At 69.5% G+C, this 51,869-nt stretch carries 57 protein-coding genes, 2 tRNA genes and 2 pseudogenes; 33 read left to right on the plus strand and 28 right to left on the minus strand.

Going from position 1 to position 51,869, the window contains the following annotated elements:
* Nucleotides 1-117 precede the first annotated feature (117 nt).
* Together ACP15J_RS05475 and ACP15J_RS05480 are read right to left on the minus strand one after the other, a co-directional pair.
* Complete coding sequence (locus ACP15J_RS05475; protein WP_424937372.1) at nucleotides 118-801, minus strand: response regulator; 684 nt, start codon at nucleotides 799-801, stop codon at nucleotides 118-120.
* Nucleotides 798-2,069 carry a sensor histidine kinase gene (locus ACP15J_RS05480; protein ID WP_424937371.1) on the minus strand — a complete coding sequence of 424 codons (1,272 nt, stop codon included), beginning with the start codon at nucleotides 2,067-2,069 and terminating at the stop codon, nucleotides 798-800. Before ACP15J_RS05480 ends, ACP15J_RS05475 begins: the two co-directional genes overlap by 4 nt.
* Before the next feature lie 196 nt (nucleotides 2,070-2,265).
* Here ACP15J_RS05480 and phoU point away from each other — a divergent pair, with 196 nt between their 5' ends.
* Entirely contained in the window at nucleotides 2,266-2,961 is a 696-nt protein-coding gene (gene phoU / locus ACP15J_RS05485) for a phosphate signaling complex protein PhoU (RefSeq protein ID WP_424937370.1), read from the plus strand.
* Nucleotides 2,962-3,039: 78 nt separating this feature from the next.
* On the opposite strand, the gene ACP15J_RS05490 is transcribed toward phoU, so the two are convergent.
* Nucleotides 3,040-3,789, minus strand: coding sequence for a phosphoglyceromutase (locus ACP15J_RS05490; protein WP_424937369.1), 750 nt, complete (start codon nucleotides 3,787-3,789; stop codon nucleotides 3,040-3,042).
* A gap of 147 nt (nucleotides 3,790-3,936) precedes the next feature.
* Here ACP15J_RS05490 and ACP15J_RS05495 point away from each other — a divergent pair, with 147 nt between their 5' ends.
* Both ACP15J_RS05495 and ACP15J_RS05500 read left to right on the plus strand, forming a co-directional pair.
* A complete protein-coding gene (locus tag ACP15J_RS05495; RefSeq protein ID WP_424937368.1) occupies nucleotides 3,937-4,911 on the plus strand; it encodes an intradiol ring-cleavage dioxygenase in 975 nt (324 codons plus the stop codon).
* A 40-nt stretch (nucleotides 4,912-4,951) separates the two neighbouring features.
* Nucleotides 4,952-5,773 carry a class I SAM-dependent methyltransferase gene (locus ACP15J_RS05500; protein WP_424937367.1) on the plus strand — a complete coding sequence of 274 codons (822 nt, stop codon included), beginning with the start codon at nucleotides 4,952-4,954 and terminating at the stop codon, nucleotides 5,771-5,773.
* Between the two features lie 48 nt (nucleotides 5,774-5,821).
* Here ACP15J_RS05500 and pabB read toward each other — a convergent pair whose 3' ends face one another.
* From pabB to ACP15J_RS05520, 4 genes are all read right to left on the minus strand, one after another.
* On the minus strand, nucleotides 5,822-7,993 hold the full coding sequence (gene pabB, locus ACP15J_RS05505) for an aminodeoxychorismate synthase component I (RefSeq protein ID WP_424937366.1): 2,172 nt from the start codon (nucleotides 7,991-7,993) through the stop codon (nucleotides 5,822-5,824).
* A 3-nt stretch (nucleotides 7,994-7,996) separates the two neighbouring features.
* Nucleotides 7,997-9,142, minus strand: a complete 1,146-nt coding sequence (locus ACP15J_RS05510; protein ID WP_424937365.1) for a YgfZ/GcvT domain-containing protein — start codon at nucleotides 9,140-9,142, stop codon at nucleotides 7,997-7,999.
* 5 nt (nucleotides 9,143-9,147) lie between these two features.
* A complete protein-coding gene (locus ACP15J_RS05515) occupies nucleotides 9,148-9,747 on the minus strand; it encodes an FABP family protein (RefSeq protein WP_424937364.1) in 600 nt (199 codons plus the stop codon).
* 195 nt (nucleotides 9,748-9,942) lie between these two features.
* Entirely contained in the window at nucleotides 9,943-10,233 is a 291-nt protein-coding gene (locus ACP15J_RS05520) for a hypothetical protein (protein ID WP_424937363.1), read from the minus strand.
* A 55-nt stretch (nucleotides 10,234-10,288) separates the two neighbouring features.
* Between ACP15J_RS05520 and ACP15J_RS05525 the strand changes: the two genes are divergently transcribed.
* From ACP15J_RS05525 to pstB, 7 genes are all read left to right on the plus strand, one after another.
* The gene (locus ACP15J_RS05525; protein ID WP_424937362.1) at nucleotides 10,289-10,978 is read left to right on the plus strand and encodes a winged helix-turn-helix transcriptional regulator; all 690 of its coding nucleotides are present in this window, start codon (nucleotides 10,289-10,291) and stop codon (nucleotides 10,976-10,978) included.
* A 218-nt stretch (nucleotides 10,979-11,196) separates the two neighbouring features.
* Entirely contained in the window at nucleotides 11,197-13,365 is a 2,169-nt protein-coding gene (locus ACP15J_RS05530; protein ID WP_424937361.1) for an RNA degradosome polyphosphate kinase, read from the plus strand.
* On the plus strand, nucleotides 13,362-14,315 hold the full coding sequence (locus ACP15J_RS05535; RefSeq protein ID WP_424937360.1) for an NUDIX hydrolase: 954 nt from the start codon (nucleotides 13,362-13,364) through the stop codon (nucleotides 14,313-14,315). Before ACP15J_RS05530 ends, ACP15J_RS05535 begins: the two co-directional genes overlap by 4 nt.
* Before the next feature lie 137 nt (nucleotides 14,316-14,452).
* Nucleotides 14,453-15,565 carry a phosphate ABC transporter substrate-binding protein PstS gene (gene pstS / locus ACP15J_RS05540; protein ID WP_424937359.1) on the plus strand — a complete coding sequence of 371 codons (1,113 nt, stop codon included), beginning with the start codon at nucleotides 14,453-14,455 and terminating at the stop codon, nucleotides 15,563-15,565.
* A 198-nt stretch (nucleotides 15,566-15,763) separates the two neighbouring features.
* Nucleotides 15,764-16,717: a phosphate ABC transporter permease subunit PstC gene (pstC, locus tag ACP15J_RS05545; RefSeq protein ID WP_424937358.1), complete on the plus strand. Its 954-nt coding sequence runs from the start codon at nucleotides 15,764-15,766 to the stop codon at nucleotides 16,715-16,717.
* Between the two features lies 1 nt (nucleotide 16,718).
* Nucleotides 16,719-17,819, plus strand: coding sequence for a phosphate ABC transporter permease PstA (pstA, locus tag ACP15J_RS05550; protein ID WP_424937357.1), 1,101 nt, complete (start codon nucleotides 16,719-16,721; stop codon nucleotides 17,817-17,819).
* A 28-nt stretch (nucleotides 17,820-17,847) separates the two neighbouring features.
* Entirely contained in the window at nucleotides 17,848-18,627 is a 780-nt protein-coding gene (gene pstB / locus ACP15J_RS05555) for a phosphate ABC transporter ATP-binding protein PstB (RefSeq protein ID WP_424937356.1), read from the plus strand.
* A 273-nt stretch (nucleotides 18,628-18,900) separates the two neighbouring features.
* Here pstB and ACP15J_RS05560 read toward each other — a convergent pair whose 3' ends face one another.
* On the minus strand, nucleotides 18,901-19,782 hold the full coding sequence (locus ACP15J_RS05560) for an aminodeoxychorismate lyase (protein ID WP_424937355.1): 882 nt from the start codon (nucleotides 19,780-19,782) through the stop codon (nucleotides 18,901-18,903).
* A gap of 60 nt (nucleotides 19,783-19,842) precedes the next feature.
* On the opposite strand from ACP15J_RS05560, the gene ACP15J_RS05565 reads away from it, so the two are divergent.
* Nucleotides 19,843-20,319: a GNAT family N-acetyltransferase gene (locus ACP15J_RS05565; RefSeq protein ID WP_424937354.1), complete on the plus strand. Its 477-nt coding sequence runs from the start codon at nucleotides 19,843-19,845 to the stop codon at nucleotides 20,317-20,319.
* A gap of 468 nt (nucleotides 20,320-20,787) precedes the next feature.
* On the opposite strand, the gene ACP15J_RS05570 is transcribed toward ACP15J_RS05565, so the two are convergent.
* A complete protein-coding gene (locus ACP15J_RS05570) occupies nucleotides 20,788-21,411 on the minus strand; it encodes a hypothetical protein (RefSeq protein WP_424937353.1) in 624 nt (207 codons plus the stop codon).
* 75 nt (nucleotides 21,412-21,486) lie between these two features.
* Here ACP15J_RS05570 and ACP15J_RS05575 point away from each other — a divergent pair.
* Nucleotides 21,487-21,559 (plus strand) — tRNA-Lys (locus tag ACP15J_RS05575).
* A gap of 23 nt (nucleotides 21,560-21,582) precedes the next feature.
* Here ACP15J_RS05575 and ACP15J_RS05580 read toward each other — a convergent pair.
* Together ACP15J_RS05580 and ACP15J_RS05585 are read right to left on the minus strand one after the other, a co-directional pair.
* Nucleotides 21,583-22,782 carry a tyrosine-type recombinase/integrase gene (locus ACP15J_RS05580; RefSeq protein ID WP_424980891.1) on the minus strand — a complete coding sequence of 400 codons (1,200 nt, stop codon included), beginning with the start codon at nucleotides 22,780-22,782 and terminating at the stop codon, nucleotides 21,583-21,585.
* On the minus strand, nucleotides 22,775-23,521 hold the full coding sequence (locus tag ACP15J_RS05585) for a hypothetical protein (protein WP_424937351.1): 747 nt from the start codon (nucleotides 23,519-23,521) through the stop codon (nucleotides 22,775-22,777). Before ACP15J_RS05585 ends, ACP15J_RS05580 begins: the two co-directional genes overlap by 8 nt.
* Before the next feature lie 121 nt (nucleotides 23,522-23,642).
* Here ACP15J_RS05585 and ACP15J_RS05590 point away from each other — a divergent pair, with 121 nt between their 5' ends.
* The 11 genes from ACP15J_RS05590 to ACP15J_RS05640 all read left to right on the plus strand — a co-directional run bounded on the left by ACP15J_RS05590 (nucleotide 23,643) and on the right by ACP15J_RS05640 (nucleotide 28,567).
* The gene (locus ACP15J_RS05590; protein WP_424937350.1) at nucleotides 23,643-23,903 is read left to right on the plus strand and encodes a helix-turn-helix transcriptional regulator; all 261 of its coding nucleotides are present in this window, start codon (nucleotides 23,643-23,645) and stop codon (nucleotides 23,901-23,903) included.
* Nucleotides 23,900-24,541 (plus strand): hypothetical protein, encoded by a 642-nt coding sequence (locus ACP15J_RS05595; RefSeq protein ID WP_424937349.1) that lies wholly within the window; start codon nucleotides 23,900-23,902, stop codon nucleotides 24,539-24,541. The genes ACP15J_RS05590 and ACP15J_RS05595 overlap by 4 nt, the downstream gene beginning before the upstream one ends.
* Nucleotides 24,538-24,945 (plus strand): hypothetical protein, encoded by a 408-nt coding sequence (locus ACP15J_RS05600; protein WP_424937348.1) that lies wholly within the window; start codon nucleotides 24,538-24,540, stop codon nucleotides 24,943-24,945. The genes ACP15J_RS05595 and ACP15J_RS05600 overlap by 4 nt, the downstream gene beginning before the upstream one ends.
* Nucleotides 24,942-25,205: a hypothetical protein gene (locus ACP15J_RS05605; protein ID WP_424937347.1), complete on the plus strand. Its 264-nt coding sequence runs from the start codon at nucleotides 24,942-24,944 to the stop codon at nucleotides 25,203-25,205. Before ACP15J_RS05600 ends, ACP15J_RS05605 begins: the two co-directional genes overlap by 4 nt.
* 12 nt (nucleotides 25,206-25,217) lie before the next feature.
* Nucleotides 25,218-25,511 (plus strand): helix-turn-helix domain-containing protein, encoded by a 294-nt coding sequence (locus ACP15J_RS05610; RefSeq protein ID WP_424937512.1) that lies wholly within the window; start codon nucleotides 25,218-25,220, stop codon nucleotides 25,509-25,511.
* A gap of 429 nt (nucleotides 25,512-25,940) precedes the next feature.
* Nucleotides 25,941-26,132, plus strand: a complete 192-nt coding sequence (locus tag ACP15J_RS05615) for a hypothetical protein (RefSeq protein ID WP_424937346.1) — start codon at nucleotides 25,941-25,943, stop codon at nucleotides 26,130-26,132.
* Between the two features lie 63 nt (nucleotides 26,133-26,195).
* Nucleotides 26,196-26,348, plus strand: a complete 153-nt coding sequence (locus tag ACP15J_RS05620; RefSeq protein ID WP_424937345.1) for a hypothetical protein — start codon at nucleotides 26,196-26,198, stop codon at nucleotides 26,346-26,348.
* The gene (locus tag ACP15J_RS05625; protein WP_424937344.1) at nucleotides 26,348-26,719 is read left to right on the plus strand and encodes a hypothetical protein; all 372 of its coding nucleotides are present in this window, start codon (nucleotides 26,348-26,350) and stop codon (nucleotides 26,717-26,719) included. Before ACP15J_RS05620 ends, ACP15J_RS05625 begins: the two co-directional genes overlap by 1 nt.
* A 2-nt stretch (nucleotides 26,720-26,721) precedes the next feature.
* The gene (locus tag ACP15J_RS05630; RefSeq protein ID WP_424937343.1) at nucleotides 26,722-26,943 is read left to right on the plus strand and encodes a hypothetical protein; all 222 of its coding nucleotides are present in this window, start codon (nucleotides 26,722-26,724) and stop codon (nucleotides 26,941-26,943) included.
* A complete protein-coding gene (locus ACP15J_RS05635; RefSeq protein WP_424937342.1) occupies nucleotides 26,940-27,563 on the plus strand; it encodes a hypothetical protein in 624 nt (207 codons plus the stop codon). The genes ACP15J_RS05630 and ACP15J_RS05635 overlap by 4 nt, the downstream gene beginning before the upstream one ends.
* Before the next feature lie 134 nt (nucleotides 27,564-27,697).
* Nucleotides 27,698-28,567 (plus strand): phage major capsid protein, encoded by an 870-nt coding sequence (locus tag ACP15J_RS05640; protein WP_424937341.1) that lies wholly within the window; start codon nucleotides 27,698-27,700, stop codon nucleotides 28,565-28,567.
* A 95-nt stretch (nucleotides 28,568-28,662) separates the two neighbouring features.
* On the opposite strand, the gene ACP15J_RS05645 is transcribed toward ACP15J_RS05640, so the two are convergent.
* Nucleotides 28,663-28,875 (minus strand): hypothetical protein, encoded by a 213-nt coding sequence (locus tag ACP15J_RS05645; protein ID WP_424937340.1) that lies wholly within the window; start codon nucleotides 28,873-28,875, stop codon nucleotides 28,663-28,665.
* A 229-nt stretch (nucleotides 28,876-29,104) separates the two neighbouring features.
* On the opposite strand from ACP15J_RS05645, the gene ACP15J_RS05650 reads away from it, so the two are divergent.
* Nucleotides 29,105-29,527, plus strand: coding sequence for a hypothetical protein (locus ACP15J_RS05650; protein WP_424937339.1), 423 nt, complete (start codon nucleotides 29,105-29,107; stop codon nucleotides 29,525-29,527).
* Between the two features lie 143 nt (nucleotides 29,528-29,670).
* Here ACP15J_RS05650 and ACP15J_RS05655 read toward each other — a convergent pair whose 3' ends face one another.
* The 6 genes and pseudogenes from ACP15J_RS05655 to ACP15J_RS05680 all read right to left on the minus strand — a co-directional run bounded on the left by ACP15J_RS05655 (nucleotide 29,671) and on the right by ACP15J_RS05680 (nucleotide 36,779).
* Entirely contained in the window at nucleotides 29,671-30,117 is a 447-nt protein-coding gene (locus ACP15J_RS05655) for a hypothetical protein (protein WP_424980852.1), read from the minus strand.
* Between the two features lie 789 nt (nucleotides 30,118-30,906).
* Nucleotides 30,907-32,501 (minus strand): annotated as a pseudogene (locus tag ACP15J_RS05660) (ABC-F family ATP-binding cassette domain-containing protein).
* A gap of 25 nt (nucleotides 32,502-32,526) precedes the next feature.
* Nucleotides 32,527-33,642: a radical SAM protein gene (locus ACP15J_RS05665; protein ID WP_424937336.1), complete on the minus strand. Its 1,116-nt coding sequence runs from the start codon at nucleotides 33,640-33,642 to the stop codon at nucleotides 32,527-32,529.
* Nucleotides 33,639-33,824 carry a 50S ribosomal protein L32 gene (gene rpmF, locus ACP15J_RS05670; RefSeq protein ID WP_424937335.1) on the minus strand — a complete coding sequence of 62 codons (186 nt, stop codon included), beginning with the start codon at nucleotides 33,822-33,824 and terminating at the stop codon, nucleotides 33,639-33,641. Before rpmF ends, ACP15J_RS05665 begins: the two co-directional genes overlap by 4 nt.
* A gap of 400 nt (nucleotides 33,825-34,224) precedes the next feature.
* On the minus strand, nucleotides 34,225-34,743 hold the full coding sequence (locus ACP15J_RS05675; protein WP_424937334.1) for a CGNR zinc finger domain-containing protein: 519 nt from the start codon (nucleotides 34,741-34,743) through the stop codon (nucleotides 34,225-34,227).
* Nucleotides 34,744-35,060: 317 nt separating this feature from the next.
* Nucleotides 35,061-36,779: a 2-isopropylmalate synthase gene (locus tag ACP15J_RS05680; protein ID WP_424980892.1), complete on the minus strand. Its 1,719-nt coding sequence runs from the start codon at nucleotides 36,777-36,779 to the stop codon at nucleotides 35,061-35,063.
* Between the two features lie 336 nt (nucleotides 36,780-37,115).
* On the opposite strand from ACP15J_RS05680, the gene ACP15J_RS05685 reads away from it, so the two are divergent.
* Together ACP15J_RS05685 and ACP15J_RS05690 are read left to right on the plus strand one after the other, a co-directional pair.
* Entirely contained in the window at nucleotides 37,116-37,850 is a 735-nt protein-coding gene (locus ACP15J_RS05685; protein WP_424980853.1) for a FadR/GntR family transcriptional regulator, read from the plus strand.
* On the plus strand, nucleotides 37,847-38,647 hold the full coding sequence (locus tag ACP15J_RS05690) for an ABC transporter ATP-binding protein (protein ID WP_424937331.1): 801 nt from the start codon (nucleotides 37,847-37,849) through the stop codon (nucleotides 38,645-38,647). The genes ACP15J_RS05685 and ACP15J_RS05690 overlap by 4 nt, the downstream gene beginning before the upstream one ends.
* A 39-nt stretch (nucleotides 38,648-38,686) precedes the next feature.
* Here ACP15J_RS05690 and ACP15J_RS05695 read toward each other — a convergent pair whose 3' ends face one another.
* Entirely contained in the window at nucleotides 38,687-39,232 is a 546-nt protein-coding gene (locus ACP15J_RS05695) for a DUF1697 domain-containing protein (RefSeq protein ID WP_424937330.1), read from the minus strand.
* Nucleotides 39,229-39,828, minus strand: a complete 600-nt coding sequence (locus ACP15J_RS05700; RefSeq protein ID WP_424937329.1) for an isochorismatase family protein — start codon at nucleotides 39,826-39,828, stop codon at nucleotides 39,229-39,231. Before ACP15J_RS05700 ends, ACP15J_RS05695 begins: the two co-directional genes overlap by 4 nt.
* Before the next feature lie 109 nt (nucleotides 39,829-39,937).
* Between ACP15J_RS05700 and ACP15J_RS05705 the strand changes: the two genes are divergently transcribed.
* The 4 genes from ACP15J_RS05705 (at nucleotide 39,938) to ACP15J_RS05720 (ending at nucleotide 42,880) form a co-directional block, all read left to right on the plus strand.
* Nucleotides 39,938-40,013, plus strand: a tRNA-Thr gene (locus ACP15J_RS05705).
* A gap of 337 nt (nucleotides 40,014-40,350) precedes the next feature.
* Nucleotides 40,351-40,908 carry a hypothetical protein gene (locus ACP15J_RS05710; RefSeq protein WP_424937328.1) on the plus strand — a complete coding sequence of 186 codons (558 nt, stop codon included), beginning with the start codon at nucleotides 40,351-40,353 and terminating at the stop codon, nucleotides 40,906-40,908.
* A gap of 286 nt (nucleotides 40,909-41,194) precedes the next feature.
* The gene (locus ACP15J_RS05715) at nucleotides 41,195-41,422 is read left to right on the plus strand and encodes a glycosyltransferase (RefSeq protein WP_424980893.1); all 228 of its coding nucleotides are present in this window, start codon (nucleotides 41,195-41,197) and stop codon (nucleotides 41,420-41,422) included.
* Nucleotides 41,423-41,986: 564 nt separating this feature from the next.
* Nucleotides 41,987-42,880 (plus strand): glycosyltransferase, encoded by an 894-nt coding sequence (locus ACP15J_RS05720; protein WP_424937327.1) that lies wholly within the window; start codon nucleotides 41,987-41,989, stop codon nucleotides 42,878-42,880.
* A 25-nt stretch (nucleotides 42,881-42,905) separates the two neighbouring features.
* On the opposite strand, the gene ACP15J_RS05725 is transcribed toward ACP15J_RS05720, so the two are convergent.
* The 7 genes and pseudogenes from ACP15J_RS05725 to ACP15J_RS05755 form a co-directional block, all read right to left on the minus strand.
* The gene (locus ACP15J_RS05725) at nucleotides 42,906-44,465 is read right to left on the minus strand and encodes an alpha/beta hydrolase (RefSeq protein ID WP_424937326.1); all 1,560 of its coding nucleotides are present in this window, start codon (nucleotides 44,463-44,465) and stop codon (nucleotides 42,906-42,908) included.
* A complete protein-coding gene (locus ACP15J_RS05730; protein WP_424937325.1) occupies nucleotides 44,462-45,616 on the minus strand; it encodes a DNA polymerase III subunit delta' in 1,155 nt (384 codons plus the stop codon). The genes ACP15J_RS05725 and ACP15J_RS05730 overlap by 4 nt, the downstream gene beginning before the upstream one ends.
* A 42-nt stretch (nucleotides 45,617-45,658) precedes the next feature.
* Nucleotides 45,659-46,282 carry a dTMP kinase gene (gene tmk / locus ACP15J_RS05735; RefSeq protein ID WP_424937324.1) on the minus strand — a complete coding sequence of 208 codons (624 nt, stop codon included), beginning with the start codon at nucleotides 46,280-46,282 and terminating at the stop codon, nucleotides 45,659-45,661.
* The gene (gene topA / locus ACP15J_RS05740) at nucleotides 46,279-49,062 is read right to left on the minus strand and encodes a type I DNA topoisomerase (protein ID WP_424937323.1); all 2,784 of its coding nucleotides are present in this window, start codon (nucleotides 49,060-49,062) and stop codon (nucleotides 46,279-46,281) included. Before topA ends, tmk begins: the two co-directional genes overlap by 4 nt.
* 62 nt (nucleotides 49,063-49,124) lie before the next feature.
* Nucleotides 49,125-49,466 (minus strand): hypothetical protein, encoded by a 342-nt coding sequence (locus tag ACP15J_RS05745; protein ID WP_424937322.1) that lies wholly within the window; start codon nucleotides 49,464-49,466, stop codon nucleotides 49,125-49,127.
* A 139-nt stretch (nucleotides 49,467-49,605) separates the two neighbouring features.
* Nucleotides 49,606-50,088: a TadE family type IV pilus minor pilin gene (locus ACP15J_RS05750; RefSeq protein ID WP_424937510.1), complete on the minus strand. Its 483-nt coding sequence runs from the start codon at nucleotides 50,086-50,088 to the stop codon at nucleotides 49,606-49,608.
* A 2-nt stretch (nucleotides 50,089-50,090) separates the two neighbouring features.
* Nucleotides 50,091-50,162 (minus strand): annotated as a pseudogene (locus ACP15J_RS05755) (DUF4244 domain-containing protein); the annotation flags it as partial.
* A 49-nt stretch (nucleotides 50,163-50,211) separates the two neighbouring features.
* Here ACP15J_RS05755 and ACP15J_RS05760 point away from each other — a divergent pair.
* The gene (locus ACP15J_RS05760; RefSeq protein WP_424937321.1) at nucleotides 50,212-50,382 is read left to right on the plus strand and encodes a hypothetical protein; all 171 of its coding nucleotides are present in this window, start codon (nucleotides 50,212-50,214) and stop codon (nucleotides 50,380-50,382) included.
* Nucleotides 50,383-50,411: 29 nt separating this feature from the next.
* A complete protein-coding gene (locus ACP15J_RS05765; protein WP_424937320.1) occupies nucleotides 50,412-50,732 on the plus strand; it encodes a hypothetical protein in 321 nt (106 codons plus the stop codon).
* Here ACP15J_RS05765 and ACP15J_RS05770 read toward each other — a convergent pair.
* A complete protein-coding gene (locus ACP15J_RS05770; protein WP_424937319.1) occupies nucleotides 50,729-51,370 on the minus strand; it encodes an SOS response-associated peptidase family protein in 642 nt (213 codons plus the stop codon). The two genes, ACP15J_RS05765 and ACP15J_RS05770, sit on opposite strands and share 4 nt — an antisense overlap.
* 48 nt (nucleotides 51,371-51,418) lie before the next feature.
* Between ACP15J_RS05770 and ACP15J_RS05775 the strand changes: the two genes are divergently transcribed.
* Complete coding sequence (locus ACP15J_RS05775) at nucleotides 51,419-51,694, plus strand: hypothetical protein (protein ID WP_424937318.1); 276 nt, start codon at nucleotides 51,419-51,421, stop codon at nucleotides 51,692-51,694.
* Nucleotides 51,695-51,869: the final 175 nt, after the last annotated feature.

A 51,869-nucleotide genomic window follows, 5' to 3' on the forward strand; every position in this document is an offset into this window, starting at 1 on the left:
CTATTCGGGCCCGCACACGCCCCTGGCCCCCGTCCCCCGCGCGAGATCTGTCGCTTTCATCCGGAAACAGCGACAGATCTCGCGACGAGAATGAGCGGGGCGCGCCGGAGCGACGGGTCAGGCCTCGAAACGGTAGCCGAGGCCGCGGACGGTCACGAGCATCACCGGCTCGCCGGGGCTGACCTCGATTCGTGAGCGGATCCGCTTGATGTGCACGTCGAGCGTCTTCGTGTCGCCGAAGTAGTCGCTCCCCCATACGCGATCGATCAGCTGGCCACGGGTGAGCACGCGCCCGGCGTTGCGCATGAGCACCTCGAGCAGCTCGAACTCCTTGAGCGGCATGTTGATCACCGTCCCGTCGACCGAGACGGTGTGGCGGTCGATGTCGAGCGTCACGCGTCCGCCCTCCAGCACACGCTCGTCGAGCTCGCTCTCCGCCTGCTGCACACGACGCAGGACCGCGCGCATGCGTGCCAGGAGCTCCCGCGACGAATAGGGCTTGGTGACGTAGTCGTCGGCGCCGAGCTCCAGCCCCACCACGATGTCCACCTCGGAGTCCTTCGCCGTGAGCATGATGATCGGGACGGTCGAGGTCGCGCGGATCTGACGGCAGACCTCGGTGCCCGGCATCCCGGGGAGCATGAGGTCGAGGAGGACGACATCGGCACCGCCCTCCCGGAAGGCGGCGAGGGCCGACGGGCCGTCCTCGGCGATCTCCACCTCATACCCCTCGCGCCGGAGCAGGTACGCGAGCGGGTCGGCGAGGTCGGGCTCGTCCTCGACGAGAAGGATGCGGGTCATACGGGCTCTTCCGTGTCGGCGCGACCCGGCGCGGGATCCGGGGTCGCGATGGTGGCGCGCGCCTCGGCATGCCGGGAGGACCGGCGGGCGGCGCGCTTCTTCTTGTCCTTCTTCTTCTTTTTCTTCGCGTCGATCGGCTCGGCGTCCGGCATCGGGATCTGTGGAAGCCGCATCGTGAAGGTCGAGCCCCGGCCGGGACGCGACCACAGTCGCACCTCGCCGCCGTGACGCTGCGTGGCGTGCTTGACGATCGACAGGCCGAGCCCGGTCCCCCCTGTCCGCCGGGAACGCGCCTCGTCCGCCCGGTAGAACCGCTCGAAGATGCGCTCTCGGTCGGCCTCCTCGATCCCGATCCCCTGGTCGGTGACCGAGATCTCGACGACGCCCCCTTCGGCCTTGACCCCCACCCCCACGCGGGAGCCGCGAGGCGAGTACACGACCGCGTTCGCGATGAGGTTCCCGACCGCCTCGATGAGGATCTGCGCGTCGCCACGCACCCACGCGCCGCGGTCGCCGCCGCGGGACAGCTCGACACCGGCCGAGTCCGCCTGCACGGCGTGCGCCTCGACCGATGCGGCCACCACCTCGTCGATCGCGACCGCCCCCATCTCACCCAGGCCGTCGGAGGACTGCAGCCGCGACAGGCTCATGATGCGGCCGGTGAGCTGTCCCAGTCGCGCCGCCTCCGCCGAGATCCGAGCGGCGAACGCGCGGACCTGCTCGGGATCGTCGGCGGCAGACTCGATGGCCTCGGCGAGAAGGCTGACCGCGCCGACCGGTGTCTTCAGTTCGTGGCTGGTGTTGGCCACGAAGTCGTTGCGCATCTGATCGAGGCGTTCCTGCTCGGTGACGTCGCGGATGATGAGCAGCCGCAGCCGGGGGCCGATCATGCTCGCCCGCGCGGAAACCAGGCGAGGGTCCACGCTCAGTCCGCCGCGGGTGAGGCGGAGCGTCGCTGTCTCGGATCCTCCGTCGCGCACGGAGCGCACGAGCTGCCTCAGCTCCGGGTTGTCCAGGGTCGATCCGACCGCGATGCCGAAGCGCGCGGCGGGGATCGAGGCCGCAGTGACCAGCCCCGAGGAGTCGACGGCGCACGCCGCATCGTCCATTCCGGCAAGGACGGTGGTCAGACCCTCCGGCAGCTCGGTCGAGGTCAGCACCTGCGCGGCCCTCCTCGCACGGAGCGCGGCCACGATGATCGCGGCGACGCCCGCACCGATGGCCGCTCCCAGCGCCAGGGCGAGCAGCGCGAGAAGCGTCGGGTCCATGCCCTCAAGAGTAGAGCCCGTTCACCGCGCCATCCGGTGCGGGAGGCCTGGTTCCGTGAGGAATCGGACTACTATTCACGTGCACGGCACCGTCCGTTAACCTTCGCCGAAGAGAATCGCCGCATGTGTGCCGGAGCGGTTCCCGGCCCGCTCCCTCGTCCGCCTCGACCCCTCCGAACGAGAAAGGTTCGCTGTCATGCGCGAAGTCTTCCACCAGTCCCTCGAGGACGTGCAGTCGCGGCTCGTCGAGATCGCCGAGCTCGTCACGGTCGCGATCGACAAGGCGACCCGCGCGTTCGCGACCAGCGACGTGAGCCTGGCCGAGGAGGTCATCGCCGACGATGCGCACATCGACGAGCGCGCGATCGCCCTCGACGAGCTCGCGATCGAGATCCTGGCCCGCCAGCAGCCCGTCGCCCGAGACCTCCGGATCGTGGTCACCGCCCTGCGCGTGAGCGCGTCGCTCGAGCGCATGGGCGACATGGCCGAGCACATCGCCCAGCTCGCCCGCTACCGGTTCCCCGAGCGCGCGATCCCGAAGGGCCTCAAGAGCACCTTCACGAAGATGGGCGAGCTGGACGTCGAGATCGCCCGGACGCTCACCGAGCTGCTCCGCTCCGAGGACCTGCGCCTCGCAGACACGATCCGCAACACCGACGACGACATCGACGAGCTGCACGCGAGCGTGTTCGAGAAGGTGCTCAGCGACAACTGGAAGGGCGAAGCGACGGCGACGGTCGACGCGACGCTGGCCAGCCGCTACCACGAGCGCTTCGCCGACCATGCGGTCGCCGTCGCCAAGAAGGTCGTCTACCTCGCGACCGGCGACTGGCACGCGGACACCGAGACGATCGACCTCGCGATCGACGCCCAGCAGCTCGACGAGAGCTGAACCGACGATCCGGACGAGACGGAGGGGGCGGATGCGATGCGCATCCGCCCCCTCCGTCGTCTCCGGCCTCGTCCCTTGTTACTTCTTCCCCTGGGCGGCGACGGCGGCGGCACCTGCGGCGGCGGCCTCCGGGTCCAGATAGCGCCCGGCGCCGAGGGGGCGGTTCTGCTCGTCGAGCTCGTATACGAGGGGGATGCCGGTCGGGATGTTGAGCTCCGCGATGGCGTCGTCGCCGATCCCTTCGAGATGCTTGACGAGGCCGCGGAGCGAGTTGCCGTGCGCAGTGACCAGCACGGTCTTTCCGGCCTCCAGATCGGGCACGATCGCGCTCTCCCAGTAGGGCAACAGGCGGTCGATCACGAGCTTGAGCGACTCGGTGCGAGGCACCTCGCCGTCGATGCCGGCGTATCGCGGGTCGCCCACCTGGCTGAACTCGCTGTCGTCCGCGAGCGGCGGCGGCGGGACGTCGAAGGAGCGGCGCCACAGCTGGAACTGCTCTGGCCCGAACTCCTCCAGCGTCTGCGCCTTGTCCTTGCCCTGCAGCGCGCCGTAGTGGCGCTCGTTGAGGCGCCAGGAGCGAGTCACCGGGATCCAGAGGCGGTCGGCCGCGTCCAGCGCGATGTCCGCGGTCTGGATCGCACGGCTGAGCAGCGAGGTGTGCAGGACATCGGGGAGGATGCCGGACTCGGCCAAGAGCTCGCCGCCGCGACGGGCCTCGCCCTTGCCCTGGTCGGTGAGCCGGACGTCGACCCATCCGGTGAAGAGGTTGAGCTGGTTCCACTCGCTCTGCCCGTGGCGGAGGAGGATCAGGGTACGCGGTTCTGGCATGTCCTCAGCCTAGGACCTCCCCGTGCCGCCCCGAACTCCGGCCATCGACCCGCACCCTTGCTCGCATAGCCCTTGCATAGCAGACGCATAGCTCCGCGCGGGGATCCTCCGTCATCGTGGTCGCACCGACCGAGACGAGGAGACATCATGACCCGTGTTCCTGACCCCGTGCCCACCCCCGACGGCCCCAGCTACGAGGGGCGCCTCCTGGACCGTCCGGAAGAGGAGGTGGTGGACCAGGGCGCGCGTTTCGACATCCGGACGATCCTGACCAGGCGCGGCGTGCTCGGCCTCGTCGGGCTCGGTGCGGGGAGCGTCGCGCTCGCCGCGTGCGCCCCGGACGGTTCTTCCGCGGCCTCGACGCCGACGGCCACAGCGTCGTCGTCCTCGCCCTCCCCCGCCGCGACCGGGACGCCCATACCGCCCGCCGGGGAGATCCCGGACGAGACCGCCGGCCCCTACCCTGGCGACGGATCCAACGGCCCCGACGTGCTGGAGCAGACCGGCATCGTGCGCGGCGACATCCGCTCCAGCATCGACGGCGGCGCGACCGCCGAAGGCGTGCCGCTGACCTTCGAGCTGACGATCCTCGACATGGCGAACGGCGATGCGCCCTTTGCGGGCGTGGCCGTCTACGCCTGGCACTGCAACGCCCAGGGAGAGTACTCGATGTACTCCAGCGGGCTCGAGAACGTCACCTATCTCCGCGGCGTGCAGGTCGCCGACGCCACGGGGAGCGTGCGCTTCACCTCGGTGTTCCCCGGCTGCTACTCGGGACGCTGGCCGCACATCCACTTCGAGGTCTATCCCGACGCGGCGGCCATCACCGACCCCGCGAACGCGATCTCCACCTCGCAGCTCGCGCTCGCAGAGGAGGCGTGTTCGGCGGTCTACGCGTCGCCGGCCTACGCCGGGTCCGCGCAGAACCTGGCCCGCACCTCGCTCGCGACCGACAACGTGTTCGGCGATGACGGCGGCGCCCTCCAGGTGGCCACGATCACCGGCGACGCCGCGAACGGCTACCACGCCACGCTGACGGTCCGAGTGGACACCCGCACGGCGCCCACCGGCGGCGGATCCCCCGGCCAGAGCGGGCCGGGCGGCGGCGGAGCGCGTCCCTGAGCCGGGGGTCGTATGCGGCAGGGTGCGGCAGGATGGAGGGATGGCGTCCGCACCTCTCGGCCACCCCACGCGGGGCACGACCGGGACCAACCGCCTGCGCCGCAACGACCGCTGGATCGCCGCGAGCGCCGCGTTCCGCCGCGCCGACGACCCGCTCGTCGTGGATCTCGGGTTCGGCGGCAGCGGCGTGACGACGTTCGAGCTCGCCGCGCGCCTGCTCCGCGTCCGTCCCGACGCGGAGGTTCTCGGCCTGGAGCTGGATCCGGAGCGTGTGGCGACCGCCCTCCGGCAGCGGGACGAGGTGCGCGCCGGCGAGCGCCCCTTCCCCCGCGACCTTCCGGTGTCCTTCGCTCGCGGCGGCTTCGAGGTGCCGCTCCCGGAGGGCCGGCGTCCTGCGGTCATCCGTGCGATGAACGTGCTCCGGCAGTACGAGGAGGCGGACGTCCCCGACGCCTGGCGCACGATGGCGGCACGTCTCGCCCCCGGCGGACTCGTCGTCGAGGGGACCTGCGACGAGGTCGGGCGGATCGCGGCCTGGATCGACGTCGACCGCTCTGGCGTGCCGCTGAGGTTCACCCTGTCGCTGCGCCTGGCGGGTCTGGATCGCCCGTCGATCGTCGCCGAGCGGCTGCCGAAGGCCCTCATCCACCACAACGTGCCGGGGGAGCCGGTCCACGCCTTGCTCTCGGACCTCGACCACGAATGGGAGCGCGCAGCGGCGCTCACCGCCTTCGGCCCCACCCAGCGATTCCTCGCCGCCGTCGCCGCGCTGCGGGAGCGGGGATGGCCGGTGCGAGGAGGACGGACACGGTGGCGGCTGGGCGAGGTCACCGTGCCCTGGTCGGCCGTGGCGCCGTCCTGACCCAGCACCCGGAGGAGCCGGGAACCGCCGCTCCCGCCCGCAAGCTCCTCAGACGGGAGGGTCCTGCGACGCCCCTCCCGGGAAGGGCGCGTCGAGCAGCCGGAGCAGCGGAGCGGCCTTCACGCGCGTCTCTTGATATTCCTCCGCAGGGTCGGAGAGGGCGATGACAGCGCCCCCCACGCCGTACTCGGCACGGTCCGGCATGACGACTGCCGTACGGATGACGACGCTGAGGTCGACGGACCCGTCCAGCGCGAAGCAGCCGATGGCGCCGCTGTAGACCCCGCGCGCGCCACCCTCCAGCTCGTCGAGGATCGCCATGGTCCGCAGCTTCGGCGCGCCGGTCATCGACCCGGGCGGGAAGGCCGCGCGCACGGCGTCCACCGCGGTCGCATCCGGGCGCAGCCGCGATCGGACCGTGCTGACCAACTGGTGCACGGTCGCGTAGCTCTCGACGTCGAAGAGGCGGTCGACGTGCACCGACCCGATCTCGGCGGTCCGTCCGAGGTCGTGCCGGACGAGGTCGACGATCATCAGGTTCTCCGCGCGGTCCTTCTCCGCCGTGGCGAGCTCGGATCGGATCGCCGCGTCCTCATCCTGGTCGGATCCCCGCGGCCGTGTGCCCTTGATCGGACTCGACTCGGCCTCGCCGCCGGACGTGATCCGCAGGAAACGCTCCGGCGACGTGCTCAGCACGCTGACGTCGCCCATCCGCAGGAAGGCCCCGAACGGAGCAGGGTTGCGGGCGCGGAGGAGGAGGTAGACCGCGAAGGGATCGGCCCCGAGTCCCCCCTCGGCGGTGATCATGTTCGTCAGACAGGCCTCGTACGTCTCCCCCGCGGAGATCAGCTCCTGGCAGGCGACGATGCGCGCGAGATACTCCTCCCGCGAATGCCGGACCGTGAGCACCCGCTCCCCCCGCTCGGGCGCCGCAGAGGCTCCCGAGCCCTGCTCCTCTGCGACCGGGCCGCCCTGCGCCCGCGCCGGGAGCGCCACGATCCGCACCCCGGTCCGGTCGAGCCACGCGGAGGCCTCGTCCTCCCCCGCCGCGCCCGCGTCGTCGGCGACCAGGATCTGCAGGTGGATGCGCCGCTCCTCATGGTCGATCACGAGCGAGCGGTCGAGGAAGAGCATCGCCGCGTCCGGGGCGTCGGAGCGCCGCGTGTGTGGCGAGCCGCACTCGGCGCGAAGCTCGTAGCCGAGCCATCCGACCCAGCCGAGCCCGAGGGGGACGGAGCGCCCGGAAGGAGGAAGGCGGCGGGTGGCGAGCTCATCGTCAAGCCAGTCGAAGAAGCCGGAGCGCTGCGTCGTGGTGGCCCCTCCGGCACGGAGGGAGACCGTCCCGGCGAGGACGTCGGCGGTCGCGGTCCTGGCGTCGTCCGCCGTGGCCCCGCCCATGATCGAGTATCGCGCCCTGGGATCGCCCGGCCGATTGCCGTCCAACCAGACGGCCTGCTCGGCGTCCCCCCACAGCGCGGCGAAGACGGCCGCGTCGTCCCCCTCGAAGGGGAGCTCACGATGGAGCACCCGTCCAGACGCCCTGGAGGTCGCCGCTTCGCCCACGGCCGGGCGGGACGGCACGGGCACGACGCCCGCCGTCTCGTCATAGGCTCCAGCCGGACGCGCGGCGCGGGTGAGCGCGGCGAAGTTCTCGATCATGCGCTGACCGTGCGCCGAGGCGATCGACTCCGGATGGAACTGCACGCCCCACTGCGGCCGCTCTCGATGGCGTACAGCCATGACCACCCCGTCCGCCGCGACGGCGGTCACCTCCAGCACCGGCGGGAGGTCGTCGACCATGAGCGAGTGGTAACGCACCACCTCGACCGGGGACGGGATCCCTCGGAAGAGACCGGATCCGTCGTGGACGATCGCGGAGACCCGTCCGTGACGCGGCTCAGGCGCCCGGACCACCTCGCCCCCCCAGACCGCCGCCAGACCCTGGTGACCGAGACAGACGCCGAGCAGCGGCACCGATGCGGTGCGGATCACCGCGTCGCAGATCCCGAAGTCGCCCTCCCGACGCGGGTCGCCGGGGCCGGGCGAGATCACGATGCTGTCGAACTCGTCGAGACGCGAGAGCACGTCCGCGGCGTCGTTGCGTACCACGACCGGAGGGAGCCCGTTCGCCTGTGCGAGCTGATGGAACAGGTTGTAAGTGAAGGAGTCGTCGTTGTCGATCAGCAGGGTGCGGATCGGGCGCCGCGGATCAGGCGCCATGCGTCACCGGTCGCGCGGGTCCATGTCCCGCGGATCCGGGGCCGTGGGCCGCCGGGACAGACGGGTGAGGCGGGGGACGTCGGCGGTCGCTCCGGCGTCGGCGGGGACGATGACCTCCTGCGCGGCGGCGACCTCGGCGTCGCCCGTGCGCACGATCACGTCGCCCGCCGGCGCGCGCCGGGAGAGGAGGGCGAGGGCGATCGGGCCGAGCTCGTGATGGCGGGCGGATGAGGTGATGCGACCCACCTCGGCGCCATCGGTGACGACGGCGTCTCCTGGTGCGGGGAGGACGTTGTCGCTGCCGTCCAGATGCAACGCGGCGAGCCGCCGGGGCGGGTGTCCCAGGAAGTGGACCTTCGCGACGGTCTCCTGTCCGCGATAGCACCCCTTGTCCAGATGCACCGCGCTGCGGATCCAGTCGGTCTCGTGCGGGATCGACCGGTCGTCGACCTCGGTCGCCCAGCGCGGACGCCACGCCGCGATCCGCAGCGCCTCCGCGGCGAGGGCCCCGGCCCAGGTCGTCTCGTCTCCCTCCGGCGCCGTAACCCCGAGGAGCGAGGCCGCCCCCGCCGCGTCGATGATCGCGGTGCGCCAGTGGTAGCGGGCGCCGGGGTGCCCGTCGCCGAGATGGTACTGGTGCCCACCCGGCTGCACCTGCGGCCATGGATCCGTCCAGACCACCGCACTGCCGTTCGGGGCGATCGCGACGACCTCCGCACTCCGCTCCGCCGCGCCGCCGGCGAAGAAGCCGAGCACCGCGAGATCGTCGCGCGGGGAGACCACGACGTCGGCGCGGAAGACCATCCGCTGCAGCCAGCCCGCCAGCCCCGGCGCATCGCCGCGGTCGGCGATCAGCCAGGTCGAAGCGCCGTCGTCGACCACCGCCGCCGCGTGCTCCACGTGACCCTGGGGGTCGAGCACGAGCAGCTCGGTGCTCGTGCTCACCCCGAGCCGGGCGACGGCCTGCGACGTGATCGAGTCCAGCCAGCCGAGCCGGTCGGCGCCGGACACCTCGATTACCGCACGGTCGCCCAGCGGCGCCAAGGCATCTCCTGCCTCGAGCCCTCGCTGCTCACGGATCGGATCGCCGAAGTGCGCGACGACCCCCTCATCGGTCACGGCGCCGGGAAGGGCGGAGAAGGCGTCCACCGCGGTCAGACCCTGGCCAGGCGCGCTGACGCGTGCGATCGAAGCTCCGATCCGAGCGCGGCGATGTCCCAGGCCCACAGCAGGTGTCCGTCGACCAGTCCGTACATCCGGCTCGCCGCCGCGTAGGGCTTCGCGCCGGCGGTGCGTACGACCGCGTCGGTCGCGATGTCGATGCGCGGGCCGTCGACGCGGCCGAGGTAGAGCTCCATGGTGCCGTCGGAGTGCGCGAGTGAGATCTCGATCGGGAAGCCGGTGCCCGGGACACGGAGCTCCTCGACGTCCTCGGCCGTGCGCGGGACGGCCGACTCCGCGGGTGGGAGGAGACCAGGGCCGGCGTCGGCGGCACCGGCCGGTCGAGCAAGACGCCAGAACCCGGTCTCGGCGACGAGCGGGACGGGAGCGGCGTCCGCAGGCAGCAGCGCGGCGGTGGCGGCGTAGTTGAGGAACGGGCCTCCGTCATGGCTGAAGCTCACCCGATGAGAGAACTCGCCCCGGTAGTGGTGCCCGTCCGCCTCATAGTCGATGACGCCCGTCCCCTCCCAGACCCCGAGCAGCCACGAGAGCGGACCGATGTCCGCGGGCAGGTCGGTGGGGAGATCGAGCATGCGGCGCCTGACGGTCCGGCGGCGCTCAGCGCTGGCCGCGGAAGAGGTTCACGAGCACGACGCCCGCGCAGAAGGCGATCGCCAGGCCCGCCAGGCCCAGAAGGCCGACGAAGAAGAGTTCGAGCGCGACGAGGTCCATGGGAACACCTTATCGCGTCGTCACGATACGGTGCGCGCTGGGCGCGAACCGGCGCCTCAGAGGACGAACAGCGCACCGATGCTGAAGCCGATCGACACCACGCCCATGACCACGAGCGCGCCGAGAGCGCCGGCGGCGACGCGCAGGATGAATCCGCGCACCTCGGCACGGGCCAGCTGCACCGCGAAGGACACGAGCACGCAGACCCCGAACCCGATGAGGAACCACGTCATCGTCTGGCCGGCGGGGGCGAAGATCCCGAGCCCGACGGCGATCACGAAGGCGGTGGCCCACGTCGCGATGAGGCCCACGAAGGGGCTGCGCGGTGCGAGGGCCGGTTCGGACATGCATCCATTGTGACCCATCGCGCTCGGTATCATGGTGCGCACGAAAGGATCCCGCGTGGCCCTGCTGCTGGTGCTGTCCTCCGCTCCGCCCTCGGAGCCCGTCCTGCCCGCCTTGGAGCTGCTGAGCCACCGGGTCCGGACGATCGCCGCAGAGCCCGCGGAGCTCGTCGCCGCCCCGGATGCCGACGCCGTGATCGTTGACGGCCGCAGCGACCTCATCGGCGCGAGGTCGCTCTGCTCCCTCATCCGCGCCACCGGACTGCGATGCCCTCTCGTGCTCGTCGTCACGGAGGGCGGCCTCAGCGCGGTCAACGGCGACTGGCGGATCGACGACGTCATGCTCCCGACTGCGGGGCCGGCCGAGATCGACGCGCGGATCAGGATCGCCGTCGCGCGCGGATCGGCCGCGGACGAGCCGGCCCGCATCGCCTCCTCCGGCCTCTCCATCGACGATCAGTCCTACTCCGCCCGGCTCCACGGCCGCCCGCTGGACCTCACCTACAAGGAGTTCCAGCTGCTCCACTTCCTCGCGACCCATCCGTCGCGCGTGTTCACCCGCGAGCAGCTGCTGAGCGAGGTGTGGGGCTACGACTACTTCGGAGGCACGCGCACGGTCGACGTGCACGTGCGCCGGCTGCGGGCGAAGCTCGGCGAGCAGGAGCAGATCATCGGCACCGTCCGCAACGTCGGCTACCGGTTCAACGTCGACGAGGCAGAGCGTCCGGCACGCTCCGACTCGCCCTGACCCGTCCGGACCCGCCCCAGCGACGAGACGGCCGGCTGGCGAACGACGAAGGGCGCAAGGGACGTCCCGTTCGAACGCCTCGGGGCGAAGGGGACCCCGCGAGCGATCGAACGGGACGTCCCGGAGCCCGACCCCTCCTCGACCGCGTCCGGATCCCCTGCGCAACCGTGCGACGCTCGTTCACTCCCGCGTCACCGGGCGATGCTTAGATGTACCCCATGATGGATCCGTCACTGGCCGACTCCGGTCTCGGCGATGCCGAGGACGACGACTTCGACGCCGTCCCGGGCGCCGACGACTCGCTCCTGCCCGAGAACCGTTACCTCGACCGCGAGCTGAGCTGGCTGGCCTTCAACCAGCGTGTGCTGGAGCTCGCCGAGGACGAGACGCTGCCGGTGCTCGAGCGCTCCAACTTCCTGGCGATCTTCGCCAGCAACCTGGACGAGTTCTTCATGGTGCGCGTGGCGGGACTCAAGCGCAGGATCGTCACCGGCCTCGCGGTGCCCACCAACGTGGGACGCTCCCCCGCCGACGTGCTCGCCGACATCTCGGCCGACGCGCATGCGCTGCAGCTGCGCCACGCCGCGGCCTGGACGGAGGCCGTGCGCCCGGCGCTCGCCGAGGCCGGGATCGAAGTCGTCGACTGGTCGGAGCTGGGCGAGGAGGAGCGGGAAGGCCTCACCGACTACTTCCAGACCAACGTCTTCCCCGTGCTGATGCCGCTCGCCGTCGACCCGGCGCACCCGTTCCCCTACATCTCCGGCCTGTCGCTCAACCTGGCGATCCGCATCCGCAACGCCAGGACGGGGCGTCAGGAGTTCGCGCGGCTCAAGGTGCCGCCGATGCTGCCGCGATTCGTCGAGGTCACGCGCGCCGAGGGAGCCCTGCGCTACATCAGGCTCGAGGAGCTGATCGCCAACCACCTGGGCGACCTGTTCCCCGGCATGGAGGTGCTCGATCACCACGCCTTCCGTCTCACGCGCAACGAAGACGTCGAGATCGAGGAGGACGAGTCGGAGAACCTCATCCAGGCGCTGGAGGCGGAGCTGCTCCGGCGACGGTTCGGCCCACCGATCCGCCTGGAGATCACCGACGACATGGACGACGTCACCCTCGACCTGCTCCTGAAGGAGCTCGACATCACGGACCAGGAGGTCTACCGGCTCCCCGGCCCTCTCGACCTCCGCGGCCTCTTCGACCTGTCCCGGATCGACCGGCCCGACCTGCACTACAAGCCGCACCTGCCCACCACGGCCGTGGCCTTCCAGCCGGGCGACAACAACGAACGCGCCGACATCTTCAAAGCCATCCGCAAGTCCGACGTGCTCGTGCACCACCCCTACGAGTCGTTCGCGACGAGCGTGCAGGCGTTCCTGGAGCAGGCCGCACGCGACCCGCACGTGCTCGCGATCAAGCAGACCCTGTACCGCACCTCCGGCGACAGCCCGATCGTGCAGGCGCTGATCGACGCCGCCGAGGCGGGCAAGCAGGTGCTCGCCCTGGTGGAGGTCAAGGCGCGCTTCGACGAGGCGAACAACATCGTCTGGGCCCGCAAGCTCGAGAAGGCCGGCGTCCACGTCGTCTACGGTCTCGTCGGGCTCAAGACCCACTGCAAACTCGCTCTCGTGATCCGCCAGGAGGAGGGGACCCTCCGCCACTACTCCCACGTCGGCACCGGCAACTACAACCCGAAGACCAGTCGCATCTACGAGGACTTCGGCCTCTTCACCGCCGACGCGCAGGTCGGCAAAGACCTCACGCGCCTGTTCAACGAGCTCTCGGGCTACGCGATCGAGAAGAAGTTCAAGCGTCTGCTGGTCGCACCGCTGCACCTGCGGAAAGGTCTGCTCCGCCAGATCGAGAAAGAGCGGCAGAACGCGCTGGAGGGCAAGCCCGCGCACATCCGCATCAAGGTCAACTCGATGGTCGACGAGCAGATCATCGACGCCCTGTACCGCGCGAGCGAGGCCGGGGTGACGGTGGACGTGTGGGTGCGCGGCATCTGCAGCCTGCGCACCGACCTCCCCGGGGTCAGCGACAACATCACGGTGCGGAGCATCCTCGGGCGCTACCTGGAGCACTCCCGCATCTTCGCGTTCCATGGCGACGGCGACCCGCAGGTGTTCATCGGCAGCGCCGATATGATGCATCGCAACCTCGACCGACGGGTCGAGGCGCTCGTTCGAGTGACCGATCCCACTCATCTCCAGGAGCTGCTGGCCTTCTTCGACCTCGCGATGGCGCCGACGACCTCGTCCTGGCACCTCGGCGAGGGCGGGGTCTGGACGCGCCACTCCGTGGACGAGAGCGGGACGGCGCTCGTGGACCTGCAGGATAAGACCATGACCCAGATTCAGAGGCGGCGTCGCCCGCGGACGGTGCGATGAGCTCAGCACGCGGCGAGAACCACGCCGTCTACGCCGCCGGCGGGCTCGTCTGGCGCGTCGTGGACGGGAAGATCCGCGTCCTCCTCATCCACCGCACGAAGTACCGCGACGTCACGCTGCCCAAGGGCAAGGTCGATCCGGGCGAGACCCTGGCCGAGACCGCCGTACGCGAGATCCGCGAGGAGACCGGGATCCGCGTGCGCCTCGGCGTCCCCGTCGGCGTCTCCCGGTATCGCATGGCCAACCGCAAGCAGAAGATCGTGCACTACTGGGCGGCCGAGGCCACGCCGTCGGCCATCCGGGCCTCCGCGTTCGTGCCCAACCGGGAGATCGCCGCGATCGAGTGGGCGAGCGTGAAGAAGGCGCGCTCACGGCTCAGCTATCCGATCGACGTGGAGATCGTCGACGCCTTCGAGCGCCTGCTCGCGGATGGCGTGACCCGCACCTTCCCCCTGATCGTCCTGCGGCATGCGAAGGCCGCCGCTCGCAGCGGATGGGACGGCTCCGATGCCGGACGCCCGCTGACCCAGCGGGGGCTGGCGCAGGCGGAGTCGATCGTCGGCCCGCTCCGCGCCTTCGGCGTGCGCCGGATCGTGACGAGCGATGCCGTGCGCTGCCTCCAGACCGTCGTGCCGCTCGCCCGCACGATCGGCCGCACGCCGGTCGAGACGCCGCTCCTCAGCCAGGACGCCTGGGAGGAGGGCCGCGCCGACCCGCGGTCGATCGTGGGCAAGCGGATCCGCGTTGGCAAGCCCGCGGTGCTGTGCAGCCATGGTCCCGTGCTCCCCGAGATCCTTCGCGAGATCGCCCTGGCCACGGGAACGCTGCACGGCTCCTACCTCGGCAGCGCCTCCGCGCTCGACGTCGCCGCCTTCAGCGTGGTCCATCTCTCGGCCACGAACCCGGGCTCCGGGATCATCTCGATCGAGACCCACGACCCGCGGATCTAAAGGGATCCGCCCCAGCGCGCCCCGATCCGTTCACCTCCTGTTTACCCGCACGGGAGAGTCTCGTTAACCGTTGCTTCTAGCGTCACTGTGTGCCCTGCACCGGGCCTCAATCATCCACGATCGAACGGATCCCCACAGTGAAGATCTCCCGAATCGCTCGCTTCGGCGCCATCGGCGCCATCGCCGCCCTCACCCTCGCCGGCTGTGCCGCGAACGAGGGCAGCACCGGCGGAGAGACCTCCGCCCCCGCCACCTCCGGCGCCTCGGGCCTCTCCGGCAGCATCGTCGGCGCCGGCGCATCGTCGCAGCAGGTCGCGATCCAGTCCTGGACGGCGGAGTTCCAGAAGAACAACCCCGACGCACAGGTCCAGTACGACCCGCAGGGCTCGGGTGCCGGCCGCGAGTCGTTCCAGCAGGGCGGCGTGAACTTCGCCGGCTCGGACCGCGCCTTCAAGACCGACGAGATCTCCTCCGGCACCTTCGCCGCGTGCGCCGCGGGCTCCGACCTCGTGGAGATCCCGGCATACATCTCTCCGATCGCCATCGTCTTCAAGCTCGACGGCGTCGACTCGCTGAACCTCGACCCGAAGACGCTCGCGGGCATCTTCGCCGGCAAGATCACCACCTGGAACGACCCGGCCATCGCCGCCGCGAACCCCGACGCGAAGCTCCCCGACACCACCATCTCGCCCGTGCACCGCTCGGACAAGTCGGGCACCACCGGCAACTTCACCGACTACCTCGGCAAGACCGCCGGCGACGTGTGGACCTTCGGCTCGGTCGAGGAGTGGCCGGCCGGTCTCGGCGGCGAGGCCGCGGAGAAGACCTCAGGCGTGGCGAACGCCGTCAAGGGCGGCCAGGGCCTCATCGGCTACATCGACTCCTCGCAGGCCAAGGGCTTCTCCTCGGTCAAGGTCAAGGTCGGCGACGCGTGGGTGGGCCACTCGGCCGAGGGCGCCGCCGCCACCCTGGACGTGTCGAAGATCGAGGACGGCCGCTCCACGAGCGACCTCGCCTACAAGATCGACCGCACCACCACGTCGAAGGACGCCTACCCGGTGCTCCTGGTCAGCTACCTCATCGGCTGCACGCAGTACGAGGACCAGAAGGTCGCCGACCTCACGAAGGCCTTCTTCAGCACCGCGATCAGCGTCGAGGGCCAGAAGGCCGCGGCGGCCAACGCGGGCAGCGCCCCGATCTCGGACGACCTGCGCGCGCAGGCCCAGGCCGCGATCGACCTGATCAAGTGATCACCGGACGGGGGGGGGGGGGGGCCGGGCGCGGCGCCCCGGCCGAGGGGGCGACGGGGGGTGTGACGCACACCGCCCACCTCACCACGTCACCCCCGGCCGCCCGGGGGCTCCCCGCGGCCCCCCCGCGCCCGTCTGCCCGTCTCGTGTCTCTTCCCCACCCGCGCAACCGTGCACCCCGAACAGGAAGCAGCTCCCATGACAGCCACGACGGCGCAGCCCCCGAAGCGGACCGCCGCCACGCGCCGCGCCGGCGACATCTGGTTCTCCGGAACCGCCGTCGCCGCCGGTTCGATGATCATGATCACGCTCGCGGCCGTCGCGATCTTCCTGATCGTGCAGTCGCTCCCGGCCTTCACCGCTTCTCCCGAGACCGCCTCGCTGCTCAAGGGCGGCAATTTCTGGTCCTACGTCTGGCCGCTCCTGTTCGGCACCGCCTGGGCAGCGCTGCTCGCCCTGGTGATCGCGGTGCCGCTGTCGATCGGCGTCGCGCTCTTCATCACGCACTACGCGCCACGCCGCCTCGCGCAGACGCTCGGCTACATCGTCGACCTGCTCGCCGCGGTCCCCTCCGTCGTCTTCGGCCTCTGGGGCATCCTGGTGCTCGCGCCGGCGGTCCAGCCGATCTACGGCTGGCTCACCGAGAACGCGGGCTGGTTCCCGCTGTTCGCCGGCGAGGCCTCCAAGACCGGGCGCACGATCTTCACCGCCGCCATGGTGCTCGCCGTCATGGTCCTGCCGATCATCACCGCGATCTGCCGTGAGATCTTCCTCCAGACGCCGCGCCTGCACGAGGAGGCCGCCCTCGCGCTCGGCGCGACCCGCTGGGAGATGGTGCGGATGGCCGTCCTCCCGTTCGGCCGTTCGGGGATCGTCTCCGCCTCGATGCTGGGCCTGGGGCGCGCGCTGGGCGAGACGATGGCCGTCGCCATGGTCCTCTCGGTGAGCGGCGCGGTGACGTTCCAGCTCTTCACCTCGACCAACCCGTCGACGATCGCCGCGAACATCGCGCTGACCTTCCCCGAGGCATACAAGGTCAACATCAATATCCTCATCGCCACGGGTCTGATCCTGTTCATCGTCACCTTCGCGGTCAACGCGCTGGCGCGCTGGGTCGTGAACCGTCGCAAGGAATTCTCGGGAGCCAACTGACATGACCGCGATCGCCCCCGACCCCACGCGCGGCTCCCTCGCCCGCACGTCCGCCTCCCTCAGCTCGGGGCGTCTGCCCCGCTGGACCCCCTGGGCGCTGCTCGGCGCCTCCCTCGCGATCGTCGCCGCTCCGTTCGGCATCGCCGCCCTCAGCTCCGGCAGCGCGTTCAACGTCGCCGGCGCCCTGATCCTCGGTGCTCTGCTCTACCTCGTCCTCATCTACGTCATCTCGCGGATCGTCGAGGACGCGCGCAAGGCGAAGGACCGCCTCATCACCGGCGTCGTCACCTGCGCCTTCGCGATCGCGATCGTGCCGCTCGTGTCCGTCGCCTGGACCGTGATCGCCAACGGCGTCGCCCGCCTCGACGGCACCTTCTTCGCCTCGTCGATGCGCGGGACGGTCGGCGAGGGCGGCGGGGCGCTGCACGCCATCATGGGCACGCTGGAGATCACCCTCGCCGCCACGGTGATCTCGGTGCCGATCGGCCTCATGACCGCCGTCTACCTCGTGGAGTACGGTCGCAACGGCAAGATGGCCCGAGCCATCACGTTCCTCGTGGATGTGATGACCGGCATCCCGTCGATCGTCGCCGGGCTCTTCGCCTACGCCCTCTTCGCGCTGATCTTCGGCCCCGGCATCCGGATGGGCATCATGGGCGCCGTCGCGCTCTCGGTGCTGATGATCCCCGTCGTCGTCCGGTCCAGCGAGGAGATGCTGCGGCTCGTCCCCAACGAGCTGCGCGAGGCGTCATACGCGCTCGGCGTGCCGAAGTGGCTGACGATCCTCAAGGTCGTCCTCCCGACCTCGATCGCCGGCATCACGACGGGCGTCATGCTCGCGATCTCGCGTGTGATCGGAGAGACGGCCCCGCTGCTGATCACCGCCGGGTTCACCGACGCGATGAACTACGACCTGTTCAACGGCCGCATGCAGACCCTCCCGGTCTTCGTCTACTCGCAGTACGCCTATCAGGGCATCCCCGCGGAGGCATACGTCGACCGCGCCTGGACCGCGGCCCTCACCCTGATCATCATCGTGATGGTCCTCAACCTGATCGCCCGTCTCGTCGCGAAGGTCTTCGCGCCCAAGACCGGCCGCTGACCCTTCGACCCGAGAAGCAAGGAACCCCGTGTCCAAGAGCATCGAAGTCAACAACCTCAATGTCTACTACAGCGACTTCCTCGCGGTCGAGGGCGTTTCCCTCGACATCGAGCCGCGAAGCGTGACGGCCTTCATCGGGCCGTCCGGCTGCGGCAAGTCAACGTTCCTGCGCACCCTCAACCGCATGCACGAGGTCATCCCCGGCGCACGCGTCGAGGGCGAGGTCCTGCTCGACGGCGAGGACCTCTACGGCGCGGGCGTGGACCCGGTGTCCGTGCGCCGTCAGGTGGGGATGGTGTTCCAGCGCCCCAACCCGTTCCCCACGATGTCGATCCGCGAGAACGTGCTGGCCGGCGTCCGCCTGAACAACAAGCGCATCTCCAAGTCCGACGCCGATGCGCTGGTGGAGAAGTCGCTCCAGGGCGCCAACCTGTGGAACGAGGTCAAGGACCGGCTCGACAAGCCGGGCTCCGGCCTCTCCGGCGGCCAGCAGCAGCGTCTGTGCATCGCGCGGGCGATCGCCGTCTCGCCCGACGTGCTGCTGATGGACGAGCCCTGCTCCGCCCTCGATCCGATCTCGACCTACGCGATCGAGGAGCTGATCGGCGAGCTCAAGACCGACTACACGATCGTGATCGTCACGCACAACATGCAGCAGGCGTCCCGCGTCTCCGACCGCACCGCCTTCTTCAACATCGCCGGCACCGGCAAGCCCGGCAAGCTCATCGAGTACGACGACACCGCGACGATCTTCACGACGCCGTCCGTGCAGGCCACCGAGGACTACGTCTCCGGCCGCTTCGGCTGACCCGCCACGAGAGGGCCCGGGATCCGTTCCGGGGCCCTCCGTCGTTCCCGCCCCCGCGCCGCCCGGTCCGGTCCGCCCGCCGTGCCCGCCGCACCGGTCCGCCCATGACGCCGCAGTCCGCCCGTGACGCCCGGCGGTGTGTCTTCCGTTCCCGTCGCGATTTCTGTCGCCTTCCGCCGGAGTTGACAACAGAAATCGCGACGGGAACAGGGACGCACGGCGGGCGAAGAGTGGCGAGCGGAAGGAAAGGCGGGCGGAGAAGTGGACGAACCGCTACCGCGGCGAGAGGAGGTAGGCGTTCAGCTCGTCAGTCATGGCCCGGTCGATCGCGAGGGGCGTGCCGTCGATCGCCGTGATCGGCGCGGCCAGGCGCACACTGGACACGAGCCACGCGGCCTCCGCCGCGGCCAGATCGGCGGCGGGCACGCGGGCGTAGGAGGTCGGGAGGCCCCGCGCCTCCAGGTGCTCGAAGACGCTGAGCTGGGTGGTGCCGTGCAGGATGCCGCCGGTGGGCGCGGGCGTCACGTACCGGCCGTCCAGACGGAGGATGAGGGAGGCGGTCGGCGCCTCGAGCACCACGCCGTCGCTGGTGAGGAAGATCGCGTCGTCGGCGCCGCGACGGCGGGCCTCGCGGAGTGCGGCCATGTTCACCGCGTAAGAGAGGGTCTTGGCGCCGAGGAGGAGCCACGGCGCACGCTCGGCTGCGCCGCTGTCGTACCCGCGGTCGAGGGTCACCACGCGGACGCCATGCGACCGGGCCGCGGTGAAGTCCCCGGCCGGCGCGGCGGTGACCCAGGCGGTCGGGGCGGGACCGTGATCCACCCCGCGGCTGAGGATGAGCTTGATGACCGCCTCACCTGAGGGGGCCTCCGCGGCGGCACGGGCCACGGCGGCCCGCCACTGCCCGAGGTGGGGCGCGGGGAGATCGCACAGGGACGCCGAGTGCGCGAGGCGCTGGAGATGCGGCTCGACCTCCTGCGCGTGCCCGTCGACGACCCCGATCGACTCGAAGACGCCGTCGCCCCGCTGCGTGCTGAGCTCGCCCACGCTGAGCGCGGGGGCTGAGGGGTCGACGACCCGGAAGGTGTCGTCGTAGGCGATACGGTCGTCCGCGGCGTCGAGCGGGGCGATCATCAGGGCGAAGCGGCGGTCCATGCTCAGAGCCTAGAGGAGAGCCGAGAGGGCGGTGTCGGTGCCGGGCGACAGACTGGTGCCATGCCGTCCTCTCCCCTGTCGCCCGATCCGTCGTCCGGCTCGTCGTCGCCCGACTCGCTGGCCTCCGCCGACGGGTACACGCTCGTGGCCGGCCCTCCTGCTCTCGCCGACTATCTGCGCCTGCGCTGCGACAGCGGCCTGAGCCCCAAGACCGAGGAGCAGGGCGCGGCGGCCATCGCCGGCACGTGGCGATTCCGTCATGTGCGCGACGCCCGGGGCGAGACGGTCGCGATGGGGCGGGTCGTCGGCGACGGCGGCTGGTACTTCTTCGTCGCCGATATGGCGACGCTCCCCGCGCATCAGGGTCGAGGTCTCGGCGCGCGGGTCCTCGACGCCCTGCTCGATGAGATCCGCGAGAACGCGCCCGCCGGCGCCTACGTCACCCTGACCGCCGATCCTCCCGGCCGGCGGCTGTACGAGTCGCGCGGCTTCCGCGACGTCGCACCAGGACAGACGGGCATGAGCCTGCTGCTCTGAGTTCGCTCCTTCCGCGGGTGCGCCGTCGTCGCCGGACTCCGACCCCCTGGGCGCTCGCCGCCGGGCGCCCGGTTCGTCCCCGGTGCGGGCGTCGTTCATCCACAGATCCGCGATGACCGGGAATACCTCGGCGCACGACGCGTTACACTTGAGCGGCCGGGCCGCATAACCCCGGGCTCCAACTTTTGCCGCTGCGAGCGGCCTTCCGCCGAGAGGCGTTCTTGCGGCCCGGTCTTTTCTTTGCCCACGACGAACATGGGCCGCCCTGCCGAAGGGCGCTCGAGCGTCGGTCAGACGCGCGTGGATGCGCCTCCTCGGCCGGGCGCTCCGCCGCACCGGCGCTTCCGCTCAGGCCTCGACATCGGCCAGATCCACGCGTCGATCGACCCCTACTTCCGCTCAGGCCCGCGCCACCGAAACGGCTCGTGCACCGGATCACACCGCGCATCGGTCAGCCCTCGCGGCCGCTCAGGTGAGCGTCCCGCGCCTCCACGATGCCGCGCAGGCGGTGAGGTCGTCCGCGTATGTGCTGAGGCGCAGAGCCCGGGCGGTGAGGTCGCTCGCCCGGTCGGCCTCGGTGCGCTCGTAGTCGTCGGCCAGATGGGTCGCACCAGACGCCTGCACCCGGCAGAACGCCGCCGCCCGGTCGAGGGCGATCGCGAAGTCGCCGCGGAACACGCCCCGCAGGATCGTGTCGATGAGCGCGACCATCTCGTCGGGACTCGCCGGGACCGGCGCCCCCGCGACCATCGCGTCGGCGGTGGGGAGCGCGATCCGGCCGCGCTCGTGCAGGAGCGCGGCCAGCGCCGGGTCGCCATGGATCGACGACTGCAGCAGGTAGAGCCGCCACAGGGCGCCGGGAAGAGAGCGCGCCGGTGCGTCCGCCCACAGCTCCGCGATCTCGTCGATCCCGTGCTCGTCGGTGAACGAGATCAGCCGCTCCGCGCTCACCCCGCTGTCGTCGGCCCGCACGCGCGCGAGGAGCGCCGACGCGGTCGCATGAGCGACCCGCGCCTGCTCGGCGGGGTCGTCTCTGCCGGGCAGGTTGTCGAAGGACGAGCGGCGGACGGGGCGGTGGAAGTCGGCGGGCATCGGCCCCAGGCTACGCCTGCCCCGCGTCCCCATCGCGGTCGGAGCGCTCAGCGTCGCCCTCTACACTAGAGGGACGGGCCTCTAGCTCAGTTGGCAGAGCATCGGACTTTTAATCCGCGGGTCGTGGGTTCGAGCCCCACGGGGCCCACCGCGACGTGTCCCCCGAACCCCCTAGGAAACACTGGGATCGACCCCCTCCTCTTCCTCATTGGAAGGTTTCTGTGGCAACACGCTGGCAACAGTCGAGGACGCTGCAGCCTTGTCGAGCGCGTCGGCGACAGCGTCGAGATCGTCGTCGAACAGGTCGGCGTACGTGTCGAGCGTCATCGCGGCCGACGCATGGCCGAGCATCCGTTGCACCGCCTTGACGTTCGCCCCAGCGCTGATCGCGAGCGACGCGGCCGTATGCCGGAGATCGTGCGGCGTGACGCGCGGGAACGTCGGAGGCTCATCCTCACCGCGCTCCTTCGCATCCTCAATCGCCTTCTGCGCCCTGGCCTGCGCGGCGGTCACTGCCCCGTTGAACCATCCCGTCGTCGCCTTCGGCCGGCGGACGTGCATGATGCCGTCGCCGAACAACAGCGCATCGGCGCTCTTCCCCGCGGCGAGCAGTTCGACGGTGTCGGCCAGGAACGCTGGGTAGCGGACTTGACGGCGCTCGTGCGTCTTCGGCGTGCCGATCTCGATAATGCTCCCGACCTCTACGGCGTTCTCTTCGACGCTCACGCGCCGTCTGGCCGTGTCGATGTGCTTCACCCGGAGCCCGGTCGCCTCACCCCATCTGAGGCCCGTGTAGGCCAGGAAGACGACCAGGGCCGGGTATTTCGCTCCCGTCGCGAGCGAGGCGACCTGCTCGTGCGTGAGGTAGGCGCGCGCTTTCCCAGCCTTCCGCGGAAGCTTCACACCCCGGGCGACGTTCCGCGCAACGCGACGGTCTCGGACAGCGACGTCGAGGATGCCTGCGAGGATCTCGTGCGCGCGACGGACGGTCGTCGCGCTACGGGTCTTGGCGAGCCCCGCGATCCAGGTTTGTACCTCGGAGTGCCGGATGCCGCCGATGGCCCTGCTCCCCCACTTCGGTTCGACATGCACGCGCCAGGTGGATTCGGTCGTGCGGTACGTCGATGGTTTGAGGTCTGCGCCGCGTGACTTGAGCCAGTCCGTGCCGAGTGTGCCGAGCGTGGCGCGGGCATCTGCAGGGTCGACGTATTCACCGCGGCCCTTGGATACCTCCACCTCGGCGAGGCGTAGTTCGGCGTCCCTACGGCGCGTGAAGCCGCGTTCCGAGGTCTGGGAGTGGTCCGGGCGCCGGTAGATGATCCGGTAGAGCTTCTTCCCGGCCTTCGTCTCGTACGGGTGGACGCTACCCATCGCTGGCCCTTGAGGCTTCGAACGCATCGCGGATCTGGAGTAGGCGATCCTTGAGGCTTGTGCCGTCGATCTCGATATTGAGCTCGCGCGCATCTAGCGCGTCTTGGTACACCCGACGAAGCTCGTCGATGTTCGCCGCCGTCGCGGCGCGCCCCAACCAATCCTGACTCGGCGCGCGCCCTGGCGCTGAAGGTTCTGTCGGCGTGAACTCTGGGAAGGCCTCACGGTCCTTCGCGATGAGTCGCTTCGCGGTGCTGTGGCTTACCGATAGGCGATTCGCGATTGTGACGAGCGGTGGCCAATTCCCGAGCTTGGCTAGCGTGTTGATGAGGCGCGCGTCATAACGCACGCTTCGGGGCTCTCGACCCGCTGCAGGGGCTATCTCACCAAGGGCGTCAGAACCGGACCTTTCACGGACGACGCCTTCTTCGTCGTAGTCCCGGAGCACTGTCATCTCGCTTAGCGCAACCTCGGCGATGATCTCTTGCACGGTGACCTCGCGGATCAGGCGAGACGTGACCTCGGTGCCTTCTCCAGCTCGTTCGATCTTGACAGCCTCAGCGACGAATCGGCCGAGGCTTGCGTCGTAGACGATTTCAAGTTCGTATCCGGCTCCACCGCTCAGAACGTCATGAACGATCGCGGAGGCGCGCGTCGCAACCTCAAGCGTGTCCCAGCCCACATGGCCGATTGGCAGTTCGATCCAGTCGCCGTCAACGATCACGAGTTGGGTAGCCATCGCCCCAGTCTCGCATAATTCGCCCAGGCGTGTCATGACCAGTTCTTGACATGGGCTGGTCTCTGTGATTAAGGTCAGATGACCTCGCTGAGACACAGCAGGGTCATCGAGAGGAATCGAGATGGAAGATCAGTACCACGAGCACCCGGAGACCCGTCGCGGTGCGCTGGAGAAGTACCTCACCCCGCAGCAGGTTCATGACCGTTGGCCGTTCCTGTCGGTCGGACACCTCGCGCAGCTGCGATTCATCGGCGCCGCAGAGAAGGGCAAGGGGCCGAAGTTCCTCAAGCCGACGCCGCGCACGGTCGTCTACCGGGAGCGGGACGTCATCGAGTGGCTCGAGGCGTCCGAGCGCACGAGTACTGCCGAGGTCTCGGCATGACCGTCAACGAGGAAACCCCCGCCGGCCAGGGCGAGGGTTTCGAGGTCACCGTCAACACCAGCGAGGAGCAGAAGATGAACGGAACCACTATAGACGGCGTGGACGTGCGCGAGCCGATTCGTCCGATCTATGGCCCGCGGTCCGATCCGGGGCGGTGGGCGGAGCTTGCCGCGTGGTTCGAGAGCAACGCGGATCGTCTCGTCGAGCCGGACGGTGTTCCGTGGGCGACGCTCGAGGAGTTGGGGCCTAGCGAGCGGGCTGAGTGGCACGTTCACCGTGTCCTCGGCCGCAGGGACTCGATCTACACGCACGGGGTCGTGTATCCCGAGTTCCCGGCCTGCCCGGCGCCGTGGTGGGCGACGAGCGAGGAGGACCGGGATGTTCAGGTCCCCGCGGAGCACCCTGTACGTGCGTTCGTCCGGGAGCTTCCTGGCGCTCACGAGACGTCGATTGAGCAGGAGGCTATCTACGATCCCGAGGCTGGGAGCGTCCGCTGGTCGGATACGTCGTTGTCGGTCTGGATCGATGACGAGGTGCAGGTGCGGTTCACCGACGCTGCCGATGCCGTGACCCTCGCCCGTGCTCTGCTGCGTGGGGCGGCTGCTCTGCGGCGTGTGAACGGCGAGGAGGTGGCGTGATGGCCTTCGAGTATGTCGTCCAGGATCGGCGGAGCAGGTTCTACGGGTGGACCGTGCGGGAGGGGGACGACTTGTCCAGCAAGGTTCACTACACGATGAACCGACCCGGGACCGACCTGTTGCGTGTGCACTACCGGCTGGCTCGTGTCCCTTCGCGTCGCCTGTTCACTCTGCGGCATCTCCGCGGCGCAACGCATGAGGATCGGGCGCAAGCGCGTGAGTGCTTCCACAGGATCCCCGCGATGTTCGCGGGCTTGGAGGCGAAGGGAGCCGCGAGGAGGTGCCTCAACCGTGAGGGTCGCTACTGGGTGTACTCCGTCTACCTTGGCCGGCCCCTTGAGGATCCGTTGGTGCAGTTGGAGCTCGAGATGATGATCGACCTCGAGTCGGGGGTGCGGGCATGACGTACACAGAGGAACAGTGGAACGCTGCGTGTGCTGCCGAGATCGTGCAACTCGCCCGCGACGTCAACACGGGACAGCCGATGGAGATCCTGATTCTGGACACGTTCGATGCGCCGGCGCAGGAGTTGGACAAGCACTTGGCGCGTGCAATCGCCGTCCGCCTGGTCGAGCTCGCCGAGCAGTTGCCGGAACCGCCGCGCATCCTACGGAGGTCGAGCGACATCGACGAGGCGTTCCGCGACCGCGAGGGAGGTGTGTGACGTGTGGCGCGCATGCCGGCCGACCGGATGCTCCGGAGCAGAGTGCTCGCGGACCTCCCCACCACTCCCGGGCAGAGCCTCGTGCTGCTGTGCCTCCGGAGCCACGCGGACGCGACAGGGGTCTCCTGGCCGAGTCAGCGGACGATCGCTGAGGAGACGGGGATGCAGCGCTCGGGCGTTCAGAAGGCGCTCACGGCGCTGCTCGACAAGGGCATCATTCAGCAGCTCGATCCGGGTGCTCAGGGCAGCGGGAACTCGGCGAAGTATCTCGTCAAGTTCAAGGGCGAGTTATGGGCCACTGGGTAGTCCATACTTCGGGCCCGGTTATGGGCTACTGGGTATGCCAAACGGGGCTCTGTCGTATGGACCACTCTGTAGTCCTGAAGTAGAGATCTCTCATGGTGACGGGTCTACCGAGCTTCAGAGCGATCAGGGTTGCTCATCGTGGATCGGGCCGCTTGCGGCTCGATGCCCCTCCGGCGAGGAGGCTCAACGCAACGGCACCTCAGGAGTTCGGCAGGAGAGCCTGCACGTCCGGACCCTGCCTGCTCACGGTCTTGCCGCCTCCCGGCGGCGCTGGCTGATGAGGGCGAGGTGGCAGGGCGGCTGGGTGTGTCTGCCGGCCTGCGTCGTCGAGGTGGTTTCATCGTGGCTGCTTCCCAGCGCGACTCAAGTACGCGCGTGATGTTCGCGCGATCGTTTGACGCCGCACACGCGGCAGAACAGGAGTAACCGATGAGGTGGATGACAACAGCCGAGATTGTCGGCGGAGTGAACCAACGGTTCGTGCACACACCCGCGGTTCAGGTCGGGGATAACGACGAGGTCTATGTGGACCTCGCGACGGTCAACGGCAGCAGTGTTGGGCTCCCCGCGAACACGATCTACGTGCGGCCGTCCGATGGTCGGGTCTTCAGGACGGTGTGACGTGGCCAGGCAGTCTTTGGCGGAGGGCGTGATATCGCTTAGGCGGCGGAAGGGAGGTTGGTTGTGGCGACTTATGTGAACGGGATTCATCTGGTCGATGGGCAGCTTGAGGTGGATGAGTTGCCGGTGATCAGCGGTGTCCAGCCGAATGTGTATGTCAGTCCTGATGGTGTGTTCTATCGGATCATCGACGGCACGGACGGGGCGGTGGGCTGATGGCGGAGAACTACCTGTTCGAGTTCTACGGTGCCCGGTTCAACATCACGGCCGAGTTAGGCGAGGCGACGACGACGGACCCACCGAACCTGCGGGTGATCGAGGGGGCCTGGAAGACGTGGCGGCTCACGATCGATCCGGACGTGCCCGGCATCGAGGGGTTGCGGTTGCAGCAGAGCATGTCCGCCGGTGGCGGTGAGCATCCGTACGGAAACCTCACTCCGGCGGAGAGTGCGTCGCAGGGCTACATTCTGATGATCGCTGAGAACGGGAGCCTGTATCGCATGCCGAGTGGTTACGGCGCGGTGAGCCGGCTGTACTCCCCGGCGGAATGGGAGGCGCAACGAGCTGAGTGGGAGGCAGGGCTGTGAGGGTGTCGAGGGACGAACGGGTCGCTGCGGCATTGGTCGTACGCGGACTGGACGGGTACACAGAGCAGATTGTGACCGTAATCGAGGACGTCGACGGGAACCCGATCGCGGTCGACGAGGCGTTCCAGCAGACGGTCGTGTTCGTGCCAGAGGCGTTTGGCGTCTCGGCTGAGGAAGTAGAAGCGGCGGCTCTGATCGAGTCCGCGATGAAGGAGGAATCATGACAGATGCAACGAGCGCTGAGGGCGCTACAGAGGGTCAGGAACCGGAGCGTCCCGCCGGCGGGCAGGAGCAGCCGCAGGATGGCCAGGAGACGCCACAGGCGCCGCAGGAGCCCGCTGACGGTGAGAAGCGCGGAGGTAACGCGGAGGCGGCGAAGTACCGGACCCAGCTGCGCACCGCGGAAGCGACGATCGCTGACCACGAAGCTCACATTGCCGAGCTGCAGCAGTTCGTGATCGCCGGGCTGATCTCGGATCGTGTAGCGGACCCGAAGGTGTTCGCGAAGCTCGTCGACCGTGAGGCGTGGGCTGGCGATGACGGCCGGATCGATCTGAACAGGCTCGATGATGCCGTACAGCAGCTGCTCACCGATCACCCGTCGCTGAAGCCGGCGGGGAAGCCGACGCCGCGGACGGCACCGCGTCCAGGCAAAGGCACTCCGGTCGCAGGTGGTCCCGCTCCCTCCTCGCTGAGTGCGATCGACAAGGCGTTCCCGAAGTCCGGCGCGACGATGCGGAACCTGCTCGAGCGCGACCCGGAGTCGGGCACCGTCGGCGACACGTTGCAGCGTCGCGGGAAACCGACCCGGATCAGGGCTAAGATCGGAGGTGAGGACGAGTAGTCGACCCGGAGTCGCACTCGTAGCTCACGAAGCTCCTGAGGGGCACACGCAAGCGGCTGAGCCGCAGCGTTTGACAGCCAGCATCTGGCACACGTCATCGCAGTGCGTGTGCCCCTCATTCGTTTGGAGCCACCATGGCCATGTTCACCAGTACCGATGACGTCTCCGGCATCCTTCCCGAGGACTACGCCGCGCTCATCGTTCAGCCCGCGCGTGAGGCAGCCCTCGCGCTCGACGAGACCCACGTCTCGACCGTCATCGTCACCGACGCGCACGACCTCGTCGTCCCGATCGTCGTCAGCGACGGCGACGCCGGCTGGTACGAGGAAGGCGCCGACATGTCGGGCGGTGACGGCACGCTCGACAGCGTCAAGATCACCCCCGCGAAGGTCGGCCGCGTCCGCAAGATCAGCAACGAGCTCGCCGACGACTCGTCCCCCGAAGCGCAGGAGCTCGTCGGGACGATGATCGGTCAGGCGATCGCCGACAAGATCGACATGGCGTTCTTCGGCAACGCCACGGCCCCTGCCCCGGGCTCGCCGGCACCTGCAGGGCTCCCGTCCGTCGCCACCGAAGTGAGCAACGTCAACGGCGTCACCGCGTGGGCTGACCTCGACCCGTTCGCTGAGGCGATCAGCATCAGCGAGGCGAACAACGGCGACCTGTCCGCGTTCGTCGCGAGCCCCGGTGACGCACTCGCCCTCATGACGCTGAAGAAGCAGGCCGACAACAACGAGCCGCTGCTCGGTCTCGACGCAACCTCGGCCACCGGCCGCTCGATCCTCGGCGTCCCACTGCTCGTGTCAAAGCACGTGCAGGCCGGCGTGGTGTGGGGTCTCGACAAGCGGTACGTCACCGTCGCGCTCCGCAAGGCCGTCGACCTCGACATCAGCCGCGACCGCTACTTCGAGACCGACCAGACGGCCGTGAAAGGCGCCATGCGTCTCAGCTGGGCGTTCACGCACCCCAAGGCCCTCGTCCGCATCACCCTCGCGGCAGCCTGATCATGCTCGTCATCAATCAGTACGGGATCGCTGCACTCCAGCCCGCCATCGAGCGGACCGCGGCCGGACTTCCCCTGCCGGCCGCCCCTCTGGATCTACTTGGTCGAGATCTCAACGTTTCCGGGCTGCGCCCCGCCGGAGACCAGGCGGTACGCATACGCAAGATCACGGAGATGTGATGTGTGCGCGGTCAGCTTGTAGCCGCTCGCGCGAATGTCAGCTACGGAGTCGGTGATCGCGTCCATCAGCGCGATGCTCGCCTTCTCCTTCGCCTGATTGATCGTCTTCGACTCGGTCTTCTCTGCCACGTTGAGGCTCCCCTCGTTCACGGTCGAACCCGGCGCCCGACTCGCCTAGATCATGACGGGGGCCTCGGACATCCATCGCTCGGAAGAGCACACGGCCGCCGCCAAGCACCCCGGGGGTATGACCCAACCCGCCCCACAAGGACCACCTCCCGCCCGGCCTGCCCTCATCTCTCCCCGCGCGAATTGACGTTCTGACGCTCATTCACCCTCACGCTCATTGGAGGCCCTGATGCCCCGCCCGAAGTCCCCCTGCGGCACCTATCCCGCCTACCGTCGCCACCTCAAGCACAGCGAGCCGATCGACGCAGCCTGCCGGCGCGCGCAGCAGGAACACGACGCAGGCCGCGCGAAGACGCACCGTACGCGCGACGTCGAGATCCCCCGCATCGCCCCAGCGCTGAGTACGCTGCAGAAGCTCGAGCAGGAGCGTGAGGAGCAGCGCGAGAAGTTCGCGAAGTGCGCCGCCGACCTCGTCACCTTCACCGCGGAGGGCGACCTCTACGCCGTCGATGACCTCATGTACGAGATGAACGAGATCATGGTCGAGTGGTGCTTCGTCCAGTCCGCAATCCACGACGAGCGCGGTGAAGAGTGCCCCGACTGGCTCGATCGCGTCATCGAAGCCAACGACGTCATCACTCAGGACTCCTGACCGCCGACGCCGCCATGGCCTCAGCGCCGAGCACCCTTGACGAGTTTCGTAGCCGTCGACGGGTCGGCCAGAGAGCTGAGAGGTGGGTCATTTGACCCGCCTGCACCTGTCAGGAATCTGACACCTGACCTCTGAGCCGTAGCTCACCGACGCTCGAGGGTGTCCCTGATCTCTCGTCGCAGCGCGTTGACGGCGAGTTGCACTTCAATCGCGTTCTTCTTGTACTCCGGCATCTCTGGGTCGTCATAGTGCCTTTGAAGCTTCTCGTCGTCGCCGGCTCGATCATCCCAGAGGTGAGGGACGCGCTCCGGGCCGAGCACGCCGATCAGGGTCAGCGCTTCAGCGCCCATGCGCCTCGATTCGGCACTATCGGTTGAGCCGCCTCGGTTGAGGTTCTCGAGCAGTCGCGTGAGCGTCTCGAGCTCGAAGATCAGGTGAGCTTGATGCAGTGCCTCGCGTCGGTCGTCGCTGGCGAGTTGTGCGGCTGCGCGGCGATCGCCTTCTGCGATCGTCTGAGCGTTCTTCCGATCCTTCGCGGAGACGACCAACGCCACGATCGATGCGCCGAGGGCCGCGAGGACGGCGAGCATCTGGATGAAATCGCTGAGGGTCATGCGGCCAGTGTGGCACCTGGTGCGGACATGCGCCGGATCTGTGCCGGCGTCATCTCTGGAACAAACATCGGCGCACATCCCGCCGATGACTTCCGTTCAAAGCTCACGTAGTGTGCGGCCATGATTGAGCTACTGAACACACAGGAAGTTGCTGCGGCTGTGGGTCGCCACCCGGTCACGATCCGGAAGGCTCTCGAATCGGGCGAGCTCCACGGCTGGCAGCGCACGGCGCGCGGCCGATGGTTCGTTGACGCTGCGTGCGCTGAGGCCTGGGTGATGTGCGAGCCATGCCCTCACGCCCAGGCTGCTGCAATGGCTCCCGCCCAGCTTCCGTCCTACCGCCGAGACCAGTGACGGGGACAAGTCTGTTGGCTGAGATGATGACCGATCGTCCGAGGACGCGCCCGTCCTTCCTGAGTTCGCAGAAAGTCCGCGGAAAGTCCGCACGGTGCCCTCGCTCGATCGGACGCGCTTCGCAGCCTCCGCGTAGCTGAGCCAGGTGCCCGTCTCTGTCGTCCCCATGAGGCCATTGTCGAACCCTTCACCTAAGGTCGGCTCGTGGCAACACCGTGGCAACGGAACTCGTGACTGAGCCCACGTATCCATGGCTCTGGTGACCAAGAAGGCGCGTGATTACGCGGATTCTGAGAGGCACCACGGGAACGCTTCGCGCGGATTCGGGTTCGAGCCCCACGGGGCCCACTCCGTACCGGCTCCCGCCGTCCCCGGCACCGCCCCTCTGGTCGTCGCTCTCGTCGGCCGCCCTCACGAACGTCGGCGCATGCGTCCCTCCTCGTCCAGCTCGATGACGGTCTCGACGCCGATCCGGGCGAGGAACGCGTCGTCGTGGCTGACGACCAGGAGCGCCCCTCGGTAGGCGTCGAGCGCCTCCGCCAGCTGTTCGACGCTCGCGATGTCGAGGTTGTTCGTCGGCTCGTCCAGGATCAGCAGCTGCGCGGGCGGGTCGGCCAGGAGCAGGCGCGCGAGCGACACCCGGAACCGTTCGCCGCCGGAGAGCGTGCGGACGGGGCGGTCGACGCTGTCTCCGCGCAGCAGCAGCCGGGCGAGCTGGTTGCGAACGGTCCCGGCGGGGGTGTCCGGCGCGACGGCCTGGACGTTCTCCGTCGCGCTGGCGTCGTCGTCGAGTCCGTCCAGGCGCTGGGGGAGGAATCCGACGCGATCGGTGAGGAGACGGCCATGCGGGCGTCCGGGCACCGGCTCCGCCCCGCGGAGGAGCCGATCGATCAGGGTCGACTTCCCGGCGCCGTTCGCACCGACCAGGGCCGCCCGCTCCGGCCCTGGAGCACGATCACGCGCCCTTCGTCCTCCAGCTCGGCCAGCCGTCGTCCCCGGGGCACGTCGGGGTCGGGCAGGACGAGGTGGATGTGCTCCTCGTCGCGGACGCGCGCATCGGCCGCGTCCACGGCGGCCTGGGCGGCCTTGACCTTGTCGTCGAGCGTGGACCGCAACGACCCCGCCGACGCCTGCGCCTTGCTGGTGCGGTTGCCGGCGAGGATCTTCGGGATGCCGCCGTCCTTCTGCGTCTTCTTGCCCGTCCTCTCCCGGCGCGCGAGCTTGGTCTCGGCCTCGGCGCGCTGCCGTCTCTCGACCTTCAGCGTCTGCTGCGCGGAGCGCGCCGCCTGTACGGCGGCGGCCTGCTCGGCCTCCCGACGTTCCTTCCAGGCGCTGTAGGGGCCGCCGAACGTGTCGAGCGCGCCGCCGTACAGCTCGGCGGTGTGGTCCATGTGCTCCAGGAGCTCGAGGTCGTGGCTGACGACGACGAGCGTCCCCGGCCACTGGTCCACGAACTCGGCCAGCCTCGCACTGGTCCCCCGGTCGAGGTTGTTGGTGGGCTCGTCGAGCAGGGTGATCGGGGTGCGGCGGATGCGCAGCCCGGTGATCGCGATGAGCATGGCCTCGCCGCCGGAGACCTCGGCGACGCGACGGTCGAGGTCTCCGGCCGAGAAGCCGATCTGGTGCAGGGCCTCGTCGGCGCGGGACTCGATGTCCCAGTCGTCGCCGATCGCGTCGAAATGGCGCTGGTCGATGTCGCCCTCGCCGATCGCCGCGATCGCGTCGAGGATCGGCTGGATTCCGAGCAGACCGGCGACGGTCGTGTCGTGCCGCAGCGTGAGCGTCTGCGGGAGATACCCGACCTCGCCACCGGTGTCGATGTGCCCGGAGGTCGGCGGCAGCTGTCCCGCGATGAGGCGGAGCAGCGTGGACTTGCCGGCGCCGTTGCGGCCGATCAGCCCGGTCCGGCCGGCGCCGAAGGTGCCGCTGACGCCGGCGAGCGCGACGCTGCCGTCTGGCCACTCGAAGGTGAGGTCGCGGAGGGTGATGGCGGGTGTTGCGGACATCTGTGGTTCTTCTCCTTCTCCGCCGTCAGCGGTCCGCGGGCGCGACGGCGATCCGTTCTGTCTCGATCGGGACGGCCACGGGCGGCGTCCCGAGGTATCTCGCGTGCAGCTGGCCGCACGCGGCGTCGATGCCCGCGCCGAGCTGACGTCGCCTGGTCGCACGGACCCCGCGAGCGGTCAGGCCCCGCACGAACTCGTCGACGCGCGTCGACGACGGCGCGCGATAGTCCGGCGAGGCGCCCGCGGCCTCGTTATACCGGATGACGCTGACGTGGAACAGCTCCGGACGGGATCGCGCGCGGACCAGCTCGGCGAGCGCCGCGAGGTGCTCGTCGCTGTCGTTCACGCCCGCGATGAGCAGGTAGGCGAGATAGGTCTTCCTGCGGCTCGTGCGGACATGCCGGTCGAGGACGCCCAGGTTGCGTGCGAGCGGGAACCGCTCCTCGAGCGGGATGATCTGCGCCCGTTCCTCAGGGAAGGGCGAGTGCACCGAGAGGGTGATCGTCACCTGAGGATGCTCGGCGACGAGGCGTTCGAGGCTCGGCGCGAAGCCGACCGTGGAGACGGTGATCCGGCGCGCGGACATGCCGGCGTACGCCTCGTCGGTCAGCAGGGTCAGCGCGTCGAACACGTGCGGGTTGGCGAGCGCCTCCCCCATTCCCATGAACGCGACGCTGGCGGGCCGGGGAAGCCCCGCCCGCGTCCATCGCGGGTGCATCACCTGCGCGACGATCTCGTCGGCCGTGAGGTTGCGGATCAGCCCGACCGCTCCGGTCGCGCAGAAGGTGCATCCCAGACCGCATCCGGCCTGGGACGAGATGCACAGGGAGTCCCAGCCGGCCCGGTAGTGCGAGACGACCGTCTCGATGCGGGCCCCGCTGTCGGAGGCGAACAGGACCTTCTCGACGTGTTCGTCGCGTTGCGCCTCCACCACGCTGAGCGGGAGCAGCCGGGGACCGAACCGGTCCGCGAGCTCGCTCCGCAGGCGTGCGGGGAGGGCGTGGACGTCGGCGAAGGTCTCGGCGGTCGACGACTGCCACGCGTCGAGGATCTGGCGGAACCGGTAGGCGGGCTCCCCGGCCTGGGCCAGCTGGTCGCGGATGCGCATCCACCGGCTCCTGGTGGTCAGGACGGCGCTCACGTGTCGCCGCCCTTCGGGGGCAGGACCTCGCGGCCCCGGTAGGACCCGCAGTGCGGGCAGGCGCGGTGCGGAGGCGTGGCCTTGCCGCAGGCGGGGTTGGCGCAGACGGTGAGCGTGGGGGCGCCGGCCTTCGCGTGGGCGCGGCGGTGGCGGGTACGAGAACGAGACGTGCGATGCTGCATGGCGGTGCCTTTCGTGAGCGGGTTGCAGGCGCCAGCGGAGCTGGCAGGACAACCGACCACGAGGCCGTGTGCCGATGCGGCGAGGGATCACCCGGGGCGGGCGCCCCGCTCCGGACGGCATGTGCCGTGGCCCTCGCGGAGGGACGGAGCAGGGGCGCGCCGGGAGACGGGAGACGCGCGTTCGCAGCCAGGCACTCGGGACCGAGGTCGGCGCGATGCGAACGTGCCGGTGAGACACACAGGGACGACGCCCTGAGAAGAGGGCTTCACGCGCGTGGGAGGAAACGATCGATCACCGTCGCAGACGATGCGCGCGGAGGACGGCCACCGGCAGTTCGGTGGCTAGGCTCTGTCGACCTCAATCAGTCCCATGCCCACAGCCTATCAGCCGGGCCGCGGCTCACGCCCTCCGGGCCCGGTGCCTCCGCACGGCGTCGCGGTTGGCACAGCGGACCGAGCAGTAACGCTGGCGGCCGTTGCGGGTGACGTCCACCACGACGCGCGTGCAGGGCGCGGCAGCGCAGCGGCCGAGGCGATGCATGCCGCGGGTCGCGAGGTGCAGCGCGGTGCCGACGCCGATGACCGCCCGGAGCACGTGCGGAAGGGAGTCGTCGTCGTCGCGGTAGTGCAGATGCCAGCCCTCGCCGTCGTGATCGGTGAGGCGGGGGTAGGCGGCGGCCGCGGCCATCTGCGCGTTGAGGAGCCGGGCGCGCTCCCCCTCGTCGGCCGCGTCCACCACCCGGAGCCATTCATCGATCACCGCCCTGGTGCGGGCGTGGTCGTCGGCGCCGGGCGGGAAGACCATGGTCATGCCGAAGTCGCGGGTGCGCTGCTCGATCCCGTCCCGATCGGCGGGCCAGTCGTCGGCCAGGGAGGCCGCGAGGAGGACCGCGTACTCGCCGTAAGGGTTGAGATGCATAAGAGCATTACATCATGGTGGAGGCATGTCCGCCGACGACCGCCCCTCCCCCACCCCCACGGCCTCGATCCCCACCGCTCCCGCGGCCTCCACCGGCTCGGCCCGCGTCACGCAAGCGCCTGCCTCGGCTCCTCCCGCCACCGCCTGCGAGCACGCGTGGATCACCGAGTCCCGGCATCGCACCTCACAGGGCGTCGTGGTCTACGTCCGCTGCGCCTGCTGCCCCGCCCGCCGGGTGGACCTGTGCGGCGAGGACGGGATGCCGCCGTCGGCCGCGAGCCGGGTGGTCGGCGGCATCCCGCCCGTGCCGCGCCGACTCAGCTCGCCGGCGCGGCGGCAGGGCTCGCCAGCACCCCGGCAGGGCTCGCCAGGCCCGCGGCGGTGACCAGGGCGGCGAGCGACGCGCGCAGCACCGATGCGTCGATCCCTGCGGCCCAGCCGGTGCGGTCGCCGCAGCGGTATTCGATCAGCGTGAGCGCGCGGCTGTCGCTGCCGCGCTCCATGCTCGTCTGGTGCAGGCTCAGCACCTCGATCGGCCGGCCGCGGGCGGCGAGCGCCGCGGCGAGCGCCTCGACCGGGCCCACGCCCTCGTGCGCCGACACGACCCGCTCCCCCCGATGCTCCAGCTCGATGCGCACCCGGCCGATGCCGCCCTCCTCCGTCACGTCGTACCCGGCGAGGGACAGCTCCGGGTCCGCGCCAGCCAGGTACGCGGACGCGAAGAGGCCCCAGAGCCCGGCCGCGGTGACCTCGTCCCCCGCCGCGTCCGTGTGCTCCTGGACGTGCCGGGCGAAGTCGATCTGCAGCCGCCGGGGCAGCTCGACGCCGTACTCGGTCTCGAGCAGGTACGCGATGCCGCCCTTGCCCGACTGGGAGTTCACGCGGATCACCGCGTCGTAGCTCCGCCCGATGTCCGCCGGATCCACGGGCAGATAGGGGACGCGCCAGGCGATCTCTCGCTCGCTCCGCCCCTCCGCCACCGCGCGGGCATGGTGTTCGGCGAAGCCCTTCCTGATCGCGTCCTGATGCGTGCCGCTGAACGCCGTGTGCACGAGGTCGCCGACGTAGGGGTGACGAGGGTGCACCTCGATCCGGTTGCAGTACTCGACCACGCGACGGATCTCGTCGATGTCGGAGAAGTCGATCATCGGATCCACGCCCTGCGCATGCAGGTTGAGCGCGAGGGTCGCGATGTCCACGTTCCCGGTCCGCTCCCCGTTGCCGAAGATGCATCCCTCCACCCGCTGCGCGCCGGCGAGCAGAGCGAGCTCGGCGCAGGCGATCCCCGTACCGCGATCGTTGTGCGGGTGCACCGACAGGATCACGCCGTCGCGCCGTGCGAGGTTCTTGTGCATGTGCTCGATCTGATCGGCGTACACGTTGGGCGTGGCGATCTCGACCGTGGCGGGGAGGTTCAGGATCACCGGGCGCTCCGGCGTCGCCTCCCACAGCTCCGTCACCGCATCGCAGATCTCGATGGCGAACTCCGGCTCCGTGGCGTTGAACACCTCGGGGGAGAACTGATATCGAACGTGGGACAAGTGCGCCGTGCGATCGCGGATCTCGCGTGCGCCGTCGAGGATCAGCCTCTTCAGCTCCTCCCGGCCGTGCCCCAGCACCACGTCCCGCCACATCGGGGCGGTCGCGGTGTACATGTGGATCACGACCTCGTTGCGGATCCCCTGGATCGAGTCGACCGTGCGGGCGATGAGGTCGGCACGCGCCGGGGTGAAGACGACGATCGTGACGTCCTCCGGCGCGATGTCGCTCTCGGCGATGAGCCGCACGAAGTCGTAGTCCGTACGCGAGGCGGAGGGGTAGCCGACCTCGATCTCCTTGTAGCCCATCGTGACCATGAGCTCGAAGAAGCGGCGCTTGCGCTCGGGATCCATGGGCTCGGCGAGGGCCTGGTTGCCGTCGCGCAGGTCGACGGGCACCCACAGCGGCGCCGTCCTGAGACGACGGGTCGGCCATTCCCGTTCCCCGAGCGGCACCTCGACCTTGGCGTAGACGTCGGAGTAGCGATGCGACGGCATCTGCGAGCGGCGCTGGCGGTTCCAGACCGGCGCGTCGGCAGGGACCGGGCCCGCGGGCGTGGACAGGGCCGAGTGCGCGGAAAGGGCGGAGTGCCCGGACGGAGCGGACGGCGTGGTGCGGGTGGACGGGGACACAGCGGGGTACGACACGGGTGACCTTCTTCTTCCTGGGATGGCGACTCTCGGCGACACGGACGAGAGCTGACCGGCGCGCGTCGATCCCCCACGGCGGGGAGCCGGTCGGCTAGATCCCGCCGTGGCGGCGAAGAAGAAGGAACGCGCCGGCGAACATGGCTAGACTGTAGCACAACTCCTCAGACAAGCAGAGAGGTCACGATGAGACAGGTGAAGCGCGAGACACTCGCTGACCGGGCGGCGGACCTGCTGCTGGACCGCATCCGCAGCGGCGAATGGGAGCTCGGCGAACGGCTGCCGGGAGAGACGACCCTGGGCCCCCAGCTCGGCGTCGGGCGGTCGACCGTGCGCGAGGCGATCCGTCAGCTCGCCGGCCGCGGCGTGCTCACGAGCCGCCAGGGCGCCGGGGTCTTCGTCACCGCGCTCGACGCCGCCGAGGACTGGGACGTCGTCCTCCGGCACGCCGACATCCTCTCCGTCATCGAGGCCAGGATCGCCATCGAGGGCGAGGCCGCGTCCCTCGCCGCCCAGCGCCGCACGCCGGCCGATCTCCGCGCGATCCGCCGCGCCCTCGCGGCCCGCGCCGCATACGGAGCCCCCGCCGGCGTCGACGACGACCTCGACGGCTACGTCGATGCCGACACCGCCTTCCACCGCAGCGTCGTGGCCGCGGCGCACAATCCGATCCTCCAGGAGCTGTTCGACGGCTTCACCCCGCGCCTCCGCCCCGCGATGGTCGAGATGCTGCGACTCCGGTGGCACGCCGGGAACGGCGTTCCCGCGCGCCGCCCCTCGTCCGCGCATGACGCCGAAGAGGACCAGCTCATGCACGAACGACTCGCGGAGAGCGTCGCGGCACGCGCCTCCGCCGAGGCCGCACGCCTCAGCCGCGAGCACCTCGCCGGCCTCGCGGCCGCGATCGGGGGCGCCGCATGACCGCCGTCCTGGAGCTGCGCGACGTCGTCTTCCGCCGGGAGGGGAGGACGATCCTCCATGGCGTGACCCTGAGGGTCGAGGCCGGGGAGCACTGGGCGCTCCTCGGTCCCAACGGCGCGGGAAAGAGCACGATCCTCGGCTTCTGCGGCGCGCTCGTGCACCCCACCTCCGGCACGGTCGACGTCCTCGGACACCGCTTGGGCCGGGTGGACCTGCAAAGCCTGCGCCGCGATATCGGCCACGTTGACCCGCGTCACGGCCTGCGCTCGCCGCTCACAGTCATGGAGGTCGCGCTCACCGGCCTCACCGGGACCGTCGAGACGCCCCTGCGCTGGCGCCCGACCGACGACGAGGTCGACCGCGCCCGCACTGTGATCGCGAATGTGGGCCTCACCCATCGAGAGACCTCCATCTGGCCGCTCCTCTCGCAGGGCGAGCGAGGCCGGGCGCTGATCGCCCGCGCGCTCATCGCCGAGCCCCGGCTCCTGCTGCTCGACGAGCCCACCACCGGTCTCGATGTCGCAGCGCGAGAGCAGTTCCTGGAGACGATCGACGCGCTGAGCGTCCGCGAGCCGGACCTGGCGACGATCCTCGTCACCCACCACCTCGAGGAGCTCCCGGAGAGCACCACGCACGCGCTCGTGATCACGGACGGCACGATCGTCGCCGCCGGAGCCGCCAGGGATGTGGTGACCACTGAGACCATCTCGGCCGCGTTCGCACACCCCATCGCGGTCGCGCACGACGATGGCCGGTGGTCGGCGAGGGCGGTGCGTCCGGAGCCGGCCGTCGGATAGCGCTCATCTCGCCGGGCGGGATGCGGCCTTCGCGGACGATCAGGCCGTGAGCTCGACGAGCTTTCGGAGCGTCCGAAGATTGCGCGCGGTCCCGGGAACGCCCAGGGCGCGGTCGAAGACGGGCGTCGTGAGCCTGGTCGTGTGCACGCCACCCTCCGCATAGTCGATCCAGAGGTCCGTTCCGCGCACGGCGATTCGCTCCCCCGGCCCGAGCCGTTCGGTCAGCGCCCCCACCCCGCCCTCGCGCGGCTCTCCGGCGAGGAACATCACGTGCAGGAGCTTGTCGGCCGCCGCATCGGGAAACGGGTTCTCGGCCAGGGCCGCAGTGAGCTGGGCATGTGTGCGCAGGATCGCCGGCGTATCAACGCCGAACTCCTCCGCGATGAGAGCGCGTACGGCGAGGAGCGCCGCACCGGCGTCGTCGGGGACGTCCACGACCACGTTGCCGCTCGCGATGTAGGTCGACACACCGGTGAGCCCGACGCGCTCAGCGAGCAGGGCCCGCAGCTCGGCCATCGGCACGCGGTTGCGACCGCTCACGTTCACGGCACGGAGCAGGATGACGCCTCGCACGGTCTCGCTCATCCCTCGCTCGCCGGGAACGCGTCCGCGCTCTCGATCAGCACCGCGCCCGCATGGGCGAGCTCTGCGAGCGCCGCCGCGCTCGGTCCCTCCGCAACGCCCGCGACGAGATCGGTGAGAACCCGGACGCGGAGCCCGTGTGCGATGGCGTCGAGCGCCGAGGCCCGGACGCAGTGGTCGGTCGCGATTCCCGCGACGTCGACGTCGAGGACACCACGGCGGGAGAGGATCTCCGCCACGCTCGACCCGTCCTCCGCCGTTCCCTCGAACATCGAGTACGCCGGCCTTCCCTGCCCTTTCCGGACATGGTCGGTCACCGCCGCTGTGATCAGGAGCGGGTCGTACTCCGCACCCGCCGTCCCGGCGACGCAGTGGACCGGCCAGGTGTCCACGTAGTCCGGTTCCGCAGCGAAGTGACCGCCGTTGTCCCCCTCGGCGTCATGCCAGTCGCGCGAGGCGACCACGGTGCGATAGACGCCGGGATGCGCGGTGAGAAAGGCCGAGATCCCGGCAGCCACGGCATCGCCGCCGGTCACGGCGAGCGCACCGCCCTCGGTGAAGTCGTTCTGCACGTCGACGATGAGGAGCGCCCTGGTCATGCTCCGAGCGTACGCCGCCACGCGCCGTCCGGAGCGGTTTCGCACGATCCCCGGGGACAGGGTAAGATCGTTCATCGTGCGGTCCGCCGCACGTGCCGGCCACCGGCACGCCGCCTTAGCTCAGACGGCAGAGCGATTCACTCGTAATGAATAGGTCAAGGGTTCGATTCCCTTAGGCGGCTCCACCGAGAAAGCCCGGTCAGGACGGAGATCCTGACCGGGCTTCTTTCGTTCGGCAGTGATCGCAGGCAGCATCGCACTCACCTCGCCTTCAGACGTCCGTCGCCACCCCTCCGTTGACCTCTCTCGTCACGACGGATTCGGCATGCACACCGGGGGCACGGTTGCAACTCATGGATACAGAAATTGCAACCGCTGTTTGACGCCGATACACCGGATTTCTAGCGTGAAGGCGATTCGTTCATCTGCCGTCATTAGGCGGATATCTCCAGGCGGGACCTCTGGGAGGAGACGCCCCCCTCGCCTGAGACATGCGATCCATCTGACATGAAGGGATTTTCGATGAACCCACCCGACTCCGGTCAGCAGATCCGTCGGCGAACGATCGTTCACGGGGTGGCTTGGACCATCCCTGCAATCGCGGCCGCCGTCGCTGTCCCCAGCGCCTCCGCATCAACGTGCACACCCAAGCGGGTTCAGATCGACTGGAGCGCCTTTACCCGTACGGACGTAAACTCAGGCACGGGGATCGGAGCGGACGAAGAGGGGACCCCCTATCCCTTCCAGGTCTCCGTGCGGCATGGCAGAGCAGTGCAGGCCGCGTCGAGCAACCTGAACGTCTGGGGGAAGAACACCTCGAACGCGATGGTGAACCTCACCTCCCTTCTCTCCGATCCGAGCTACGCCACCACCGGAGACGGGCTTCTCTCCGACTACTATTCGATTCTCACCGTCAATTTCCTCCGGCCCGTCACGGCTGTGAGCTTCACGGTATGGGACGTCGATTCTTCCAGCAGCAAGACGGATCGCTATACCGAGCACGTGAGCACCAGCCCCAAGGCCACGCGCGAGACCGCGGGGAGCGGATTGCGGAGAACAGGACCGACCAACCTCTGGTAGTCCCCATCCGACGACACCAGAGGGGACGTGGACACTCTGGACAAGAAACATTCCGTGGCATATCAGATGGACACCCAGGTCAGCTCTGTCGAGATCTGGATGTGCCGCAAGATGCAGAGCATGGGAGGCGGGGGAGTGGGGATCTCAAACATGACCTTCACCACTGTCTGCAGCGATTGACCTCTCTGCACGCCCTGTCGTCAGAGGCCGACCGACCCGGCCCCTGATCCTCACACGCTTCAGCGTTCGGTTCCTGGAGGACCAGCCCCCGCATCAGGACGACTGGCTGGAGTATCGGCTGAGCTTCTTCAAGGAGGCGACGCTGGCGTCGATCCGCGCGCAGAGCGTGCTCCCGACCGCCTGGCTCGTCTTCCTCGACGACCAGGCGCCGGACTGGCTGCGCGACGAGATGAGCGCGCTGAGCGAGGAGAACAGGTTTCTTAAGAGCGCCCCGACGCGTAGGGTCGGGGCGCTCTTGCTGCTCAGGCGGACACCTCAGGACCGCCTGCTATGAAAGCGGACGGACCGGGGCGCGATAGTAGAGGCCGCGTATGGAGGTCAGGTTCCCGTCCAGGCGGCAGCGGAAAGCGGCGACCGCCTGGTCGATCGCCGCGCGGAGATCGAGGGAGCCGTTTGCGGCCGGTGCATGCACGGTGAAAACGACACCGGATGTCTCGGCCCCGTCGCGGAAGAGGTTCACCTCGTAGGTACCGGTCTGCCGTGAGTCTCTCGATGCGGGATGGGGGTGAACGACGATCACGTCCGTGTACGCCGATGCTTCACGTTGTGTTGTTGCTTGCACTGCTCTCACCTCCACGGCGGGAGCGCCATCGCCGGATCGGATGTGACCATCGCACCCGCCAACTCCCCCGAGGCTACGCCTGCATCTCGCGAAATCGTTGCGATGAAGGCGAACTCCCAGGTACGGCGATGGACCTCGGCGCGTTCCGCACCGGGGAGAAAGGGGCGCCACCATCGACCGGGACGACGCGAATGACAGCCGACACGACAGCAGCCCTCCGACGACGCCCCGGGACGGTGCGCCGTCGTCGCAGGTCGTCCGCTCTACGATGTCCTCATGGAGATGCCGGAGCACGTGATCCTCACTCGCTTCAGCGTTCGGTTCCTGGACGACCAGCCCCCGCATCAGGACGACTGGCTGGAGTATCGCCTGAGCTTCTTCAAGGAGGCGACGCTGGCGTCGATCCGCGCGCAGAGCGTGCTCCCGACCGCCTGGCTCGTCTTCCTCGACGACCAGGCGCCCGACTGGCTGCGCGACGAGATGAGCACGCTGAGCGAGGAGAACGGGTTTCTCGTGCCGACGTACGTGTCGGGCCCGTTCACCGCGAACGCCGCCCGGGACGCGATCGACGCCCTCCCCCTCCGCGGAGGACACCTCCTCACGACGCGTCTCGACAGCGACGACGCCCTAGGGATCCGGTTCGTGGAGAAGGTCGGCGCGCACGCGCACGGACAGATCGCCGCGGGCCTCTCCCCCGACGGGCTCTACCTCAACGCGACGCGCGGACTGCAGCTCGACCGCCGAGGGCTGGTGTTCCAGCTCGACTACAGCAGCAACGCCTTCATCAGCTACCTCGAACACCGCGAGCCCGGCGCTCCCCTCCGTACCGTCCTGCAAGACGGCAGGCACGCGAACGCACACCGCCACGCACCTGTCCTCGCATTCCAGGACGAACCGCTGTGGCTCCAGATCGTGCACGGCTCCAACCTCGCCAACTCCATCACCGGACGTCGGGTCGCGAACTCCCGTCTCCCCCGCTCCTTCGCGATCGAGCTGCCGCACGGAGAGGACGTCGGCACGATCTCGCTCGCACATCAGACCCTGACCGAGGACCTCCGTCGGCTACGCCGATGGGTCAGCGAGCCATGGCTTATCAAGGAGTACATGGCCGGGCGGCTCGAACGTCTCCGCGGGACCCGCGTCCGCCCGCGTCGCGTGCCGCGACGCTAGCGCGGGACCGACAAGGTCCTCTGGGCTACTCGCAGCGCAGGCCGCTCTGCGGCACGACGCCGCTGAGCAGGAAGTCCTCCACCGCGTCGTCCACGCAGTCGCTGCCCTTGTTGTATCCGGTGTGCCCCTCGCCGACACGGGTGACGAGCACTCCGCTCTCCAGCTGATCGGCCAGGGAGACCGACCAGTCATAGGGCGTCGCCGGGTCGTTGGTGGTGCCGATCACGAGAATGGGGTCTGCGCCCTTGGCGGCGATCGGCCCCCGCACGCCGGTCGGCGGATACGGCCACACCACGCAGGGGTCGGCGCCCTCCCAGTACGGAGCGATCGTCGGGGCACCCGCGGCGACCTTCGCCTTCGCGGCCTGCTCCGCCGCCGGGTCGTCCTCCGCCGGGTAGTCCATGCAGTTATAGGCGCGGAACGCCTCGGCGGAGTTGTCGATGTACTCCCCCTGCTCCCTGCCGTTGTAGAAGTCGGCAAGGAAGAACGCGGTGCTCGGATCCCCGGCGAGAGCGTTGGCGAGCGCCTGCGTGAGATAGCTCCAGCTGTCCCGCGAGTACAGCGCCGAGATGATCGCCGTCATCAGCGTGTCGGCGCCCAGTGTACGTCCGTCGCCGTTCTCCAGCGGCATGCGATCGACGCTTGCGAGCAGCGCGCCGATGTCACGCATCCCGTCATCGACCGTGCCCGAGAACGGGCACCCCTTGTCGTCGAGGCAGCTCTGCATGTAGGCCCTCAGCGCGGATTCGAATCCCAGCGCCTGCGTCGTGCCGACGTCGGCGCCGGAGACCGACGGATCGATCGCGCCGTCGAGCACCAGACGACCTGCCCGATCCGGGAGCAGCTCCGCGTAGGTCGCGCCCAGGAACGTCCCATAGGAATAGCCGAGGTAATTGAGCTTCTTGTCTCCCAGGACTCCGCGGAGGAGGTCCATGTCGCGGGCCGAGTTCACGGTGGTGATGTAGGGCAGGATCCCCTCGCTGTTGCGCTCGCAGGCATCGGCGAACCTCTGGTTCGCGGCCTCCTGCGCGGCCTCGCGCTCGTCGCTGCCTCGCGCGCCGGCGGGGATGTCGTAGAAGTAGGCGTCCTTCTCCGCGTCGTCGAGGCAGGTGACGGCCGTGGACTCGCCGACCCCACGAGGATCGAAGCCGACGACGTCGTACCTCTCGATGATCTCCGGCCCGACGGCGTAGTCGAGACTCTCCTTCACGAAGCTCACGCCGCTCGCACCAGGACCACCGGGGTTGACCAGAAGAGAGCCCAGCGGATCCTCGGACGACGGGCTCCGGACCACCGCGAGGGCGATGTCCTTGCCGGAGGACGGATTCTCCCAGTCCAGCGGGGCGCGCACGTCAGCGCATTGCAGGCCTCTTCCGCACGCCGACCAGTCGAGCTCCTGTGAGTAGTAGGGCAGGAGCTCCTCCGAGACGCCGCTGGTGTCCGGCTCGGCGGTGCGCACCGGCTGCGAGCTGGACGAGGGCGGGATCATCGAGTAAAGACAGCCCGACAGGGTCAGCGAGGCCACGGCGAGGCCGGCGACGGTGGCGGTGATGCGGCGGAGACGGCGGGTCGATCGGTTGTTCACGGTGTCCTCCCACTCGCGACGGTCACGAGCAAGCTCTCGAGGGCGAGGGTCGGTGCGACGTTCCGCTCCAGCGCTTCCCGCGTCTCCGCGAGATGGTCGAGCACGTCCAGCGTACGCGCCGGGGACCACACCGAGGCGAGGGCCGCGAGCTCGGCGGCGAGCTCGCTGTTGATGAGGGCGCCGGGACGGTCGAACTGGAGCATCACGACGTCACGGAAAAGGGACTGCAGATCGGTGAGCACCCGGTCGATCCCGTCGCGCAGACTGCGCGTGGCGCGCTTGCGCTGGTCGTCCTCCAAGGCCGAGATCTGCGCACGCAGAGCCGGCGGGACCGGCTGTCCCTCGGCGATGCCGACCGTGCGCAGCAGCGTCCGGCGTTCGGTTTCATCGCGCTCCGCGGTGAGCGCCTTCGCATCCTCGGTCGCGACCTGGACGATACGTCCCGCGACCTCGACCGCGTCGCCGACGCCGCGGACGCCCAGCACCGCGCGCAGCGTCTCTTCGCGACGGGTCCTGGCCCTGTCGTCGGTCGCCAGCCGCTGCGCCATGCCGATGTGCCGCTGGGCGTGACGCGCGGCCTGCTCCGCGATCGCGGGGTCCGCCCCGGTCCGGTGCACGATGAGCCGGGCGACATCGTCGACGTCGGGCTCGCGCAGCCGCAGCGAGCGCACACGGGAGCGGATGGTAGGGAGCAGATCGGCCTCGCTCGGGGCGCAGAGGATCCATACCGTCCGTTCGGGCGGCTCCTCCAGCGCCTTCAGCAGGACGTTCGAGGTGCGCTCGACCATACGGTCGGCGTCCTCCACGACGATGACGCGATAGCGCCCGGCGGAGGGCGCGAAATAGGAGCGCTCCACGAGAGCGCGCGCCTCGGCGATCGTGATGATCACCTTGTCGGTCCGCAGAGCGGTCACGTCGGGATGGGTGCGAGCCAGCACCTGACGCATCGTCGCCTCGTCCTCTGGACCCTCGGCGATGAGCGCGGCCGCGAAGGCGTAGGCGAGGGTGGAGCGACCTGATCCGGGCGGCCCCGTGATCAGCCAGGCGTGTGTGAGCGCCCCGGGGTCGGCCGCCGCCTCCTGCAGGGTGCGCACGGCGTCACCCTGGCCCCACACGTCCGCCCAGGGGAAGGGGGCGATGGCGGCGGTCATCCTCTCACCCTAGCCTCGGGGAGCGACACGGCGACGCCGCGCTCAGCCTTGCAACGCGCGGACACGCGCGCGGACGTCGGCGGCGAGGTCCTCGGGCGCACGGGTCGCGTCGAGGACGAGGAAACGCTCCGGCTCGGCGGCGGCGAGGGCGAGGTACGCCGCGCGCACACGGCCATGGAACTCCTCCCGTTCGGACTCGAGCCGGTCGAACGGCTTGTCGTCGGAGTCCAGCCGGACCCGCGCGGTCGCCGGATCGATGTCCAGGAGCACGGTCAGATCGGGCAACGCGCCTTCCGCGGCCCAGAGCGAGAGGCTGCGCACCTCCTCGGCGTCCAGCACTCGCCCTGCGCCCTGGTAGGCGACGGAGGAGTCGAGATAGCGGTCCTGTATCACGACCGTCCCCTGTGCCAGTGCAGGGCGGACCACGGTCGCGACGTGATGCGCACGGTCGGCCGCATACAACAGCGCCTCGGAACGCGGGGCGATGTCGCCGCGATGGTGCAGGACGATGTCACGGATGAGGCGCCCGACCTCCGATCCTCCCGGCTCCCGCGTGTGCAGGACGCCATACCCCTCCGCGTCGAGCCACTCCGCGAGAAGCGCGGCCTGGGTCGTCTTCCCCGCGCCGTCACCGCCTTCGAGGGTGATCCAGAGGCCTCCGGTCACGAATCGGTCTTCTTCGTGCGAGCGGACGCCTTCTTCGCGGCAGCGGTCTTCGTCGCGGCCTTCTTCGTCGTGGTCTTCTTCGCCGCCGTCTTGACCGGCTCCTTCTTCGCCGCCGTCGACCGGCCGCGCTTCGTGGCCGGTCCCTTCGCGCGCTTGTCGGCGAGCATCTGGACGGCACGCTCGAAGGTGACGTCCTCCGGCTTCTCCCCGCGCGGGATCGTGACGTTGGTCTCCCCGTCGGTGACGTAAGGACCGAACCTTCCGTCGCGGATCCGGATCGGCTTGCCGCTCACCGGATCGGCGTCGAACTCGGCGAGCGCGCTCGAGGCCCGGCGAGCGCCGTATTTCGGCTGCGCGTAGAGGGCGATCGCCTCCTCGAGCGTGACGTCGAAGATCTGCTGCTCGCTCTCCAGCGAGCGCGAGTCAGCCCCCTTCTTGAGGTAGGGCCCGAACCGTCCGTTCTGCGCGGTGATCTCCTCGCCCGACTCCGGGTCGACGCCGACCGTGCGTGGGAGGCTCAGCAGCCTCAGCGCGGTGTCGAGATCGATCGTCTCGACCGACATCGACCGGAAGAGCGACGCGGTCCGCGGCTTGGGGGCGTCCTTCTTCGCCGTGCGCTTCTTCGGGGCCGGCGCGTCGACGACCTCTCCCGTCGCCTCGTCCACCATCGCCTCGGCCGACTCCTCGGCCGGGTCGTTCTCCTGGACATACGGGCCGAAACGGCCGTCCTTGACCACCACGACCTTGCCGTTCTCCGGGTTCTCGCCGAGAACGCGGTCACCGGCGACCGGGGCGTCGATGAGCTCCTGCGCCTTGGCGGCGGTGAGCTCGTCGGGCGCCAGGTCTTCGGGGACGTTGACGATCCGCGGCTTCGCCTCCGGATCGGCGGGATCGATCACCTCGAGGTAGGGGCCGTACTTCCCGAAACGGAGCGTGGCCGTGTCGGTGATCCGGGTGGAGTTGAGCGCACGCGCATCGATCTCACCGAGAGCGTCGACGATCTGCCGCAGCCCCACGTGCACGTCGGAGCCGAAGTAGAACGAGCGAAGCCACTCGACCCGGTTCTGCTCCCCGCGGGCGATCGCGTCGAGATCGTCCTCGAGCGAGGCGGTGAAGTCGTAGTCGATGAGCTCGGCGAAATGCTCCTCCATGAGACGCACCACGCTGAACGCCAGCCACGTCGGCACGAGCGCCTGGCCCCGCTTGGTGGCATAGCCGCGGTCCATGACCGTGCTCGGGATGGTCGCGAAGGTCGAAGGACGGCCGATGCCGTACTCCTCCAGCGCCTTCACCAGCGACGCCTCGGTGTACCGCGGTTTGGGCGTGGTCCGATGCTCTTTGGCCTCGGCGTCCGACAGGCCCACCTCATCGCCGACGGTCACCACAGGGAGAGACTGGTTCTCTGCGGCGTCGGCGTCGCCGCGCTTCTCGTCCCGTCCCTCCTCGTACGCCTCCAGGAAGCCCTTGAAGGTGTAGACGGTGCCGGAAGCGGTGAACTCCGCCGACCGGCCGTCGGCGTCGACCGCGATCGTCACGGTCGTCGTCTCGTACTTCGCGTCCGACATCTGGCTCGCGACCGTCCGCTTCCAGATGAGGTCGTAGAGCCGCTGCTCCTCGCGATCGAGCTCGGCGGACACCGATGACGGCGTGCGGAACTCCTCGCCCGAGGGGCGGATCGCCTCGTGCGCCTCCTGCGCGTTCTTGCTCTTGCTCTTGTAGACGCGGGGCTTCAGCGGCACAGCGGCGTCGCCATACAGCGCGACCGCCTGCGACCGGGCCGCCTGCACCGCCTGGGTGCTCAGCGCGGTCGAGTCGGTGCGCATATAGGTGATGTACCCCTTCTCGTACAGGCGCTGGGCGACGCTCATCGCCTGCTTCGCGCTCATCGAGAGCTTGCGCCCTGCCTCCTGCTGCAGCGTGGAGGTGGTGAAAGGAGCATAGGGGCTGCGGGTCCCCGGCTTCGCCTCGACCTTGGACACCGTCCCCGTGCCCGCGGCCTCGACCGCTCTGGCCAAGCCCTCGGCGGCCTGCGCGTCGAGGACGACGACAGCCTTCTTGAGCTTGCCGGCGTCGTCGAAGTCCGATCCGCGCGCCAGCGATCCTCCGTCGAGGCGGACGAGCCGCACCCGGAAGGAAGAGCCCGAGGCCGCGGCCTGCGCGTCCACGTCCCAGTACTCGGCCGAGACGAACGCCATCCGCTCCCGCTCGCGGTCGACGATCATTCGCGTCGCCGCGGACTGCACGCGGCCGGCCGACAGACCGGACTTGACCTTGTACCAGAGCACGGGAGAGACGTCCCAGCCGTACAGGCGGTCGAGGATGCGCCGGGTCTCCTGAGCGTCGACGAGGGCGTGGTCGAGCTCTCGGGTGTTGCCAACCGCGGCCTGGATCGCGTCCTTGGTGATCTCATGGAACACCATCCGTCGCACCGGGACCTTCGGCTTCAGGGTCTCCAGGAGGTGCCAGGCGATCGCCTCGCCCTCGCGGTCCTCATCGGTGGCGAGCAGGAGCTCGTCGGCGCTCTTCAGGGCGCGCTTGAGCTCGGCGACGGTCTTCGTCTTGCGGTCGCTCACCACGTAGTACGGATCGAAGTCGTTCTCGACGTCGATCGAGTACTTCCCGTAGGCCTTCTTGTCGGCCGCCGGGATGTCCTTCTTGTCCGCGAGATCGCGGATGTGACCGACCGAGCTGAGCACCTCGTACCCGTCGCCGAGATATCCCTGGATCGACCTCATCTTGGTCGGGGACTCGACGATGACGAGCTTCTTGCCTTGCGCCAAGGGTGCGTCCTTTCTTCGAAGCACACCATACACACCGCGATGGAGAGGATGTCCAGCGCGGTTCAGCCGTCGTCCGCAGCGATCTCGGGAGGACCGGCTCGGGATCGGGCGACAGCCGCCATTCCAGCGTACGCCGCGGAAACCTGCACGTTCGCCACCTGTTCGTCCACAGCGCACTCGTCGAGATGGGCGTGCATGGCCGCGGCGACCCGGCTCGCCACCGCGCAGGGCTCGTCGACGACGGCCACCGCGCCGGAAGCCGCATCTGCCGCGGCGAGCGCCGCCGCGTCCGCCGCTCCGGCCACGCGCTGCGCCGTGCCGGCTGCCCCCGCCAGCATCGCCGCGCCCAGAGCCATCGCCGCGGCAGCTCCCATGATCGCCGCCGCGATCGGAGTTCCCGCCATCAGCGGCCCCTCCTCTCCTGGATCCCAGACGACGGTCCCCGCCCCTTCGTCGTTCCGCTGGTCGTCGACCGGCCACAGGTGCCCGTGCGTCCGCTGCCTCTCGCCCTCTCCCCCGTCATCGCTTCGACGCCTTTCGGGTTCATCGGCCGCCGTCCAGCGCGCAGGCCTCGGCCCGGAGAGGCAGGACGAGCCGGCCTGCGAGCGAGACCTCGGCATGCGCGATGGCGCAGACCAGGCCGTCTCCGCGCCGAACGCCGACCTCGGCCCCCGGCTCCACCCGCCGGACGACCGCGCTCGCGACTCCCTCGCCTTCTCCCCGCCCGAGCAGACGAGCGGCATCGGAGGCCGTGTCCTGCAACGCGACCTGACGCATGCCGGCCCCGGCGACGCCCACGCCGAGCAGCAGGACCAGCACGACCGCCGGCAGAGCGACAGCGAGCTCTGCGGCCGCAGATCCGGAGTCCCCTCCCTCTCCCGCCGCTGGCCGAGAGCCGGCGAAGGCCGACGACCGGGCGCAGCCCGAGGCAGACGACGGCGCGCGGCCCCAGGCCGGCCCCCTGGGGCGGGCCCACCGCCTCAGCGACCGCCTCAGGCACGGGGCGAGCGCGCTCCCGACGAACATGCTCACGCGACGGTCAAGGCCCTGCGGACGAGGTCGGTCAGGATTCCTCGCACCTCATCGGACCGCATGATGACCGTCTCCCGATCATGACCGACAAGCTCGCCGAGCTCCTACGATATCTGGATGACTGATCTCGAGGCCGCCTGGTTCGATGCGGCGACGTGTGAGCCCTGTGGGGTCGTGCTCCGGGATCACGAGGGCGGGCTGCGGTGCCCGTCGTGCGGCATGGTCATCCCGGCGCCGGAGGTGGTGCAGCCGGTTTTCGATGGGCCGGACATCGACGACTGGCGGTGATGTCGGCGCCCGGGTGTACCGTCCTGGGCATGCGTTCTCGTTCCGGCTCTCTCGACCCCGACGTCGCCCTCGGCATCAAGATCGGCGCCACGATCAGCCGTGACCGCTACGAAACGGACCCCGCCGAGATACAGCGGATCATCGATGACATCTACAGGATCGCCGGTGATCGGCTCGACATCCTCGCGCACGAAGTCGGATTGTTCATCGGCGCTTACGAGGACGAGCACACGCTCACGTTGACGACCGCGCTCAGGAAGCTCCCTCTCGACATGGCTGACGCGATCGCCCTCGGTGCGTACCGACGCAGCGTCCCCATGCACAGCAGTGCCGGCCACGACCGGGACTAGAGCAGCGTCGGTGTCGTCCCACCCTGCGGGGTTGCGATGACGCGCTCAGCGAGCGGCTGGGCGGCGGCGGTCGCCGCGTCGATCATCTCCCCAGCGGGGGCGTCCGAGGTCAGCCACTCGTCTGTGAAGCCGGGCGGGATGAGGAGGGGCATGCGGTCGTGGACGTCGGCGATGTGCTCGGCGGCGGGCTGCATGACGAGGCTGTAGCAGGTGAAGGTCGCGCCGTCGGCGGTGACGCCGGGGCGGATCACGGCGGCCATGCCGAGCAGCTCGTCACCGGGCAGGGAGAGGTGGTGCCAGATCTTCTGTGGTTTCTGCATCTCTCGCCAGTACGACGCCGGGACGATCGCCCGCGCCGGCAGCGGCCCGGATCCGCTCGCGAGTCTCTCCGAGCGGGTGTTGATCGACGGGAATCGCGCGGTCGCGCCGCCGACGAGGTACCCCCACCACGCCATCTCGAGGTGGCTCGTGGACGTGAAGATCGGGTTCAGGTTCCGCATCCGGACCCCGGTCGGCAGCAGCGTCTCGCCGTGGTTCCCTTCCGCCCAGGAGCGGAGCCCGTCGAGGATCGCGGCATCCATCAGCGCCTGGTATTCCTTGTCGTCGTACCTCGGGTCGAGCCCATACGAAGCGCACATGCGGTGCATCGTACGCCGCATGTCCGACACCGGCTCTACCCTGGGGTCATGCTCATCGGTCTGATCCGTCCCCGCGAGACCCGCACGATCCCCGTGCAGGGGCACGAGCTCGACGAGCTCCAGGACAAGATCGCGGCGGAGACCCCGCCCGGGTGGGAGACGATCTCCGCCCCGGTGTCCATGTCGAAACGCGACACGACCCTTACCGCGGAGGGGACGATCGCACGCCGGGACGGGCTGGAGGAGATCGAGGCGGAGGACATGGACGGGATCCTCGCGAAGGTCCCCGAGGGGTATCAGCTCCTCTCCGTCCGTAGGGTGTGAGTGTTGGCTAGCTAGACTGGACGGCACCCGTCGCCCCTCGCCTCCAGGAGCATGCGTGACCACGCCTCGCACACCCGCAGAACACGTTCCCGACTCGGTCGCCAATGCGATCGCGACTCCGGAGAAGGAGCAGCCCTACGCGGCGCTGGGCCTCAAGGAGGACGAGTACGCGAGA

The sequence above is a fragment of the Microbacterium sp. S308A+ genome (assembly GCF_049800815.1).
Lineage (GTDB): Bacteria > Actinomycetota > Actinomycetes > Actinomycetales > Microbacteriaceae > Microbacterium.

Bases quoted from the DNA above. Each gene is read 5' to 3' on its own strand.
- ACP15J_RS05475 (WP_424937372.1), bottom strand. From the start codon at position 801: ATGACCCGCATCCTTCTCGTCGAGGACGAGCCCGACCTCGCCGACCCG.
- ACP15J_RS05480 (WP_424937371.1), bottom strand. From the start codon at position 2,069: ATGGACCCGACGCTTCTCGCGCTGCTCGCCCTGGCGCTGGGAGCGGCC.
- phoU (WP_424937370.1), top strand. From the start codon at position 2,266: ATGCGCGAAGTCTTCCACCAGTCCCTCGAGGACGTGCAGTCGCGGCTC.
- ACP15J_RS05490 (WP_424937369.1), bottom strand. From the start codon at position 3,789: ATGCCAGAACCGCGTACCCTGATCCTCCTCCGCCACGGGCAGAGCGAG.
- ACP15J_RS05495 (WP_424937368.1), top strand. From the start codon at position 3,937: ATGACCCGTGTTCCTGACCCCGTGCCCACCCCCGACGGCCCCAGCTAC.
- ACP15J_RS05500 (WP_424937367.1), top strand. From the start codon at position 4,952: ATGGCGTCCGCACCTCTCGGCCACCCCACGCGGGGCACGACCGGGACC.
- pabB (WP_424937366.1), bottom strand. From the start codon at position 7,993: ATGGCGCCTGATCCGCGGCGCCCGATCCGCACCCTGCTGATCGACAAC.
- ACP15J_RS05515 (WP_424937364.1), bottom strand. From the start codon at position 9,747: ATGCTCGATCTCCCCACCGACCTGCCCGCGGACATCGGTCCGCTCTCG.
- ACP15J_RS05520 (WP_424937363.1), bottom strand. From the start codon at position 10,233: ATGTCCGAACCGGCCCTCGCACCGCGCAGCCCCTTCGTGGGCCTCATC.
- ACP15J_RS05530 (WP_424937361.1), top strand. From the start codon at position 11,197: ATGATGGATCCGTCACTGGCCGACTCCGGTCTCGGCGATGCCGAGGAC.
- ACP15J_RS05535 (WP_424937360.1), top strand. From the start codon at position 13,362: ATGAGCTCAGCACGCGGCGAGAACCACGCCGTCTACGCCGCCGGCGGG.
- pstC (WP_424937358.1), top strand. From the start codon at position 15,764: ATGACAGCCACGACGGCGCAGCCCCCGAAGCGGACCGCCGCCACGCGC.
- pstA (WP_424937357.1), top strand. From the start codon at position 16,719: ATGACCGCGATCGCCCCCGACCCCACGCGCGGCTCCCTCGCCCGCACG.
- ACP15J_RS05560 (WP_424937355.1), bottom strand. From the start codon at position 19,782: ATGGACCGCCGCTTCGCCCTGATGATCGCCCCGCTCGACGCCGCGGAC.
- ACP15J_RS05565 (WP_424937354.1), top strand. From the start codon at position 19,843: ATGCCGTCCTCTCCCCTGTCGCCCGATCCGTCGTCCGGCTCGTCGTCG.
- ACP15J_RS05570 (WP_424937353.1), bottom strand. From the start codon at position 21,411: ATGCCCGCCGACTTCCACCGCCCCGTCCGCCGCTCGTCCTTCGACAAC.
- ACP15J_RS05580 (WP_424980891.1), bottom strand. From the start codon at position 22,782: ATGGGTAGCGTCCACCCGTACGAGACGAAGGCCGGGAAGAAGCTCTAC.
- ACP15J_RS05585 (WP_424937351.1), bottom strand. From the start codon at position 23,521: ATGGCTACCCAACTCGTGATCGTTGACGGCGACTGGATCGAACTGCCA.
- ACP15J_RS05590 (WP_424937350.1), top strand. From the start codon at position 23,643: ATGGAAGATCAGTACCACGAGCACCCGGAGACCCGTCGCGGTGCGCTG.
- ACP15J_RS05595 (WP_424937349.1), top strand. From the start codon at position 23,900: ATGACCGTCAACGAGGAAACCCCCGCCGGCCAGGGCGAGGGTTTCGAG.
- ACP15J_RS05605 (WP_424937347.1), top strand. From the start codon at position 24,942: ATGACGTACACAGAGGAACAGTGGAACGCTGCGTGTGCTGCCGAGATC.
- ACP15J_RS05610 (WP_424937512.1), top strand. From the start codon at position 25,218: ATGCCGGCCGACCGGATGCTCCGGAGCAGAGTGCTCGCGGACCTCCCC.
- ACP15J_RS05615 (WP_424937346.1), top strand. From the start codon at position 25,941: ATGAGGTGGATGACAACAGCCGAGATTGTCGGCGGAGTGAACCAACGG.
- ACP15J_RS05625 (WP_424937344.1), top strand. From the start codon at position 26,348: ATGGCGGAGAACTACCTGTTCGAGTTCTACGGTGCCCGGTTCAACATC.
- ACP15J_RS05635 (WP_424937342.1), top strand. From the start codon at position 26,940: ATGACAGATGCAACGAGCGCTGAGGGCGCTACAGAGGGTCAGGAACCG.
- ACP15J_RS05640 (WP_424937341.1), top strand. From the start codon at position 27,698: ATGGCCATGTTCACCAGTACCGATGACGTCTCCGGCATCCTTCCCGAG.
- ACP15J_RS05650 (WP_424937339.1), top strand. From the start codon at position 29,105: ATGCCCCGCCCGAAGTCCCCCTGCGGCACCTATCCCGCCTACCGTCGC.
- ACP15J_RS05655 (WP_424980852.1), bottom strand. From the start codon at position 30,117: ATGCTCGCCGTCCTCGCGGCCCTCGGCGCATCGATCGTGGCGTTGGTC.
- rpmF (WP_424937335.1), bottom strand. From the start codon at position 33,824: ATGCAGCATCGCACGTCTCGTTCTCGTACCCGCCACCGCCGCGCCCAC.
- ACP15J_RS05675 (WP_424937334.1), bottom strand. From the start codon at position 34,743: ATGCATCTCAACCCTTACGGCGAGTACGCGGTCCTCCTCGCGGCCTCC.
- ACP15J_RS05680 (WP_424980892.1), bottom strand. From the start codon at position 36,779: ATGCCGTCGCATCGCTACTCCGACGTCTACGCCAAGGTCGAGGTGCCG.
- ACP15J_RS05685 (WP_424980853.1), top strand. From the start codon at position 37,116: ATGAGACAGGTGAAGCGCGAGACACTCGCTGACCGGGCGGCGGACCTG.
- ACP15J_RS05690 (WP_424937331.1), top strand. From the start codon at position 37,847: ATGACCGCCGTCCTGGAGCTGCGCGACGTCGTCTTCCGCCGGGAGGGG.
- ACP15J_RS05695 (WP_424937330.1), bottom strand. From the start codon at position 39,232: ATGAGCGAGACCGTGCGAGGCGTCATCCTGCTCCGTGCCGTGAACGTG.
- ACP15J_RS05700 (WP_424937329.1), bottom strand. From the start codon at position 39,828: ATGACCAGGGCGCTCCTCATCGTCGACGTGCAGAACGACTTCACCGAG.
- ACP15J_RS05710 (WP_424937328.1), top strand. From the start codon at position 40,351: ATGAACCCACCCGACTCCGGTCAGCAGATCCGTCGGCGAACGATCGTT.
- ACP15J_RS05720 (WP_424937327.1), top strand. From the start codon at position 41,987: ATGGAGATGCCGGAGCACGTGATCCTCACTCGCTTCAGCGTTCGGTTC.
- ACP15J_RS05730 (WP_424937325.1), bottom strand. From the start codon at position 45,616: ATGACCGCCGCCATCGCCCCCTTCCCCTGGGCGGACGTGTGGGGCCAG.
- ACP15J_RS05745 (WP_424937322.1), bottom strand. From the start codon at position 49,466: ATGGCGGGAACTCCGATCGCGGCGGCGATCATGGGAGCTGCCGCGGCG.
- ACP15J_RS05750 (WP_424937510.1), bottom strand. From the start codon at position 50,088: ATGTTCGTCGGGAGCGCGCTCGCCCCGTGCCTGAGGCGGTCGCTGAGG.
- ACP15J_RS05760 (WP_424937321.1), top strand. From the start codon at position 50,212: ATGACTGATCTCGAGGCCGCCTGGTTCGATGCGGCGACGTGTGAGCCC.
- ACP15J_RS05765 (WP_424937320.1), top strand. From the start codon at position 50,412: ATGCGTTCTCGTTCCGGCTCTCTCGACCCCGACGTCGCCCTCGGCATC.
- ACP15J_RS05770 (WP_424937319.1), bottom strand. From the start codon at position 51,370: ATGTGCGCTTCGTATGGGCTCGACCCGAGGTACGACGACAAGGAATAC.
- ACP15J_RS05775 (WP_424937318.1), top strand. From the start codon at position 51,419: ATGCTCATCGGTCTGATCCGTCCCCGCGAGACCCGCACGATCCCCGTG.